Consider the following 57,671-nt stretch of genomic DNA (forward strand, 5'->3'; position numbering starts at 1 on the left):
GGGTTGTGAATTTGGTAAAAAGGGGTTGCGGGTGATTGTTGGTGGGCTTAGAACCCCCTTTTTCAAGAAAATCGACATTTTTTGCATCTTTATTAAATTATAACGTATTTTCAATGACTTACAGGCAAAGCAAATCTACTCTATCGAAAACCTATGCGCATTTCTTACGCAAAGATTAAACTTTGCCGCGCCTGATATGAGTTATCCACAGAACAACCCACAGCGAGGCGATGAATCAACGCGAGTCAGGCCAAGAATCCCGCAGAGTATTACGAAAATAAAAACCCCGACCTAAGGCCGGGGTTGGTAAGTGTTCGAACTCGTCGAGCGATTCAGAGCAAGCGCTGCTCTTCGAGCAAGTCGGGGAGATCGTTTTCATAAAGAACGACATCGTCGGGTGTAATGTCGGCATCAATCTTGGCGCGGGCCTCATAGAAAGAGGCGACAGTGACAACCTTAACACGCGATTGATCCAGCCCATCGACAAAGCTGCGGATACGCGAAGGATTCACTATGTATATAGTGTCGCAAAATTCATTGCAGGTTTCGGCAAGACGAACGTGGACAGCATCGTGTTCCATCCCCAGCTCCGCAACACCGGGCGTGACTAGGATTGCGCGGCCGCCCCGCTCTTTGGCGAGATCATGCAAAGTTGCCACCGCAGCCTTAAAGCCCAGTTCATTCGCATTATAGGCATCATCCAAAACCAGCGGCTCACCTGGGTTTTCGATCTTTTGCAAACGATGCGGGATTTGGGAAACTGTTTTCGTAAAGAAGGGCAGTTCTTGGGCAACCTTGGGGTCAACCAAGAGCGTCAGAACAACAGCAAGTGCTGCGTTCATCACATTATGATCCCCCAGCAACGGGAGATCAAAGCTCAGGTCAGCATGCGTGCCATCGACCCAGTGGAGGCCGATAGTCCAGCCGCCACCCGCAGCAGCCTGTGCGTTGACAATAACATCTGCGTTTTCGGCGCTGACAGTCACAACCTGACGACCGTATTTTTCCTTGAGCGTCGCAAAAGGAGCGTGGCGGAGAACCTCTGCGTTGATCACCGCTGCACCACCATTGCTACAGACATATTCGACCAGTTCCGACTTTGCCCGCGCGATTGCGTCGATACTGCCAAAGCGTTCTGTATGGGCATCACCCACCGCAGTTACGATCCCAACGGTCGGCTGCGCAAAATCGCAAAGCCGTTTGATCGACCCTTCGCCATAGGCACCCATCTCGGCGATGAAATATTTGTGCGACCATTGCAAACGCTGTCGGATATGCCGGGTCAGACCAAGCACAGTATTGATGCTCCCCCGGCTATAAAACACTGGTGCGGACCCTTCGAGGATCTCAGCAAGAATGTGTTTCACAGTCGTCTTGCCGAAACTGCCAGTGATCCCGATCCGCTGCGGATCCATGCGGGCCAGCTTTTCTTTGGCTTCGGCTATGTATTTGTCGTTGATCCGTGATTGAAATGGCACCAACAAACGGTTCGCAGCAATCAAGGCGAGCGGAGCCACCTGAATAGTGATGATCGCAAAGATCAACCAGCATAGGCTGAGTAGGAATGGCGCGACTAACATTGCGGCGGCGAGATAGTAGATACGCTGCGCGCGCTCGGTCATCGCCAGAGGCTTTTTAAACCGATAGCGTTTCTCGTCCCAGGTAATGGCAAGCAAAGCACCAGCAAGCAGCAACAACACGAATGCGCTGCCGCCCGCCGCCCAGTTCAACACCAAAGCCACCAAGATGACACCGCTCGCGCGCAAATCATAAAGCCGCACCGACTTGATCGCGCTGAGATAGCGGGCTCCGTCATATTCCTCTTGTTGAAAATAGGCGAGCAACGTGCGCAACCGCGTGTGCAGCAGCACCCCCAAAGCACCAAGGACGATGAGTTTAGCTAGGATAATCATTGGGCGGCCTCGGTCAGGATGTCTTTGATCACATTTGCAATCTGGTGACGCCCGCGCGTCAGGATAGAAAGGTGATCAAACTCTGGGCATTCGGTGTAGGTGGAATGCGGGATATGCGCGTGTAACACCCGACCTTCGGCAGGCGGCGTGGCGGTATCTTTGCTACCGTAGATCAGATGTGTCGGTGCAATAATCCGGCCCACTTCGTTTGTTTGGTCTTCTTTCACGGTCTGCAAAAAGATGTCGCGCATTCCGATTTCACGACTATGGACGTAATCTGCGCTGCCGTATTCTTTTTCGAGTGCGATAATCTCGTATTCATCGGTTGCGCGGGCCTTTTTGCGTTTGAACATCGCGCTGCGCCATTGGCCGCGCAGTTGTTTCCACGTGGACGGGGGCAGCTTTACCCCTGCGCCCGCAGCAATAACCATATGCGAAATCGGGCTTTGTGGTTGAGCAGCCAACCGCAAGCCAACGCGACCGCCAAAACTATGTCCCACCCAGATGCAGGGCTGATCGCCAAGTTTGTCCGCAAGAACGCGACGCATATGGTCGGCATAGTCATGTGTATCCCATGCTTCATCAGGCCGGGGCGTTTCACCAAAACCGGGCAGATCGAACAGAATGCAGCGCGCCTGCCCCGCGATCAATTCCGCCACGGGCAGAAAATCTGCATGGGTTCGCCCCCAACCGTGGGCAAAGACAACAACGGGTCCATCTGGCTGCCCCAGTTCGACGCTTGCGATTGGCTTCATCCGCATTCACCTTTTTATCTATTGGCACCACCTGCTGTGGCGCTTGCCTGCCCTTGGACGTATAACTATCACTGAGGCAAACGATATTCTAGGACAGTACAACGTGACCAAGCTAAATATAGCAGTTGTCTTTGGCGGACCCACCCAAGAACACGATGTGAGCGTTGTCAGCGCCCAACAATTGATGGACGCCGCAGATCTGCGCAAATTGAACATCATTCCTGTGTACTTGGATTTCGAAGGGCGATTTATGCATGGGCCGCGCCTGCGCGACCTTGCTGCATTTCGGCCCCGGCCCGGCGGGTTAAAGCAGGTTACATTTGCGTGGGGCGACAATGGCCCTTGCATTAATGCCGCTGATGGCAGCTGGTCCCAGAATATTGATTGCGTTCTGCCCGTGTTCCATGGCCCCTATGGCGAAGACGGCCGCATCCAAGGCATGATGGAATTGCTGGGTATTCCTGTCACCGGGTTTAACGCCACAAATTCGGCCATTGCGATGCGCAAAGACGCGACCAAGGCGCTCGTGCAAACCGTCGGTGTAAACGTTGTTGACCACGTGATCGCAAATCACGCGACAATGAAAAACCCCAAGGCATTCGCGCAAAAAGTCGCGCAACAGATCGGATACCCCGCGATTGTGAAACCCGCCAACCTTGGGTCCAGCATTGGGGTCGGCATTGCGACTGACGATGACACGCTCATCGCGCTCAGCCAATCCGTCTTGCGCGAAGATGGGTTTGCACTCGTGGAACCACAGGTCCAAAACCTAGTGGAATATAACATCGCGCTGACCTACCGTGATGGAGAGATTTACCACTCTGCCATTGAACGCCCAAAAACATCCGCTGATCTTTTGGACTTTAAGGAAAAGTATCTTGCCTCTGGTGATGGCGCCCCGCCCAAAAAGGGCGGCAAGCTGGGGAATTCCCCCGTGCCATCACAGGGGATGTTATCACTGACACGCGACATCAACCCCGACATTCCAGTAGGCCTCAAGGCGCGCATCCACGAATACGCATCGGCTGCATTTTCGGTTCTTGGCCTGCGTGGCGCGCCGCGCATCGACTTTATGGTGAATAGCGAAACCGAAGAACTGTGGTTCAACGAAATCAACCCGATCCCCGGTTCATACGGGTTCTTCCTTTGGGAAGCAGCAGAACCGCAATTGTTGTTTTCAGAGTTGATCCAGCATCTCGTCGAAGAAGCCATCAGTGATAGCCTTAAGTCATTCGATGATCCGGTGCCGCAAGGGGCGCATCTACTTCCCCGCTAAGTCGAAGTAATGAAAACCGTCATGGAAGGTGTCGCCGTCAAAGGTCGACACCTTTTTTCTATTCCCTGCGGCCACACACGACACGTGCACCCAGCCATATTCGCCGCAACGCGGGTCGAATTTTTCAAGGATCAGTTCATCAAAGTCTGTGTTCTCGATGATCCAAAGCGCGAGCGTGTCATTCGCAATACCGCCCATCATGATATCTGCCGCCTCGCCGCGCAGATGCTGTGAATCAGGCAAACCACCAATTTCCGTATTCAGGGTTGGGCAGCGATAGCCGCTGGTGACAAAGAGCGGCAGGTCAAAATGATCGATCGCGGGCTGCAAAACCTGACGGCAAAGGCGGGTAAGATTTTCAACCACATCCGCATCATGTGGCAGATTGTAGATCCCCTGCTCTGCCGCAGTATCGCTCTGGCATAGGGTAAACAGATCAAGATCCGTCGAAAGCATCGGGTTGAGCGGGTTATTCTTGTAGTTCACGGTTGCCCTGCCTTTCGCACGATATCGCATAGCGCGTCGAATTGATGCGCCAATGGGTTGGTGCTGCGCCAGACCATACCGACCGTCCGGCTAGGCTGACGTCCTGAAAAACGGTTCACGCAAACCGGCGCGGCGCGCGCCTCAACCGGGATCGCCATTTCTGGGATCAGCGTCACACCAATTCCTGCACCAACCATCTGCACAAGCGTGGACAATGAACTGCCGTCCAATCCTTCGCGCGGGATGGCAGTTTGCATATTGCAAAAGGATAACGCCTGATCACGAAAACAATGCCCCTCTTCGAGCAAAAGCAAACGCATCGCCCGCAAGGCATCGGGGCTCGGCACGGGCAAGCCCGCCTCTGATTCATGGCGAACCAGCACCATATTTTCGTCGAACAGCGGCACTTCGGTGATCCATGGTTCCGACACTGGCAACGCCACAATCGCCAAATCAATCTGTCCGTCGCCCAATTCTTCGATCAATCTGGGCGTTACGGTTTCGCGGATGTGCACATCCAGCTCAGGGTGCTGATCATCCAGATGACGAATAAGGCTCGGCAATAGATATGGTGCAATCGTTGGAATCACCCCGATCCGCAAACGCCCATACAGGCCACCACGGGCTGCGCGCGCCATTTCGGCCAGCTCATCAACTGACTGAAGAATCGTTCGCGCGCGATTCGCAAAGCTCTCACCAAATGATGTCAGGCGCACATGGCGTGGGCTTCGTTCAAACAACGGTGTGCCCAGCCCCTCTTCGAGTTCCTTGATCTGAACTGAAAGCGCAGGCTGTGAAATTGCACAGGCATCCGCCGCACGCCCAAAATGCCCATGCCTTGCGAGGGCTTCGAAATAACGCAACTGTTTCAGTGTGAGGTTTTTCATAATGTGAAGTTATCGCAACAATTAAAAAATGCAACTTAAACTAATTCTAAAACCATGTTATTTGAACCGCGACCGATACGAGGTTCGCTCGTATCGCGATAGCTAGCCAACATACTTAGACCCAGCCAGGATCGGAGAAAAACATGGACGGAGATAACGTCGGGAAATGCCCTGTCGCCCACGGCGGCGCAGCGCATACAACATTCGCAGGGCGGTCAAACCGTGACTGGTGGCCAAACCAGCTTAACCTGCGGATTTTGCACCAAAATGCACCCGCATCTGATCCGCTTGGCGCGGATTTCAACTATGCAGAAGAGTTCAAGAAGCTTGACCTCGAAGCACTCAAGGCTGACCTGACTGCGCTGATGACTGACAGCCAAGATTGGTGGCCGGCGGACTATGGTCACTATGGCCCGTTCTTTATCCGCATGGCATGGCACAGCGCCGGTACGTACCGGACTGCAGACGGCCGTGGCGGCTCACGCGCCGGTACACAGCGTTTTGCCCCGCTGAACAGCTGGCCTGACAACGGCAACCTCGACAAAGCGCGCCGCCTGTTGTGGCCGATCAAACAAAAGTACGGCAACCAGATTTCCTGGGCCGACTTGATGATCCTGACTGGTAACATTGCGCTTGAATCCATGGGTTTCAAAACCTTTGGCTTCGCTGGCGGTCGTGAAGACATCTGGGAACCAGAAGAAGACATCTACTGGGGTAGCGAATCCGAATGGCTCGCAACTTCGGACAAAGACGGCAGCCGCTATTCTGGCGACCGTGAGCTGGAAAACCCGCTCGCTGCTGTGCAAATGGGTCTGATCTACGTCAACCCAGAAGGCCCAGACGGCAACCCTGATCCGTTGGCTTCTGGCCGTGACGTGCGTGACACCTTCGGCCGTATGGCGATGAACGACGAAGAAACCGTTGCTCTCGTTGCTGGTGGTCACACATTCGGTAAGGCACACGGTGCTGGCGATCCAAACTTGGTTGGCCCTGAACCAGAAGCAGCACCAATGGAAGAAATGGGCTTTGGTTGGACCAACGCATTCGAAAGCGGCAAAGGCGTGCACACCACGACCAGCGGCATCGAAGGCGCATGGAACGCAACCCCAACAACTTGGGACATGAGCTTTCTCGAGACACTGTTGAACAACGACTGGGTCCTGACCAAAAGCCCAGCAGGTGCACATCAGTGGATTCCAGCAAACGGCGCATTGGCCGATGCTGTTCCAGATGCACACGACGGTTCACGCCACGCACCAATGATGACAACAGCGGATATGTCGCTCAAGCTGGATCCAATCTACGCGCCAATCTCTAAGCGCTTCTTGGAAAACCCAGAAGAGTTCGCAGACGCATTTGCACGCGCTTGGTTCAAGCTGACACACCGCGATATGGGGCCAAAGTCACTGTACCTTGGTGCCGATGTGCCTTCAGAAGATCTGCTGTGGCAGGATCCAATCCCGGCTGTTGATCACGACCTGATCGACGACGTTGATGTTGCTGCACTGAAAGCAGAATTGCTGGGTTCCGGCCTGACAATTTCTGAACTGGTTTCGACTGCTTGGGCATCTGCTTCGACATTCCGTGGTTCTGACAACCGTGGTGGTGCGAACGGCGCACGTATCCGTTTGGCTCCTGCGAAAGACTGGGAAGCAAACGAACCTGCACAACTGGCCAAAGTTCTTGCGAAATTGGAAGAAATCCAAGCGGCATTCAACGCTTCGCAGACTGGCGGCAAAAAAGTGTCTATCGCTGACCTGATCGTCTTGGGCGGCAGTGCAGCGGTCGAGCAAGCCGCCAAAAACGCAGGCCAAGACATCACTGTGCCATTCACACCGGGTCGTACCGACGCCACGCAAGAGGACACAGACGTCGAAAGCTATGACGTTCTGGAACCAGCAGCAGACGGTTTCCGTAACTTCCTGAAAAAGGACTTCTCGGTTCCTGCTGAAAAACTGTTGGTTGATCGTGCTCAGCTGCTGAAATTGTCAGCGCCTGAAATGACCGTTCTGGTTGGTGGCCTGCGTGTGCTGGGGGCGAACGTTGGCGGCAGCAAAAACGGCGTCTTCACAGACAAGGCAGATGCGCTGACAAACGATTTCTTCGTGAACATTCTGGATATCAAAACAGAATGGAAACCAGTTGCAGGCGACGCGAACCTGTTCGAAGGCCGCGACCGCGCAACTGGCGAAGTCTTTGGCACAGGTACACGCGCTGACCTCGTCTTTGGTTCGAACTCTCAACTGCGTGCATTGGCCGAAGTTTTCGCCCAAGACGACGCAAAAGAAAAGTTCGTCACAGACTTTGTCGCCGCATGGACCAAGGTCATGGAACTGGACCGTTTTGATCTGAACTAATCCCGCTCACGGACAAACAAAAAGGGCGCGACCAGCGATGGCCGCGCCCTTATTTTTGGGTGAATGCGAGGTTATTCCGCAGGCATTGGCGCCGCATTTCCAACAAAACGGGACGCGCGCCGCTCGCCCAGCATCAGCATCGCAGGCGTGACAAGCAAGGTCAGCACCGTCGCAAAGACAAGGCCGCCTGCAATCGCGCTAGACAGTTCGGTCCACCATTGGCTGGACGGCGCGCCATAGACGATTTCGCGGGTAAAGAAGTTGATGTTCAACCCGATCACCATCGGCATCAGACCAAGCGCAGTCGTCACCGAAGTCAGTACAACAGGGCGTAAACGCTGCGCACCTGTGCGCAAAGCAGCCTCTAGCGAAGATAGCCCCTCTTGCTTGAATTCGTTGAATGCGTCGATCAACACGATGTTGTTGTTCACAACGATCCCGGCCAAAGCAATCACACCGATGCCTCCCATAACGACGCCGAACGGACGTCCGGTGATCATGAGGCCCAGCAACACACCAGCAATCGAGAAGATGATCGCGGACATCACGATAAACGCCTGCCAAAAGCTGTTGAACTGCGTCAACAAGATCACAAACATCAAACCAATCGCGGAAACAAAGGCACCCATCAAAAAGATCATGGACGACGCCTGATCTTCGGCTTCACCGCCGAATTTGACCTCGATACCCGCAGGCAGGCCCAAGCTATCAAGCGATGCTTCCAAGGCAACCGTCTGGTCGTTTGCCAAGACACCCGGCGCAACGTCAGCAGAAATCGAAACGACCCGCTCTTGGTCGATACGCGTGATGACCCCACTTCTTGGCGCAGGGATAAACGACACAAAATTCGAGATCGGCACCAGCCCAGAGGCTGTTGGAACGCGCAATGATTCCAGCTCGGCCAGTGTGCGATCCACAGCGGGGAAACGCACAACGATATCGACCTCTTCGTCGGTGTCATCGGGGCGATAATCCGCAACTGTGATACCGCGTGTCAGCAACTGAACCGCCTGCCCAAGTAGCGCAATGTCTGCACCGCTGCGCGCGGCCTCGGACCGATCAACACTGATCTGCCACTCTACGCCGGGGCTTGGGCGGCTATCCACAACGTCGATGAAACCACCCATGCGTTCCATTTCATCTAGGATGATCTGAACGCTAGCCTCTTGGTCGGCATCGCTATTACCGCGGATTTCCAGATTGATTGGCTTACCGCCACCGGGGCCACCCGAATCCGTTTGCACCTGCACGTCGATACCGGGGATCAGCGCCATATCGGCACGAATATCCTCGGCGATCAGGGCAACTGGACGGCGCGTGTCCCATTCGTTCAGCTCAAGCTGGATTGAACCTATGACATCGCCGGTACTGGCCGAAGACCCAGAGCGCGCGTAGATGCTGGCAATCTCGTCATATGTTTCAAGCTTGGCCTCGACCTGACGGACCAGCGCATCTTGCTCGTAAACCGAGAAGTTGTCTTTGGCCCGGACCTCGACCTGCGCGTAGTCAGGTTCAACCGATGGGAAGAAGGTCAAACCGTTCCCAAAACTACCGTAGGCCACAAACGACCCCACCAGCGCCATCATCGCAAGGCTTAGCGTAATCCAAGGACGCAGCAGTGACCATTCAAGGACGCGAACGTAGCCGCCCATAAAGCCAGTCATCTTGCGCGGATCGCCATGCTCGGCCGCATACATCTGCGACTTTGCCTTGGCGGATTGCGGCTGTCTTTTGCCGATCAAACCGCCAACGACCGGAATGAACACCAACGCCATGAACAATGACGCGGCCAACGTACAGATCACAGTGATCGGCAGGAATTTCATGAACTGGCCAACAATGTCTTTCCAGAACAAGAGCGGCAAGAACACGCATAGTGTCGTCGCTGTAGACGCGATGATCGGCCACGCCATTCGTTTGGCGGCCTCTGCATAGGCTGCCTTTGGTGTGCGGCCTTCGTGCAAGTAGCGATCAGCAAGTTCGACGGTCACAATCGCGCCGTCCACAAGCATACCAACAACGAGAATAAGCGAGAAGAGCACAACGATATTCATCGTGTAGCCCATCATATAGAGCACTGCGACGCCCGTGAGGAATGCACCGGGGATCGCAAGCCCCACCAATAGCGATGACCGGAAGCCAAGCGCGTAGACGACCACAACCATCACAAGGAAAATCGCCGCAATGACGTTGGCCTCTAGGTCGGACAACATCGAAACCACGGTTTCGCTTTCGTCCAATGTGTAGCGAATATGAACGCTCTCGGGCCATGCCTCGCTGGAACGGGATACGACTTCGCGCACTTCGGCAACGGTTTCGATGATATTCGCACCAGCACGTTTCTTGATCTCAAGCGCAAGGGCGGGCTGGCCGTCAATCCGGGCGAAACCTGTTGGATCGACAAAAGTGCGTCGGATCGTTGCCACATCTCCAAAGGTCACAACGGTCTGCCCGCGAACCAAGATCGGCAATTCCATAACGTCTTCGAGATCTTCGATCAGGCCCGGCACTTTCAGCACAAGGCGCCCAGCTTCACTCTCGATTGCGCCAGCAGCGATCAACTGGTTGTTGCGTGTGATCGAGCCAATTAGTTCGTCGAAGGAAATGTTGTAGGTTTCAAAGACGGTTGGGTCGATCAAAACTTCAAGCAGCTCTGTCCGCTTACCACCAACGTCCACCTCAAGAACGCCGCTCAGGGCTTCGATGTCGTCTTTCAGGTCTTCTGTGATCGTGTTCAGTGTGCGCTCTGGCACCGGACCAGACAAAATCACAGTGAGAATGGGAAACAGCGCCGTGTTGATTTCAGTCACCGTAACATTGGCGTCCTGCGGCAATTCATTCTCGGCCTTGTCAGCGGCCTCGCGGACACGATCAAGCGCATCGTCTGCATCAAATCCGGGTTCAAACTCTAGCTGAACACTGGCGTGCCCTTCGCTGGCCATGCCCGTCATGGATTTGAGACCTGTAAGAGAGGCAAATTCAACCTCCATCGGGCCGATCAAAACGTCTTCGGCATCCTCAGGGGAAATACCATCCAACCCGGTCGAGACATAGACCATCGGAATTGGAACTTCGGGGTTACTTTCTTTGGGAATCGCTGAATAAGAAACGGCCCCAACCAATAACAGGAAAACCAGCACAAGCTGGACAACCTTGCTCCGCTTAAAGGCGGCGTCAATCAAAGCATTCATTGGGATGCATCCGCTGTTTGATCGGCGACAGGCGCACGTGGGTTCACAACGTCACCCGCGTTCACAAAACCTTGGCCGACAGTGATAATGTCTACTTCGTCTTCTAGTCCGGTGACCCAAATCCCGTCGGGCTGCGCGCGCACGATCGAAACTGGGCTAAATGCAACGACATTGCCTTCGGTCACGGTTTTCACACCCAGATCACCCATTGTTCCCAAAGATAGGATCGCAGGCGAGATAAAGTGCCCACGTGCCTGACCTGTGGGGATTTCGATGCGCGCACTTAGACCCGCTGGCATTTCACTGTTTGGGTTATCGACTGTGACCTCAACCCGGAATGTCCGTGTCTGCGAATCCGCGTTGCTACCGATAAAGTCAATTGTCCCGGTGCGCTCTTCACCAGTGATAAAGGAAACATTCGCAGTATCACCTTTGCTCAGGCGTGATAGCGCCTGTTGTGGGACCTGAACGACCACTGACAACGGATCATTGTCGAGCACCTCAGCCACGACATCGCCGTTGCTCACGAATTCGCCAACATCAAGTGTCATATCGTTCAGACGACCAGGGAATGGCGCCGTGATGATTGTGTTGTCCAGTTGTTCTTGGGCTGCGGTCACTGCGGCTTCGGCTGCGGCTTCGGTCGCGCGGGCGGCAGTCACACGATCCTCGGTCGCGATCCCACGGTTTTGCAAAGCAATCGCATTCTGGTAGTCACGCGACGCTTGCTCAAGCTGGGTTTGCGCCTGCAATAGCTGGGCCTGAATGGTTTCTGCATCGATGCGGCCAATTTCCTGTCCCGATGTCACCAGATCACCGCGATCTACGTAAACCTCAAGGATCTGCCCGCTGGCCTTGGCGCGAATGTCGGTTGAACGATCAGGGATCGACTGACCCTCGGCGCTGAGCACGAGCTGCACATCTTGTGCCGCCGATGGGACCACAGCGACTGTCACAAGCGTTTGCTCTTCCTCTGCTGCCGCTTCGTCTTCGGGTTCGGTGGGCGCGAAATACCCGCTCCCCATCCAGCCAACCATGGCCAGCGCCATGATAATTGCCACCCACTTTGACCGCCCTGCTCCCTTGTCGCCATCAAACGTGAGTTTGCCGGTCAAATCCGGAGCACCATCCTGAGACATTTCGTTCTTCCTTTGATATCAATAGAGCATTGGCTGGCCCAAAGGCACACCGCAATCCGCCCTTAGTTAGGGACGGCAATCCAAGGTTACCAGTGCGTCAAGTTAGAAAAACTAACGCGCACACGCAAAAAAGCCACAGAATCTGTGCGGATGCTTAGAAATGTAACATCTATATGGTCCCAAGAGCCACGCTTGACACTAAATAAGGCACAAAATGACGTAGTAAAAAGTGATGTCACACCTTGTCATTTCTTTGCGAAGCAGCCCTATTCACCGCAAAAAGCGAGGCGACATGAGCAATAATTCCCTAGACCCTGACGACTGGACCGCGTTTCGCGCACGCGCACACGAGATGTTAGATCGTGCAATTGATCAAATGTCATCCGCCCGTGAGGGACGCGTCTGGACGGAACCGCCATCAGCTCTCAAATCTGCAGTGCCTTTGCCAACCGTCGGAAACCAAACTGCCGCGGATGAGCAAATGACCGCTCTGCTGCCGTATGGTGTAGGCAACACGCATCCGCGGTTCTTTGGGTGGGTACACGGATCGGGCACCCCGTCAAATATCATCCCTGAAATGATTAGCGCTGCGATGAATCCAAACTTGGGCGGTCGTGATCATGGGGCCATTTACATCGAGAAGCAGGTCGTTTCTTGGTGCAAAGACATGTTTGGTTTTCCCGATAGTGCCAGCGGGCTTGTTGTGTCCGGCACCTCGATGGCCACGATTGTCGCTCTCAAAGCTGCCCGCGATCGCGTTTCGAACTTTGCGGCACGCAAGGCCAGTCTGCCCCAAGGTCAGCTTGTCGGCTATACATCGACGCAAACGCATTCATGCGTGGCGCGCGCTTTTGACATTTTGGGATTGGGTTCTGATGCCTTGCGCAAAATCCCGACCAATGACGCATTTGAAATTGATCTGGAGGCGCTCCAGCACGCGATTGATGCAGATCGTAAGGACGGCAAGCAGCCATTTGCCATCATAGGAACGGCGGGCGCGGTAAACGTCGGCGCGATAGATAACATCGACGCACTTGCTGATATTGCCCAGCGCGAGGACCTATGGCTGCACGTTGATGGTGCATTTGGCGCCACCGCAATCCTAAGTGACAAGATCAAACCGCGACTGACAGGGCTAAGTCGCGCGGACAGTATCGCCTTTGATTTTCACAAATGGCTGCACGTGAACTACGACGCGGGGTTTGTACTCATCCGTGATGAGGAAACGCATCGGCGCGCCTTTTCAGAACGCCCTGACTATCTGCGCGGGATGGAGCGCGGGGTCGCAGCGGGCAACCCGTGGCCGACAGAGTATGGGCCAGAACTGTCACGGGGGTTTCGGGCTCTCAAGATCTGGGCGCAATTCGTCGAACACGGCACCGACAAGTTGGGCGCTTTGATCACGCAGAACTGCGAACAAGCCGCCTACCTCGGAGAATTGGTGGTCGCGAATGATCAGTTGTCGCTCGCCGCACCCGTGGCGCTGAACATCTGCTGTTTTCGATATGTGGCACCGGGCATCAATCTGAACCACCTGAACCAAGATATCGTCATTCAGCTACAGCTTGATGGGATCGCGGTGCCTTCGACCACGCTGATCAACGGGGAAACGGTCATTCGCGTGAATATCACCAACCACCGTACCACCTATGCCGATCTGGACATCTTGCACGATGCTGTGTGTAAAATAGGCGCGCAACTGGTAGAGGGGGGCGCCTATGCGACAACTTAAGAAAAGCGCTGCTGATCTGGTTGCCGCAGCACGCGAACGTATCAACGAGGTCAGCACCGCCGACGCATTGGACCGGATAGGTGACCCGAATGTTGTCTTTGTTGATATCCGGGATATCCGCGAACGTCAGCGCGGTGGGACAATCCCTGACAGCTTTCATTGTCCACGCGGAATGACAGAATTTTGGGTTGATCCATCCAGCCCCTATTTCAAAGACATCTTTGCACAAGACAAAGAATTCATCTTCTTTTGCGCATCGGGCTGGCGCTCTGCCCTGACGGTTGCAGCGTTACAAGACATGGGCTTTGACGCAGCTCACCTGACCGATGGTTTCACCGGATGGGTCGCCGAAGGCGGCGCAGTTCAAGATTGCCAGTGACCGCACCAGACATATGCCCGCTTGGAATTGATGGGATATTGGTGCGTTTTTCGACAGCACTAAGTGAAGAAGCCAACCAAACTGCAATCGCTTTTCGCCAGCGCGTCGCAGAGGCTGATATTCCCGGCGTTACCGATATTGTGCCGTCACTGACAACTGTGCGGGTTGGCTTTGACCCAAGCAAAACAACGCGTGCTGATGTCACTGCCGCGCTAAAGCAGGTCATCCATATGCCGGTGTCAATTGACGCCAGTCCCCGCCGTCGCTGGCATATCCCAGTGGCCTTTGGCCCCCGTCACGCACCACAGCTCTATCAGGCTGCCGAACTGGCTGGCGTATCGGTAGAAACCGCTGTCGCGGAAATTACCGCACGAAACCTGCGCGTGATCGCGTTAGGATTTGCGCCGGGTCAGCCCTATCTGGGCATGTTGCCACCACATTGGGATATTCCTCGGCAAAGCGAATTGACTCCACATCTGCCCTCGGGGGCGCTTGTTGTGGCGGTAAGGCAGCTTATTATATTTGCCGCAGATGCCCCGACCGGATGGCGACATATCGGACAAACTGCATTTCAAGTCTATCGGCCACAGGCGCCCGAACCCTTTGCCTTTGAACCCGGCGACGAGGTGCGCTTTGCACAAGTCGGTGACAGCGAATTAGACGTGCTGTCCAACCGTACCGACACCAATGGCGGGGCAAGGTGCGAGGTGCTGGGTTGATGCCTTTGGTGCAGGTTCATTCCATCGGGCCGGGTGTGACTGTCCAAGATTTGGGGCGACCCGGTTGGGCTATGCAGGGGCTTTCAACGGGTGGCGCTGTTGATCGGCTTGCACTGTTCGAAGCGGCGGCCCTGCTCGGCACGCAGCCCCAAGCAAGCCTCGAGATGATGGGATTTGGCGGTGTTTTTCGCACCAATGCTGACACACGCATTGCCCTTACTGGGGCGCAGATGCAGGCCAATATCGATGGCAGCGCAGTTTCTCACAACACCAGCACAATTTGGCGCGCGGGTGAAACCCTGAGCATCAGTGGGGCGAAGGCAGGCGTTTTGGGCTACCTTTCGTTTGCTGGGGGTGTCCAAACGCCAGCGACCATGGGCAGCCAAGCAGTGCATCTAACCGCCGGGATCGGTGCACCAATACAGGCCGGTGACACGATACCAATCGGTGACGATCCCGACCTACATTCGGGCGCGACCAAACTGCGGTCAACCGACCGTACCAAAGGCGGCACGATCAGGGTAATGCCCGGCCCACAAACGACATTCTTCGACCCCGAAACGCGGGCCAGGTTCGAAAGAACGGTCTTTACCCGGAGCCCTCGTGGCAATCGGCAGGGTGTGCGTATTGATCATGAAACTGACGGGTTCACGCTGCGCGGGGCGCTAAACCTGACTTCTGATCTGATCGTACCGGGCGATATTCAAATGACGGGTGATGGGGTGCCTTATGTCTTACTATCGGAATGCCAAACCATAGGGGGGTATCCCCGCATCGGTTCCGTCATTCCTGCTGATCTCCCTGTCATCGCCCAATCCGCCCCCGGCGCAACACTGCGCTTTCGCTTTGTGAGCGTCGAAGAGGCCGATAAAACGGCCGTTTCAGATGACGCCATGCTGACCCGGCTGCGCCAGCTTTGTCAGCCGCTTGTGCGTGATCCGCATGACATTCCGGACTTGCTTAGCTATCAATTGATTGGCGGGGTAACCGCCGGTGACGACCCTTAGGGAGGATGCCATGACACGCAAAGTGGACTTGAACGCCGACATGGGCGAAGGCTTTGGCCCGTGGACAATGGGCGATGATGCGGCGCTCTTGGATATTGTCACCTCGGCCAACGTTGCCTGCGGGTTTCATGCCGGTGACCCCGATGTCATGGCCAAGACAATGCGTATCGCAGTGCACAAAGGTGTTGGGATTGGCGCACACCCCGGATTTGCCGACCTCAAGGGGTTTGGGCGGCGGCAGCTCCCTCTCCCACATGACGAAATTGCGAATGCCGTTGCCTATCAATTGGGTGCAGCACAGGCGATGGCCAAACGGGTTGGCGGAACGGTGCGGCACCTTAAACTACACGGGGCGCTCTCGAACATGGCCTGTGTGGACCGCGAATTGGCCCGCGCCTGTTATGAGGCCGCGCTGCAAGTCGACCCAGATATCGTTATCATGGTGCTCGCCGGCACAGTCATGGAGGACGTCTGCCGCGATTTGGGCTGCGCTTGGGCTGGTGAGATTTTCGCAGATCGCGCCTATAACGACGATGGAACGCTGGTAGACAGACGACAGGCTGGTGCTGTGATCCACGACACAGCCATCGCCGCCCCACGTATCGTTGAGATGCTCAAGAACGGAGCCATCATTGCCGAAAGCGGCAAGCGTATCCCGTGCCAGATCGACACGATTTGCCTGCATGGTGACACACCTCAAGCCGTTGAAATGGCGCGCGGCGTGCGCGAGCATCTTGAAACCGCAGGAATCACGCTCCAACGCCTGTAGCGCGGCAGACCTTCAAAGATTTCCGATAAAACCTATCCTGCGGTTCGCTCTATCGCTTGGCCCCAGTCTAGGCTTAGCTGCCCGCAACGGAGACACAGCAATGACCAAAGCAAATTACTACAGCCCCGCAGCAGGATTGCCACCGCAGAGCCAAATCCTCACCGATCGGGCGATGTTCACCGAAGCCTACGCTGTGATCCCCAAGGGCACGATGACCGACATCGTCACCAGCTATCTGCCACATTGGAACGAGGCGCGCGCATGGGTGCTGGCCCGCCCGCTATCGGGATTCGCCGAAACATTTTCGCAATATATCATGGAGGTCTCTGCAGGTGGTGGCAGCACCAAACCTGAACCAGATTGCAGTGCCCAAGGCGTCATCTTTGTGGTTGAGGGCACTTTCACCCTAACAATAAATCAAGACAGCCACGCCATGCGTCCGGGCAGTTACGCCTATTTGCCCGCTGGATGTGACTGGTCGCTCACCAACGACAGTGATACAAACACAACCTTTCATTGGATCAGAAAGCGATACCAATCTGTCGAAGGCATCGACACACCAACAGCCTTTGTCACACACGAAGACGACGCCGAAATGATCGCCATGCCCGACACCGATGGGAAATGGGCAACGACTCGCTTTGTGGACCCCAACGACCTGCGGCATGATATGCACGTGAATATCGTCACGTTCCAACCGGGCGGGGTTATTCCATTTGCGGAAACGCATGTCATGGAACATGGGCTCTACGTCTTGGAAGGCAAAGCAGTCTACCGACTGAACCAAGACTGGGTCGAAGTGGAAGCGGGCGATTTCATGTGGCTACGCGCCTTTTGCCCGCAAGCGTGCTACGCAGGCGGCCCCGGACCGTTCCGTTACCTTCTCTACAAAGACGTAAACCGACACATGCCGCTATCGCGGTAGTTTATGTAATAGCGCATTACTCAACATCCGCCCAAATCGGCAGGTGGTCAGATGCATGACGGGCCAGCCCTTTTTGCACGACGCCTGCATCGCGCAGATCAAGCGAGGGGGACATCGCGATCCGGTCCAGCGCCGCGATGGGCCGCGCGGCATGGAAGCTATGGCCGGGGGCATGGACGTTGAACTGATCTAACGCCTCTAGCCCCTTATGTGGTGACCATTCGTTGAAGTCGCCCGCTACAATGACGCGGTCGGCACCCGCCACGGCCTTTGCGATGGTATGCAGTTGACGCACCCGGTGCCGCCGCATCAGACCAAGGTGCGCTGCGACAAAACTAAAGCTGGGGAGTTCAACCCGAACGGCACCGCGCGGCTCTAGCCCCGGCAAATCAATATGTGTGATGTCACCAACCTTGATCCCTTTGCGTACCAAAACCGCATTACCGTGCCAGCCAAGGCTGACAGCATTCTGCGCGACCGGCACCACAGCGAAATCTGTTTCAGCATCAATCAAGTTACGCGAGATCGCAGCGGGACGTGATCCAAGCCGCAGGTCTGCTTCTTGCAAGGCGATCACATCTGCATCCAGACTATTCAGGACCTGCAAAATGCGCATAGGATCACGCTTGCGATCCAGCCCTTTGGCCTTGCGGATATTGTAACTCGCGACCCGAAGGCCCTTATTTGATATGCACATGCGAACTAGATGGGGATTTATCGCGCAATGAAAAGAGGATCGCATGATCGTTGACAAGATATTGCAGCAAAGCCGCGTCATGCTGGTGCTTTGGGGGCTTTTGGTCGCGGCGACGATTGTGTCGATGATTGCGGGGCGATGGTCGCTGGCCTTTGTGGCTTTTAGCACGTTGATCTTAGCGCTCGCCCCGGTGTTTGTTGCATCGCGCCTGCATCTCCAGCTCCCGCTGCCATTCTTGATTGCCACGACGCTGTTTACATTCGCGACCATCTTTATGGGCGAGGCCTTTGATTTCTACGAGCGAGTCTGGTGGTGGGATATTGCCCTGCACGGTGGGTCCGCCGTTGGGTTTGGCCTGATCGGATTCCTGTTTGTCTTCATGCTTTTCGAGGGAGACCGCTATGCCGCGCCACCCTCTGCCATCGCCTTTATGGCGTTTTGCGTGGCAATAACTGTCGGTGCCACGTGGGAGATTTTTGAGTTCCTAATGGATCTGAGCTTTGGCCTGAACATGCAGAAATCCGGCCTTCAGGACACGATGGGTGATCTTATTGTCGATATGATTGGCGCATTGATCGGGGCGATGTCGGGATTCCTCTACCTCAAGGACAGCCGCAAGGGCGTGACGACAATCTTGCTCCATCAGTTCATTGCGATGAACAAAAGTCTCTATCGTAAGTCCAAAGATCGGCTCAAGAAATAGCGACTATGGGTGAAAACCCGCTGGAATGGTGTCTATTTCTTCCAGCAAAAGATCGGCCATGACTTCGCCCGCCTTGGGGGCCATGCCAAAGCCTATCTTGAACCCGCCATTCGCGACAAACTCGCCCGCGCGCTTCGGATGTACCCCCAAAATCGGGGCGCGGCTTTTGCTACGTGGCCTAACGCCTGCCCAACGTTCTAGAATGGGGGCGTCCTTGAGAACGGGAAAGGCGGCAATCGCCCGTGACAGCACGTCATCCAATTGGTCATCCGTCTGTGTCGGCTCTGTGAATTCGCGTTCAGACGTTGAACCAATGGCGACGGTTCCATCCGCGTGGGGAATGATATGCAGCGCATCCGCAAAGAGCTGTGGCATGCCCGCCGCATCATGCGCCAAAACAACGGCCTGCCCTTTGACGCCGCCGCCCCCTAGTTCGGCAACGCCATTCCAGCCAGTTGCCCAAACGACCTTGCCTTGTGGTTGCCCCTCTTCCACGACAGTGCCACCCAATGCGACGACAGCCTGCGCCAAAGCACGCGTCGCCCGACGCGGGTGGATCAGCGCAGAGAGCGTATCACGGATCACAAACCCAGTGGGCGACGGCGGCATCCAATCCGATTGCGGTGCGGGGATCACCTCCCAGTTGGCCTTGCCTTGCCAAAGTTCAGAAGCCGTAATCGCACGATCCCGTGCGAGCGCCACTGCCCTTTCATCGGCCAAAGGCTGCAACCGCCCCGACCGCAAATAGCCAACGTTAGTGTCTGAAATAGACTCTACACCAGCCCAAAATTGATCCGCCATAATCAGGCTTTCGAATTGAAAGGCTTTTTTCTCGTTCCAGTTTTCAGGCACATGAGGCGCAAGCGCACCGACGACACCACCGCTTGCCCCGGCTGCGACGCCATGGGGGTCGATGACCTGAACCTTCGCCCCTCGCTGCGCGCAGGCATAAGCAACAGACAACCCAAATATCCCAGCCCCCATAATGGTCACATCAGCCGTTGCCATTTGCGTTCCTTCCCCTCAAAGATGGGCTGACTCCTAAGGCATGACCTCATGACAAACCAGACCGCAAAACTTGACTGGCGGGACGGCCGTGTGCCGATCTCGACCCAATTTGATGATCCTTATTATTCGCTCGACAATGGGCTGGCCGAAACGCGCCATGTGTTTTTGGATGGTAACGACCTGCCGGACAGATTTGGCGGTATATTTCAGATTGCCGAACTGGGTTTCGGAACGGGTTTGAACCTGCTCGTGACATGGGCGCTGTGGGATGAGGCAGGACAACCGGGCGCATTACATTTCACCTCTTTCGAGGCCTTTCCAATGGCCAAAGAGGATATGCGTAGCGCCCTGGAACATTTCCCCGAAGTCAGCAGCTATGCGCAGGTGCTACTAGATCACTGGACACCCGGTGACGCAGCGACCCAACTGCCAAATGGCCCAATGCTTGAGGTCATCGTGGGTGACGCACGCCAAACGGTCACAGCATGGCAAGGCCAAGCGGACGCATGGTTTCTTGATGGGTTTTCGCCCGCCAAAAACCCAGAGCTTTGGGAGCCAGACTTGCTGACCGAGGTCGGAAAACACACAAAACCCGGTGGCACAGCCGCCACCTATAGTGCCGCTGGTCACGTCCGGCAAAGCCTTACCAACGCTGGATTTACTGTCACCCGCACCCCTGGATTTGGACGCAAGCGCCATATGACACGCGCAAGGATAGACTATGCAGAATAACGCACGACTTGGCATCATATTGATGATTGCCACAACTTTTGTCTTTGCGATCCAAGACGGGATTTCACGACATCTGGGCGAACACTACAACGTCTTGATGATTGTGATGGTACGCTATTGGTTCTTTGCCGCCTTTGTGGTTGCCATCGCGACGAAGCAGTCCGGCTCTATCAAAGCGGCCGCCACGACCCGACAACCCATCTTGCAAATTATCCGCGGTATTTTGCTCGCACTTGAGATTTGCGTGATGGTCACCGGTTTTGTCGCGCTCGGCTTGGTTGAAAGCCACGCGGTCTTTGCCTGCTATCCCCTACTGGTCGCCGCGCTTTCTGGGCCAGTGTTGGGCGAACAAGTCGGCTGGCGGCGATGGATGGCCATCGGCATCGGCTTTGTGGGAGTTCTGGTGATTTTGCAGCCGGGCTATGGGGTGTTTACCCCCGCTGCAATCATTCCGCTGATCGCAGCGCTTATGTTCGCAGTCTACGGTTTGCTAACCCGCTACGCTGCCCGCAAAGACACCAGCGCGACCTCGTTCTTTTGGACCGGGGTCGCCGGGGCCGTTGTGATGACTATTGCCGGCGCGTGGTCATGGGAGCCAATGACACCCACCGATTGGGGCTGGATGGCGACACTGTGCGTTACGGGTGCTGCGGGCCACTGGTTATTGATCAAGACTTACGAAGTCGCCGAAGCCAGCGCTGTTCAGCCTTTTGCCTATTTGCAACTCGTCTTTGCCAGCGCGATTGGCGTGTTCATCATGGGTGAATCCATTCGGCCCAATGTGGCGCTTGGTGCGGCAATTGTCATTTCTGCTGGGCTATTCACACTGTGGCGGGCACGGCAGAAATCCTAATCTGTTACAGGGCGCGCGACGGGGCGCAGTTGGTCATCTTGCGGAACGGGTCGCGTACGCGGTCGCAACAGCGGTTTTTCCCCGATCAGTAAGGCGGTGAAACCAACCTGCCCTGTGCGCCCAGATAGCCGCGCCTCGTAAATAGGCAGGCTTTCTGTGACGCGCATGACGTAGTTTCGGGTTTCACGAAACGGAATATGTTCGATCCAGTCGATCACATCCATTTCACGCAGGCGTGGATCGCCGCGTTCTTCCATCCAATCGCGTGGTCGCCCCGGCCCCGCGTTATAGCCCGCTGCAATCATCACAGGTGTCGGGCCGAATGTTTCCTCAAGCCCGGCTAAATACTGTGCGCCCAGTGTCGCATTGTATCGCCAGTCATTCGTCAGGCGACCTCGCGAATAGGGTAGGTTCAACTGACCCGCGACCTCTTCTGCGGTGCCGGGCATAAGTTGCATGAGGCCCAAGGCACCGACCGGGCTACCAATGGTCGTGTTAAATTCGCTCTCGCGCCGCGCGATAGACAAAGCCAGCGCCGGGGATACAGGCAGTTCCATTTCCGCAAGATCGTGGATGGGAAAATAAAGCGACGGAATAATCAAACCACGCGTCACGGCCGTTTTTCCCAGTAATAGAGTATAGTACTGCTCGTTCAGGTGATCGAGATAGGCACCCACTTGGGCCAGTTCGACTGGTGACAATGTCTTGCCAAGTTCGGCAAAAAACGTGACAGCCGCACCACGTTCACCGCCCGCAAGCAACATAAAGGCGGCCTTGGTAAGTTCACGTTCAAAAACCAGCGCACCATCCCATTCAACGGATTGCCCGACCAAGGTCGGATCAAGCGGACGCCCCAGTTTCTCGGCAGCAAGCAAACCATAAAATGCGGTTTGATGCGCGGCCGCTGCGCCATAGGCGAGCGCTGCTTGATCAGCGTTTTCCATCACCTCATGTGCGCGCCCGGCCCAATACTGCATACGACTAATTGAAATCGGGCTTGAGACCGCTGCCGACGCCTTTTCGAAATGTGCGAGCGCGCGTTCGGGGTTTCCCAAATAGGTCAGCGCGATGTAGCCAGACAGCCATTCAAGATCTGCAAAAAATGCACCCTCATCGAGGTAATGTCGCGACGCTAAGATATAGGCCTGTTCTGCCCGCCCTTCACGCATTTCCCAGCGCGCCAGCACGCGGCGCCATCCGGCCCAGCGGAACGGCTCACCAAGCGCGGCGCGGCTGGTTGAACGTTCACGCAGCATGGTGACGGCATCGGTCCAGTCACCGCGTTGGGCCCGCCAACTATATCGGTCATAGGCAAAACCGGGGTCTTCACGCAGTGCAACGGGTACAGCCTCGTAAAGGGGAAGCATATTGCGCGTCCCTGCGATGTAGCCGATCCGCGCCGCGGCCAATGCCCTCTGATCAGTCTCTAACAAGGGCAACATGCGGTTGGCATCGCCACGCCGCGACCGCCACAGCATCGCATCGGCGCGTGCGGTATGATAGGGCGCGAGCACGTCAGGAAAGCTTTGGATAAGGGCGTTATGCCCTGCATCAGTCAGGCCAAGTGTTAGCCACGCTTCGCGTAGATAGGCGTTGGCTTGTTCAATTTGCCCGGTCTTTAGCAGTGCCTCTGCATAGCGCGTTGCGCCTTCGCCGGTCTGCGGGGGATCGTCGTGAAACCATGCGATGATGGCCTCGGGGTCATAGTCTTTGGGGATCAGCGGCTCTGCGCGTGCACGCAATCGCGCCTGACCCGGCCAATCTGGATGGGCACCGACAAACAACCGATAGTCATCAAAGGTCGCGTCTCCATCACGTAAACGCAGCCAGGTCAGCACATCTGCGGCAACCGGATCAGCATCCGCGGCCAATGTATAGGCCGCATCCCAATCGGCGCTTGCTGCCGTAATCGCAGCGATCGCGGCTGGATCAATAGCCTGCGCTGCGACTGGACCAGACAATAATGTTGCGACCATCGCAAATGACATTCTTCGCATAGGAACCACCACATCGCATGTTTTTCAGATAAACTAGCGTTGCTGCGGTTAATCACAACTCACAAACTTGGCAATCGGCTGAAACCCGTCTAGTGTCCGCGCGATTTTACCGGGCGATTCAATGCCCACAGCACAAGGAAGCGCGTCATGTTCAAAGGGTCACTCCCTGCCCTCGTCACGCCGTTTAAAGACGGCCAAGTGGACACCGATGCACTTAAGAAACTTGTCGATTGGCATGTGGATCAAGGGTCGCACGGGTTGGTTCCTGTTGGCACCACTGGCGAAAGCCCAACGCTGACCCATGCCGAACATGATACCGTCGTTGCCTGCGTCGTCGAAGCCGCAGCTGGGCGTATCCCAGTGATTGCTGGGGCTGGGTCAAATAACACAGTTGAGACTGTACGCTTGGTCAAGGCCGCCAAAGCTGCGGGCGCTGACGCCGCTTTGGTTGTGACGCCATATTATAACAAGCCAACCCAAGAAGGGTTGATCGCACATTTCACAGCGGCAGCAGAATGCGGTTTGCCAATTATCGTCTACAACATCCCCGGCCGTTCGGTCGTGGATATGACGCCAGAAACAATGGGCAAGCTATCAAAGCTAGAGATGATCGTCGGCGTCAAAGACGCGACAGGTGATCTGTCACGCGTCCCTAAACAGCGAATGCTTTGCGGTACCGATTTCTTGCAGTTATCTGGCGAGGACGCGACAGCACTGGGTTTCAACGCCCATGGCGGCTGCGGTTGCATTTCGGTAACAGCAAACGTTGCGCCAAAGCTATGTGCTGAGTTCCAAGAAAGCACCTTGGCCGGTGACTATGCTCAGGCTCTGACCCAATTGGACCGTTTGATGCCGCTCCACGAGGCAATTTTCGCGGAACCCGGCGTTGCTGGTGCGAAATACGGGATGTCACTCCTCGGGCTGTGCGCTGAAGATGTGCGCTCGCCGCTGACGCCCCTAACGGATGGCACCAAAGAGAAAATGCGCGCTGCTATGGTGCACGCAGGGTTGCTGAACTAACGACCCCAAAAGGGTGGGTTAAAACCCACCCTACGGTACTTCCGCTAGTCTACATTCTGAAAGAAATGTGCGTTAAGACGCCATAACCCGAATGCGAGCGGGATCGCCGCCAAACCGCCGATCACATAGGCGAGCGGCTGGTCGTAAAAGCTTTCGAACATCTGTGTGTACCCGTGGATACCCGCAAAGGTCATACTGGTGTTAAACAGCCCGCGCCGGTTCGTCATGGCCGCCCAGCAAATGAGACCTGCCAGCAGAATCGCCCAGACCACTGCAAAAGCATTATCACTGATGGTCAGTGCCTTCGCGATAAACGCCTGATGGGCGTCGCTCCATTGTTCATAGTCACCGAAAAACTCGTGACGTTGTGGACCCCAGATTGTTTCTCCGACGACGTCGCCAAATAGGCTACCGACGAGGAAAGCCAGGTTCCCGACGATCAGCCCCATAATCGCCAGCACCCCAGCATTGCGTGCAACACCTGCGCCAAACCGAGGCGTGACCCACAGGCAAATGCCAACCAGCAGTGCCATTTGCACAATGGTCAATGTCGGCTCGGGACTAAAGAACGCATAGCTGGCGTGATAATAGCTCGTCCCGGTTGAGAGCATCTGTGCGAAAGGCACGATCGCCAATGCAGTGACAAGACGAATATCGAGCAAAAACCCGCAGCCAAGGATGACCACGAAGGCGTAAAAGTTCACCATAGCGTTGCCAAAAAGCGAAAGATTAGGCGCATAGCTCAGCGCAAACAACCCGCCGACGTTCATGGCCGCAGCCATCAGCAAGACCGCGCCGTAAGCAAAGCGCAGGTGCGGCAACCCCTTAATAAACCGCCAAGCGCACAGGCACATCAGCACGCCACCCAAGGCAAAGCAGATTTCCCCGGCAATATCCGGCGCCTTGTCAAAGGATTCGATAACGGTGCCCGTCAACAACATCCCTGCCCCGATCAATGCACTTGCGTTCCCAAACATCCGGTAAAGAGGCTTGGCAAATCGCAAAACGATCAACCCAGTCGCCAAGAACAAACCACCGCAGAGCGCGACACTCAGCGCATTTGCCAAATAGAATACCAGCCCCAGAGTGGCCGCTGTGATCCCAAATATCAGGATCGTATTAACGCAAAGCGCGACCATTGCCTCGCGTGCGCGTCGTTTAATTTCAACCGCTTGCCTGGGTTCGATCACCCCATCAGCGACGAGCTTTATTGTATCAGCAACGTAATACATCGTAGCCTCCATAAATATCTAAGGCTCTGATAATCAAATTCTGAACATTGTTCAAGTTAATTCTTGATCAATGTTCACGAATCCAATCTGCGGCAAAATCAACATCTTCGCAGCCGCCAAATCGGGCGGCACGTGCCAACTCCGCCCTGAGCGCTGCGACACGCCCACCCCCCATCGCAACGCCGCGTTCCGGCCAAAATGCCGTGACAGATAGCCGCCCGTTTTCGCGTCGCATATCGATACGCCCGACCATGCGGTCGCCCTCGATGACGGGAAACACGTAGTAGCCGTATTTGCGCTGAGGCGCGGGCACGAAAATCTCGATCCGATAATGAAACCCAAACAAACGCTCCGCCCTTTGGCGGTCGCGCAGGGCGGGATCAAAGGGCGACAAAATCCGCACGCGTTGGGTTGGCGCAGAAATCGTATCCATGACGTCCGGCCAAGCAAACGAGCGGCGTAATTTACCGTCTGCGCCCTCCACATCGATTTCGATGATGCGCCCTTGGGCCAGCGCCTCGGTGCACCATTGTTTCGCCTCGGCAGGTGTGACGGTGTCCCAAAAATGGGCCAGTTCGCCAGCGGTCGCGAAACCCAATCTGTTTAGCGCACCGACGCAACACCATTCGATTGTGTCATGCACATCAGGGCGGGGATCACGCAAAGATTGCGGAATGACCCTTTCGGTCAGATCATAGACCTTCGTAAACCCATCGCGCCGCAGAACTGACACCTGGCCAGAGCGCCAGAGATATTCCAAAGCCGTCTTGGAAGGATGCCAATCCCACCAACCACCCGAACCACGGCTTTCGTCTTTGCCCACTTGGCCAGATGTACATGGCCCGTGATCCGCAACGCGACGCAGAACTTGTTCGGTCTTTGCCGTAAAATCATCGCGACGCCCGTTGCGCCATTGCTTCACAAGCCGATCCCCGTCGCGCTGAAACCGCAAACGCCAATAAGGGAAGCTTTGGATCGGGATCGTGGCCGCATCATGCGTCCAATGTTCAAAAACCGCGCGATCACTTTGTAGCAAATTCTGCAGTGCTGCTGGCCGATACTGCTGTCGCCGTGACCAGAGGATCATATCGTGGGCGCGCGCAAAGGTATTCACGCTATCAAGCTGCACAAACCCTAAATCATCGATAACATTGGCAAGATCGCCCCCTTTGCCGGCCCCAGAAGGGCGCGCCGCAAGCCCATGCCGATTTAAAAATACATGTCGCGCGGCCGCGTTCGGCAAGAGTGGTATCGTCATATATGGGTCTTTCAATTCATTCTGTGCGCGCAGCGATACGCAATCACTTGTTCCGCACGCCAACATGCCCTATCTCAACGCAACCATGGCAAAAAAACAAGAAAACAAGAATTACAAAGTCATCGCAGAAAACCGGCGTGCCCGGTACGACTATGCTATCGAAAGCGACCTAGAGGTCGGCATCGTGCTGCATGGATCTGAGGTGAAATCACTGCGGACGGGACAGTCCAATATCGCTGACAGCTATGCGTCAGTCGATGACGGTGAGCTGTGGCTGACCAATTCTTATATCGCCCCCTATGAACGTGCCATGTTCAGCCATGAGGAACGCCGTAAACGCAAACTGCTGGTGAGCCGCCGCGAGTTGTCCCGCCTCTGGAGCGCGACAAAGCGCGAGGGCATGACCCTTGTGCCGCTCGTGATGTATTTCAACGATCGCGGTCTGGTGAAGCTAAAGATCGGCATCGCCAAGGGTAAAAAGAATCACGACAAGCGCGCCACCGAGGCCAAACGCGACTGGGGACGCCAGAAACAGCGGCTCTTGCGTAACGGGGAGTAATCGGCTCAGGAAAACCTTTGCCGATTGATTTTCTTTAGTTAACCTTCCTTCCAAGCGCGGAAAAGGATCACACCGACGCTGTAAATATAACGATCCAATTGGAAGGGACTATCTATGGAACAGCTTATTATTCAGCTCATTTCGGGGGCCGTGGGTGGCAACGCAGCAGGTTCAGCGATGAAAAACCTGTCACTTGGCACTCTGGGAAATACCATCGCTGGTTTGGTCGGCGGTGCAGGCGGTGGCCAGTTGATCGCATTGCTTGGTAGCGGTGCTGCTCTTGCTGGCGGCGGCGGTGACATCATGGGAATGGTGACACAAGCGGCCGGCGGCGCAGGTGGTGGTGCCATTTTGACCGCGATTGTGGGTATGATCAAAAGCAAGATGTCCAGCTAATTTCGCCACGACATTCAATCAGCGCCCTCGCCGTATCGCGGGGGCGTTCGTCATTTTATCGGGCGCATTACGCAACACTACCCGCCTTTTCGCAATAAATCCCGGTTCAACATCTCCAAGGCGCCATGGCGGACTTGTCATAGAACACAGCGCAGGCTACCCCTTCGGCAATTGCCACAAAAGGTGAATGCCATGACAAAATCTGCGCCCGATGACCCCAAAACACTGGTCAGCACAGACTGGCTATCGTCACATCTGTCCGATCCTGACCTTCGCATTTTTGACGCGTCTTGGTATTTGCCCGATGCGGGGCGGGACCCAAAGGCTGAATTCGATCAAGCGCATATTCCCGGCGCACGCTTTTTCGATATCGACGAAATTAGCGATTTGCGGTCTGAACTGCCACACACGGCACCCCCGGTTGAAAAATTCATGTCACGGATGCGCGCAATGGGCGTGGGCGACGGCCATCAAGTAGTGGTCTATGATGGAAGCGGCCTGTTTTCTGCGGCGCGCGTTTGGTGGCTTTTCCGGCTGATGGGACAGACTAATATTGCGGTCCTTGATGGCGGCCTGCCCAAATGGGTTGCTGAGGGCCGCGAAGTGACCACGGCCCCGGCCGTTATTCGTGACCGTCATATGACAGTCAAACAGCGTACAGAACTGATCAAAGACGTGACCGAAGTTGCCCGCGCAGCGAAGCTAAAGGATCACAACATCGTCGATGCCCGCGCGCCCGCGCGTTTCCGTGGCGAGACCGAAGAACCCCGCGAGGGGCTGCGTTCAGGGCATATTCCCGGATCGCGCAACGTGTTCTACCAAGACCTGCTAAATGCAGATGGCACAATGAAACAGGCCAACGCCCTGCGTACCATATTTACCGATGCGGGTGTTGACATGCAAAAGCCTGTCATCACCACATGTGGATCCGGCGTAACCGCTGCGATCCTTTCTCTCGCCCTCGAGCGGATCGGCAAAACCGACCACTCACTCTACGATGGCTCATGGTCCGAATGGGGCATGTATGCCGACCTTCCTATCGCGACTGGAGCCGCTTAATGCTGGAAAATCTAACAGCCCTGCCCGCCGACAAAATTCTTGCCCTGATGGCAAAATACAAAGAGGATCCACGGACCGACAAGGTGGATCTGGGTGTCGGCGTCTATAAAGATGCGAGCGGGAATACCCCAGTCATGCGCGCGGTCAAAGAGGCAGAGCGCCGGATTCTTGCCGACCAATCAAGCAAAGCATACACAGGCCTCGCTGGTGATCCAGCATTCGGTGATGCGATGCGTGAACTTGTTCTGGCAGATAGCGTTGCTGCTGATCGTGTGGCCGCCGTCGCAACACCCGGCGGCACTGGTGCCATTCGTCAGGCACTTGAGCTGATCAAAATGGCTGCACCAGAGGCGACAGTTTGGCTGTCCAATCCAACATGGCCAAACCACCCCTCGATCATCAAGTACCTCGGGATGAAAATGGCCGAATATCGCTATTTTGATGAAGAGACCCGTGGCGTCGATTTTGATGGACTGCTGGCTGACTTGGATACTGTTGCCAAGGGTGACGTGGTCTTGCTGCATGGCTGCTGTCATAACCCAACAGGTGCCAACCTGAGCGCCGAGCAGATGACGCAAGTCATTGAAAAGCTGAAATCAAAAGGTGCCGTGCCTTTGGTCGATATCGCCTACCAAGGCTTTGGCGATGGGCTTGATGCGGACGCCCAAGCCACCCGCCAGATCGCAAGCAGCTTTGATAACGTTCTGATCGCAGCGAGCTGTTCAAAGAACTTTGGTATTTACCGCGAACGAACTGGCATCCTGATGGCCATCGCCAAAGACCCCGAGCAAAAGGCATTGGCACAGCAAACATTGGCATTCCTGAACCGTCAGAATTACTCTTTCCCACCAGATCACGGGGCACGTGTCGTGACAACTATTCTGAACGACGCCGCACTGCGTGCAGATTGGGAAGCCGAGCTTGAGGAAACACGTAACGGGATGCTTGCGTTGCGCCAACAGCTTGCTGACGAACTCAAGCGCTTGACCAATAGCGACCGCTTTGCGTTTCTCGCAGATCACCGTGGGATGTTCAGCCGCCTCGGCACGACACCCGAAAAAGTCGAAAAGCTGCGCGCTGAACACGGCATTTACATGGTTGGTGACAGCCGGATGAACATCGCCGGCCTGAATGCAAAGACAGTCCCCTTGCTCGCACAGGCCATCGTCGACGCCGAGGTTTAGCACCAGCGAAGGAATTTAGCTAAATTCCTTCTGAGCGATAAAAATTCGAGAATTTTTATGCGCCCGCAGCGTTATTTGCTGCGGGCGCATAATTTTGTTGCGAACCATCGCGCACGATTGTACCCAAAAGAAAGGCAGATTCGTAATTTTAATACCCAGAGGAGACATCATGTCATTCCGCCTGCAACCTACTCCGCCAGCCCGTCCAAATCGCTGCCAGCTGTTTGGGCCCGGATCAAACACCAAACTGTTTGCAAAAATGGCAGCTTCTGCTGCGGATGTGATCAACCTCGATCTCGAAGACAGTGTGTCGCCATCAGACAAAGATGTGGCGCGTGCCAATGTCATCGAGGCCATCAACACCGTTGACTGGAACACCAAATATCTGAGCGTTCGCATCAACGGATTGGACACCCCGTACTGGTACCGGGATGTCGTTGACCTGATGGAGCAGGCCGGTGATCGGCTTGATCAGATCATGATCCCCAAGGTCGGATGCGCAGCCGATGTTTACGCCGTTGACGCGCTTGTCACCGCGATTGAGGCAGCAAAGGGTCGCACAAAGAAAATCACTTTTGAGGTCATTATTGAATCTGCCGCGGGCATCGCCCATGTCGAAGAAATCGCGGCCAGCTCACCGCGATTGGCCGCCATGTCATTGGGGGCCGCAGATTTTGCGGCTTCGATGGGAATGCAGACCACAGGTATCGGTGGCACCCAAGAAAATTACTATATGCTCCACGGTGAGGCACGCCACTATTCAGATCCATGGCATTGGGCGCAAACCGCTATTGTTGCGGCTTGCCGGACGCATGGGGTCTTGCCCGTCGACGGCCCGTTTGGGGATTTCTCAGACGACGAAGGCTACCGGGCGCAGGCCCGCCGTTCGGCCACTTTGGGCATGGTCGGCAAATGGGCAATCCACCCCAAGCAGATCGCGCTTGCCAACGAAGTCTTTACCCCTTCTGACGAAGCTGTCGCAGAAGCGCGTGAAATTCTTGCTGCGATGGAGGATGCCAAGGCCCGAGGCGAAGGCGCGACCGTGTACAAAGGCCGCTTGGTCGACATTGCCTCAATTAAACAAGCCGAAGTCATTGTGCGCCAGTCCGAGATGATCGCGGGCTGACGCTGTTTGATTTACTGACCGGCCAGCGTGAGCCGCCCAGCGTCATAGGCTGTTTTACAATCGGTCGCGTCATGCATGATATCTTCGCTCAATAGCGGCGTAGATGTCATGCCTGGGCCAGCAAAGCGCATATCATCGCATTCGCCATCATTCGACCATTCCCCGTTATCATCGCCAAAATTGATGATCCCGCCTTTGCCAACGCCAACGAGTGTCAGGTTACCGGCCTCAAATGCCGTCCGGCAGTCTGTCGCATCATGTAGTACATCATCCTGAAGTAGGGGCGTCGATGTCATACCTGCCCCCTCAAAGCGGGGATCATCGCATTCACCGTCATTTGCCCATTCGCCGCTATCATCGCCAAAATTCACATTTTGGGCCAAAACAGGGCCAGCAAACAGACAAGTTGCAACCATAACACATGTAATAATTCGCATGTTTTTGCTCCTAAGACATTGAATAATAATGAGGTTCTTACGCCTCTTGTTTTTGTTTGCAAGAGCCAAAACCGATGCCGTTGCCATCAGCCTGACGTTACGCCATATATCGCCTAGCTATCGTAAAAAGGTTGGCACAGCCCATGACACAATATCTCGATTTCGAAAAACCGTTGGCCGAAATTGAAGGCAAAGCAGAAGAACTGCGCGCTATGGCCCGGGACAATCCCGAAATGGATGTCGAAAAAGAAGCAAAGGCGCTTGATAAAAAAGCGGCGGATCTGCTTGTGTCATTGTACGCGGACCTTAGCCCTTGGCGGAAATGCCTTGTCGCGCGTCACCCTGAACGCCCGCATTGCATTGACTATATCAACGCCCTGTTCACCGAATATACACCGCTTGCGGGTGACCGTAATTTTGCCGACGATCACGCGATTATGGGCGGCATTGCGCGCCTTGACGGCAAGCCAGTCATGGTGATTGGCCACGAAAAGGGCAACGACACCAAATCGCGGATTGAACGCAACTTTGGCATGGCCCGCCCCGAAGGTTACCGCAAAGCGATCCGCCTAATGAACCTCGCCGATCGCTTTGGCATCCCGGTGATAACATTGGTCGATACCCCCGGCGCATACCCCGGCAAAGGCGCCGAAGAGCGCGGCCAATCCGAAGCCATTGCTCGTTCGACAGAAAAATGTCTCGAACTTGGTGTGCCGCTGATCAGTGTCGTGATCGGCGAAGGCGGCTCTGGTGGGGCCGTCGCATTTGCGACAGCGAACCGCGTTGTTATGCTCGAAAACTCGATCTATTCCGTGATCAGCCCCGAAGGTTGTGCCTCTATTCTATGGAAAGATGGCGGAAAGATGCGCGAAGCGGCAGAAGCTCTGCGTTTGACCTCCAAAGACCTCAAGGAACTCGGCATCTGCGACGAGATTATCCAAGAGCCCAAAGGCGGCGCGCATCGCGACCCGGCCAAAGCCATCGACGCAGTTGGTGCAAAACTCAAGACTTTGCTTGCGCAGCTTGAAGGCAAGTCGCCCGAAAAACTGCGTTCGGATCGCCGCCAAAAGTACCTTGATCTAGGGTCCAAAGGCCTCGCCGCGTAAGGCGTCTTGAGCACATGTCTTCGCGATAACTGGCAGCGCCATGCCCTTACCGCCATTGTGTGTGCACAATGGCGGACCCTGGCTTTGATACATCTCGAAATTCTCGTGGTGTTCCTCCACAAATTTTTCGCACGCCTTTGCCCCCCTTACGGGCAGGCATATTATGAATTTCGCGATAAGACTGTGGGCATCTCGGCAACTAACCAACAAGTACTCGTACAGACCACAACGCAATCTGCGCATCCAAAGTCTTAGTTATTAGAAACTAAATTCCTTTATTCGCCACACTGCTTCCAATTTCGACCCGCGCAAAATGGATCGGGCGTTGCCTGTGTTTTCGATGTAATCCACATATATTGACTGAATTCTTCCCAGATGGCTGAGCCGGAGATACGTCCTCCGTTACATAATTGCCCTTGACCGCCGAAAGGCGCGATCGCCATTCAGCGCGAAAACAGGCGCACCAATTACGTTCACCTCGGGGAGACAACCAGCAAACGATGTGCAAAACCCATAGCGTTCGTAGTCTTCCCGCGCTTGTTTAAGGCCATTCCGAAAGGCCAATTGCTTTTCACTTTGATCACTTAACATGCCGCGCGCATTGACTTGTCGGCCGGCCCCCGATCATGCTGAACCCAGCACAATGATCAGAGCACTGCAGTGACACAACGCCAAATAACCGAACCCGCCCGCGAAACACCTGTGATCCACGAAACCGATGTCTTGGTGGTTGGCTCTGGGCCCGGCGGCTTGGCTGCCGCGATCGCTGCGGCGCGTTGCGGGGTGCAGGTGACTTTGCTCGAACGGTTTGGATGTTTTGGCGGAAACATCACGGTGGTCGGGGTCGAAGGGTTTGCCTGGTATCGCCACGAAGCAACCGTCGAAGCAGGTGGTATCGGCTGGGAATTCGAGAAGCGCGCCAAAGAAATGGGTGCCGCCGTGCCCGAAAGCCAGTCACTGAGTTACGAGCTTGATAGTGAGGGGTTTAAGCTGGTTGCCGATAAGCTGGTCGAAGAGGCAGGCATTCATCCGATGCTGCATCGCCAGTTCGTCGCCCCTATTATGGAAGTTAACAAGATTGCTGGCGTTATCGTTGAATCCAAAGCGGGCCGCGAAGCGATCATCGCAAAACGCATCGTTGATGCCACTGGTGATGCCGATGTCGCCCACCGCGCTGGCGCGCCCACGATCAAAACGCCAGTCGAACAAATGCAGGCCGCCAGTGTCATGTTTCATGTCGCCGGAGTGGACAAAGCCGCGTTTATGGCTGGGGTCCGCGCCGATCCGCAGACGTACAAGGATTGGTCAACAGGCGAATGGCAGGTTGAATCCGATGGCAAGTCTGACGACATGTTTTCCCCCTTCTTAGCCAAGCCATTTGAGCGCGCCATCAAAGACGGCATCATTCCCGCGCGCCTCAATACCATTGGCGGAACTTGGGGGGCCGTCCACGACAGTGGAGAGATGACCTATATGAACCTCGTCCATCTTGCCGGTTGCGATGGTACCGACCCCGACAGTATGACCACCTTCGAAATCGAAGGGCGCAAGCAAGCCATGCACGCGATTGAGGCCTTGCGCAGCTATACACCTGGCTGCGATGGGATCAGGTTGCGAAACTTTGGCATGTCCATTGGGATACGTGACACGCGCAAAATCGACGCGGCCTATAACATGACCGAAAACGGCGTGCGCAACGAGGCGCGTTTTGACGACAGTATCGGCATCTACCCAGAGTTCATCGACGGCTACGGCATTCTAATCATTCCGACAACCGGGCGATATATGCAGATCCCTTATAGCAGCCTCTTGCCCAAGAATATCGAGAACCTGATAATCGCAGGCCGCGCAATCGGTGGCGATCAAATCGCGCACGCAGCCACCCGGAATATGGCCTGCTGCGCCGTCACTGGACAAGGCGCTGGCGTCGCCGCGGCCAAGTCCATTCAGCAAAACTGCTCTTTTTACGATGTCAACATTTCATCGGTGCAGGAGACCCTTAGGGCTCAGGGCGTGCGACTAGATTGATATCTATTTCTTCTTGGCGCGCCGCACCCGACCTGTATGGCTATAGGTCATGTCGATAAAGTCCGCCCAGTCCGCCCGCGCCTTGATGTCGTCAATCTTGGCCCGGTGCCAAGCAACGGCAGCGTTATGCAATTCGGCCAAGACTTTGTCAGACTTGAGCTTGGCGAGTTCATCGCGCATCGCAGGAAGATGTCGAACAACGCTATAGTCACGTTCGTAATTCGTGTTCATGGCGTCGAAATACTCTTGCCCTTGATCCATGTTCACATGGTTCGTGCGGCCCCGGTCGCGTTTCACCAAAAAGCTATCGCAGCTTCGAATGGCATAGTGATGCAAGCGGGCAAAATCGTGCTGAAATCCCTTCCAGCTGCGCCATGTGACGGTGCTTGGGTCCGTGGCATTGCCGCCGGAATCTCTCCAGGTGATGCCATCATATTGCGGTGGGTTATTCGGATCGTCGGATTTGTGGTTCTTAACGTATGGTCGGTGCACCCCCATCCGGGCGAATGCGCCATTGTTGCGATACAACGTCTTGATCCCAGCGCCGCGGAAATTAGTGAACCGTCCCTCTGGCGCACAATCAAAGAACTGCTCGGTAATCGGGATGTCTTCGTAGTGGCGGCGCATGCCATTGCCGAACAACTTCCAGCAAAATGAAATCGCGTCCGATGGGCCGCTTTGCGTGATCAGATCAGGCAGCGTCATCCCTGTCCGCAGGTTCAAGAACTCATCCGCATCCGCGCAAATGACCCAATCTGCATTCGCGTATTGTTCAGTGCTGGGCGCACGCCGCAAAGCTGCGCGTTGCGGGGCTAGCTCACGTCCGCGAACACCAATCTTGCGATCATTGTTGTCTACATGTACGCCTAGCCCCAATTCTTCGAGGCGTATCGCGATCTGATCGGTGCCGTCAGCGCAATCATTTGTAAAGATAACGAAATCATCGAAACCAATCGCTCGGTTGTAGGCGATCCATTCGAGCATGAACGGACCTTCGTTTTTCATCGTCGTAACAATGAGAAATCGTTCTTTACTCAAAGCGCACCTATCACTTAATTCCGTTGCGCGGGTATCACATTTTTGCCCTTTTGCATCAAGCATCATTTGTTTGGACAGCTTAATGCAATGGCAATCTTCTTGTGGCGTTTTGGCAGTTCCGATAGATAGCGAACCTGAATGTAGTGATTATTGAGAGAACGGACATGGCTGATCTCCCCCCTGTTGGCGCACTTTGGATTGGCGGTTCTCTAACTTGGCTAGAACAACTTTGCCTCAAGTCATTTGTCGATCAGGGCCACCAAACAATCCTTTACACATATGGGGAAGTTCAAGGCATTCCTGAAGGGGTCGAAGTCAGGGACGGAAGTACTATCCTGTCGACGGACAACTTTGTCACACACGCAAGGTCAGGCAGTGTTGCATTGTTCTCGGATCTCTTTCGCTTTCATTTGATCGCAAATGAACCGGAGATCATCTACGTCGATACAGACGTTTACTCAGTTAAGCCCTTTCCAGGCAACGAAAGTCATGTCTTTGGGTATGAACGGTATTCAGAAGAGAGACAGAGAGGCCGAATTAATGGCGCGGTTCTAAAACTGCCACAAGATTCACCAGCGTTGCAGGCCCTACTCGAGTTCACAAAAGACGAATATCCAATACCGGAATGGTTGCCGCCGCGGCACTTAAAACCGATTCAAGAACGTGCGGAACAGGGTAATCCCATGCATGTGTCCGAAATGCTTTGGGGTATCTGGGGTCCGGTCGGGCTTACCGCATTTTTGCACCAAAGCGGAGAGTATAAATACGCTCGTGAAACTGATGTGTACTATCCGCTGCCGTTTCCAGACCGCCGTTTCATGACGCAAAGACCGCGCAAGGTGCTTTCACTGATTACGCAAGACACGGTATGCATTCACCTTTGGGCGCCCATCAAAAGGTTCTGCGCGAAACGATTTGAAGGGGTGCCACCGAAGAATAGCTTCCTCGATACACGGCTTGCGCTTCATGGTATCGACCCACACGAATACCCTGTGCCGCTGCGGCCTGGCAGGTCTGTGGTCGAATAGGTTTATCAACCCACTGTAGGAATGTAGTGACCGAACGCTAGCGCGCCCGGTCACTTTTTCTTTTAGTCCGCAACCGAACCTTCTTGGTCGCGGCTTGCGTGCATTTGGGATTTCACTTTGCGACCGATGATCAGCGGCAGCACGAACCCAATGATCGCGATGACCCACAGAGCGATAGACAGCGGGCTGTCGATCAGCGTGAACCAATCACCATTTGAGATCGTGATCGCTCGGCGCAGGTTGTTCTCCATAGTATTGCCCAGCAACGTCCCCAAGATGATCGGCACCAGTGGCACGTCCAGCTTGCGCAGAACCCAGCCCATGACGCCAAAGCCGATCATGACCAGCAGATCAAACGAAGACCCCGAGATACCGTAGATCCCGACAAAGCTAACCATCGCAACGACGGGCATCAGGATACGTGGTGGCACCATCAGCACACGGGTGAACAGACCAACCATTGGGATGTTCATTGCCAGCAGCATGAAGTTCGCGATGAACAGTGCGGCAATCAACCCCCAAACCACATCAGGGTTTTGGCTGAACAACAGTGGGCCCGGCGTAATGTTGAGCGACAAGAGAACCGCCAGCAAAACGGCCGTTGTACCTGAACCCGGCACACCAAGCGCCAGCATTGGAACCAACGCGCCACCCGCTGCGGCGTTATTGCCAGCCTCTGGGGCCGCGACACCACGAGGGTCACCAGTGCCAAAAGTCTTGTCTTTGTCGACCAATCGCTTCTCCATTGAATAGGAGATAAACGACCCCAATGAAGCACCCGCACCAGGCAGAACACCCGCCAAGAAGCCCAGACCCGTGCTGCGCATCATTGTAGGCGCAGTTTCTTTGAGCATTGACAGTGGCGGCGTTAGGCGACCAACCTTAACCTTTGATTTGTCAGCGTCGGCACTGCCGTGGCGTTTCTCAAGAAAGATGAACACCTCGGACAGGGCAAACAAACCAACGATTGCCACAAGGAAATCCAAACCATCGTAAAGATGGACTTCGCCAAAGGTAAAGCGTGGAACACCCGTTTGTGTATCGACACCAATTGTCGCCAGCCCAAGACCAAGTGCGGCAGCAAATGCGGATTTGGCTTGGTTCGTCGACGACACTCCGCCCAGCGTCATGAATGCAAGCGCAAACAGCGCAAAGTATTCAGCCGGACCAAATAGCAGAGCGATTTTCACCAATTGAGGTGCGAGAAAAATCAGACCCCAAGTCGCAAAAAACGCCCCAACGAATGATGCAACACCAGAGAGTGACAGCGCCTGACCGGCCATGCCCTTTTGGGCCATTGGATAGCCGTCGAGACAGGTCATCATCGCCGGTTCATCACCCGGAATATTCAGCAGGATCGACGAAATCCGCCCACCATACATCGCGCCGTAGTAAACAGAGGTCAGCAGGATTAGCGAGGGCGTAGCCCCCAGGCCCAGCGTAAACGCAAGCGGGATCAGGATCGCAACGCCGTTTGATGGCCCTAGCCCCGGCAATGCCCCCATAATGGTACCCAAAAAGCATCCGAGCAACGCAAGCAGAAGATTCTGCCAAGTCAGTGCGATGGCAAAACCATCAGCAAGTGACGCAAAAGTTTCCATTTTCCGCCTCCGTTAAAATCCAAGTGGTCCACGCGCGAGCGAAAGACCAAGAACCAAGTGAAACACGACATAAATGCCGACCGAAGTACAAAGGCCTGTCACCACAGATGCAATCGGGCCAGAGCCCAAACGCCATGTCAGGTAAGTCGCAGCAAAGGCAGTCGCAAAGACAAAACCGATGACCGGCAGCAGCTCTGCGTAAAGGATCATCACGACGACAGCTGCGCCGATTTCGACCAACCGGCCAAGGCTAGGCCACTGTGGGGCAGCGTCTGGTTTCAGTGCAATGAATAGCGAACTGATCCCAAGAACGGTTGCAACAATTAAAGGAAAGGCCTTTGGGCCCACGGCGTCAGATAGGAAACTTTCTTCGATAGCAAGCGCTGCAAAGGCAAAACTAACTGCAAGAAGAATACCGACAACGCCAAAGATACGATCACTCATTGGGATCTCCTGTAGCGGTAAGGTGTAAAGAGTTGGGGGCGCCCGTTACAGCGCCCCCGGGGAAGAACGGTCAATGAGTGGCCGTTATTTGATGATCCCGATGTCTTTGGAAATCTGCTGAATTTGCGCGACAGAGTCTGATACAAACTCTTCGAATTCAGCACCTTGCAGGTCCAGCGGAGCCAGACCGTTTGCGGCCATGATTTCTTTCCATTCGTCAGATGCATAGAGTGCTGCGATCTTTTCGACCCATGCGTCATATGCCTCTGGGGTCATATCGCCAGCGCCGTAGAAACCGCGCCAGTTGGCACCGATTGCATCGACGCCTTGCTCAACTGCTGTTGGGAAGTCAGCGAATTCGCCTTCCAGACGCTCTGGCGACAGAACAGCAAGAACGCGGATATCACCACTGTCGACAAATCCTTTTGCTTCGGAAATATCGCCAGTGAATGCTTGGACAGAACCAGCCAAGAGCTGCGTTACCGCCTCGCCGCCGCCATCAAATGCGATGTATTTCACTGTACGGACATCTTCGACGCCATAAGCGTTTGCAGCGATCAGAACTTTCAGGTGGTCCCAACCACCAACAGCCGAACCGCCTGCAACTGAGACAGAAGTAGGATCATTCTTGATCATATCCAGCAGGGCTGGCAAATCAGCAACTTCGCTGTCCGCAGCAACGGCGATCACGCCATAGTCAGCGCCGATAGATGCAAGCCAACGGACCTGATCCATTGTGTTGCCAGGGTATGCACCCTGCGCCAAACGGGTTGCTGTCGCAGAAGAAGCCGCAACGATTAGATCATTGTCGTCGCCACGCTTGTTCACAACTTCAGCAAAAGCCACACCGCCCCCGCCGCCAGCAAGGTTCACAACCTGCATAGTCTGATCCAGCAGGCCTTGCTCTTGCAGCGAACGGCCAACCTGACGGCAGGTAAAGTCCCAACCGCCACCGGGGTTCGCAGGCGCGATGCATTCTGGGTTTTCTGGGGTATAACCCTGCGCAGATACGGCCATTGCGGACGCACCAAAGACTGCTGTTGCAACAGCAATACGGGTTGCCTTGAAAATCATGTGATAGCTCCTCCACAGTTATGTATCACCCGGGTCGTTTGGCCGCCCGGTGCCATCTTCATCCGCACTGCATTTGCAGTCTCCTCGCGAATGACTATGAATGTGAGATATGGGGCCAAGCTGTCACGAACCTGTCACGAAGAAAAATTCGTCACATGACCTGAGGCACCAAAGGGAAAGAGTACTCAAATGCGCGTATTGATCGTCGAAGACGCGACCGACATGGCCGAGGCCGTCGCCATTCGGTTGGGAAAATCGGGAATGGCCTGTGACCTCGCAGAGAATTGCGCCACAGCCGAAGATTTCCTTGCAGTTCAATCCTATGACGCAATTGTGCTCGACATTAATCTGCCTGACCGAAACGGCACCGAGCTCTTGCAGGCGCTGCGTCAAAAGAATGATCGCACCCCTGTTCTAATGCTCACCGCACTATTTTCCGTTGATGATCGGGTCTCGGCGCTCGACCTCGGCGCGGACGATTATCTGGTGAAACCCTTTGATCAACGCGAGCTTGAGGCACGGCTGCGTGCCTTAATCCGCCGCGAATCCGATCAAAAGTCCGAACAGATCTTGCTGGGACCTCTGGCGTTTTCGCCCGCGAACCTTGCCGCGACACTGAACGGCGTGCCGGTTGATTTAACCCGCCGCGAAGCCATGCTCTTGGGGTTGCTGCTCCGCAGTCAAGGGCAGGTCTTGGGCAAGCAGCGGCTCTATGACGGGTTGTTTGCGTTTGACGATGTTGATGTGGGGCTGAACGCAATTGAACTTTATGTCGCGCGGCTGCGCAAAAAATTGACGGGCTCTGGGGTAGCCATCGAAACACAGCGTGGCCTTGGGTATCGCATTCATGCCAACGGATGAACTCAGGGTCATAGCGGCGCAACGTTCGCTGCTATCGCGGGTTATGATCGGCGTATTGTCGTTGCTCGCTGTGGGCGGCTGCGTCGTTTTGCTCGCGTCCTTTGCCTACGGTAAAAACGCCGCGCGACAAGCCTATGATCGGTTACTCATCGGGGCTGCGAATGACATCGCAGAATCAATCAATATCATCGACGGGGCGGCGGTGGCTGACATTCCCGTTTCCGCCTTTGGGCTGCTGTCGCTCGCGCTTGATGATCGTATTTCCTATGCGGTACGTGGCCCTGACGGGACGTTGCTGACGGGGTATGAAACCGCGCTCCCGCCTGAAGGGTCAGCGCGTCGTTCTCCGCCATTTTACTATGATAGCACGCTCCAAGGAGAGCCGAGCCGTTTTGTTACGGTCGTGAGACGGTTTTCAGAACGTGACTATTCTGGAACCGTCTCCGTCACCGTTGGACAAACACTACGTGCGCGCAACGAAATGGCGCTTAACCTGACCAAAGGCGCACTGGTGATGACGGGCCTCGCGGGGATTGCGCTCATCCTCAGTGCCTATCTTGTTATTCGCTCTGCTATGCGACCGCTGGATCAAATGGCGAATGAATTGCTCGCGCGAGATCCGTATGATTTGACCCCGATGAAGGCCCACGGCCCTGCAGAGGTGGCAGTGATGACCGAAGCCATGAACCGCTTTATGCAACGGCTTGATCGGCAAATAGGCGCGATGAAACACCTGATCTCCGACACGGCGCATCAGTTGCGCACCCCAGTTGCAGCCATCCGTGCGCAGGCCGAACTGGCGTTAGAAGACGACAAAGACCACCAACCCCAGCGGCTAGAGCGTCTCTTGCGACGCACCCGATCTTTGGGCAATTTGCTAGACCAAATGCTGTCGCGTGCGCTGGTGATCCACCGTACAGATAACGCACCACCCAAACCTGTCGATCTACGCGATATCGCCCTACAGGTGCTTGATGATTGCGATCCTGATCTTCTTGCGCCGGGGGTCGAGGTCGACCTGATCATCACAGAAGCCCCAGTGATCGTAATGGCAGACGAAGTTTCCCTGACCGAAGCCGGGAAAAACATGCTGACCAACGCGCTGCAACACGGTCAGGCCCCCGTGCGCATTGGGGTCAGTACGAACACAAATCAATCCGAGCTCTGGGTCGAAGACGCAGGCGAGGGGCCTGAACAAGACGTGCTCTCGCGGATCGGTGGGCGCTTTGAACGCTCTGCCGCATCGCGCGGAACGAGCGCGGGTTTGGGGCTATCCATTGTGCATGCGGTGGCAGAGGCCTTTGGCGGCAAAATTACCATGGGTAAACAGGCCAACGGTTTTCGGGTCGCGCTCGTTTTGCCAACGCAAGAAGAAGACGAACTATGATCCGCGCTGCCCTGTTTGCGTTACTGCTACCGCTGTCCGTATCCGCCCAAGAAGCTGTCCAAAGCTTCGCGGCACCGGCGGCAACCCCTGACACCGAAATCATCGTGCGTTCGACAACCGATATCGCGGTACTGACGCCCGCGTTAAACGCTTTTGTTGCGCTCTATCCGGGAATTTCGATCACCTATGAACAATGGGGGTCAAACGCGCTCTATGCTGATAGCCGCGCCGCTTGCGAGGGGCAAATTCCTCCGGCGGATGTCGTATTTTCATCGGGCGTGCATCAGATGGTCGATCTTGTGAACCGTGCCTGCGCCAGCCCCTATGTGTCAGAGATCACGCGTGCGCTTCCGGCTTCGCGGACTTGGCGCGACGAACTCTGGGGGATTACGCTTGAGCCAGCGGTGATCATTTACAACACCGCACTTGTCCCCGCAGAGGACGCGCCTACGACACGGTTTGCATTACTTGATCTTATGCGACGCGCGGAAACGCCTTATCGGGGGAAAATCGCGACCTATGATGTTGAGGCATCTGGGCTTGGGTTTCTATTCGCCTTTATGGATAGCCTAGAGGCCACGACCTTTGGTGGCTTGCTCGAAGGTTTCGCGCGCACCAACTCTGTCGCAACCTGTTGTTCCGCCGAGATTATTGATGGCGTGGCAAGCGGTGAATATCTCATCGCTTATAACGTGCTGGGGTCATACGTCAGCTCTGTTCCGCGCGAAAATATCGGTGTTATTCACCCCGACGATTACACACTACTGCTGTCGCGCGCCTATATGATCCCCAAAACGGCGAGGAACAAAGACGGAGCAGAGGTACTGCTCGACTTTTTGCTGTCAGATGCGGGTCAAAACATTTTGGCAGCCGGAAATCTGGTACAACGCCCTGATAGCGATGAAACCGCGCTATCAGAAAGCGCCCAGCGTCCGATTGCGATTGATCCAAAACTATTGGTCGCAATGGACCGGCATCGTCGGACGCGGTTTGTCGGGCAGTGGCGGTCGACCTTTGGTGCGCTGCCTGCTGGCGGGTTCCTATCCGCCCCGTAAGGACAACCCGTCGGCATCGAAATAATGTGTCCGCGATGGATCAAACTGAATGCTGACGGGATCGCCGGGGGCAAGATCGCTATCTCCTTGCACGCGCACGGTCACCTGCCCGGCTGCGCCACAATCAAGCACGACAAAAGTATCCGCACCAAGGTATTCCAAGACATCAACAGTTCCGTCGAGCTGACCGCTGCCAGACGCCCCAAGGACCGCATGTTCGGGCCGCAATCCCACCTGCGTCGTCCCCTCGGGCATGGTGACACCCGTCAGCGTATCGGCTGGCACAACATTCATCTTGGGCGAGCCAATGAATTGCGCGACAAACAAGTTGGCGGGTCGTTCGTATAGTTCGCGTGGGCTGCCAACTTGGGCGATATGCCCGCCTTCTAACACCACGATACGATCTGCCAGTGTCATCGCCTCGACCTGATCGTGTGTGACGTAAATCATCGTCGATTTCAGTGTCTGATGCAGCTTTGCGATCTCGTAACGCATCTCGACCCGCAAGGCGGCATCAAGGTTCGACAATGGCTCGTCAAACAAGAACGCCGTTGGGTCGCGTACAATCGAACGCCCAATCGCAACACGCTGTCGTTGCCCCCCTGACAAATCCTTGGGGCGACGGTCGAGATATGCATCAAGCTTGAGAACCTTTGCCGCCTCGTCCACCTTGGCCGCGATCTGATCACTTGGCATACCTGCAGACTTGAGCGGAAAACCAACATTGTCGCGCACCGACATATGCGGATAGAGCGCATAAGACTGGAATACCATCGCCAACCCGCGCTTTGCCGGAGGCTCTGCTGTGGCGTCGCGGTCGTCAATCATGATCTGACCTCGGCTGGTTTCTTCTAGCCCTGCAATCATCCGTAATAGTGTCGATTTTCCGCACCCAGACGGGCCGACAAAGATGATGAATTCCCCCTCAGAGATATCGAGGTCGATCCCTTTGATGACCTGCACATCCCCATACCATTTCTCAACTGATCGAAGCGCGATAGACCCCATTTAGAACCTCCCCTTTGCGTGCGGTGACGCCCAAGTCAGCCAGATCGACGCGGTCCAACTAAAGTTATCCCCCCCTTCGGGCGTTCCCAGATATGGGTCGAAATATTCAAAGAACCCATGTTCCGCGATTAGCTTTTGGGTCGCTTTGCGTAGCTCTTCGGCCTTGGTAATGTGATGCATTTCGGCCAAGCCAATCGCGATCAGCGCATTCACGTTGCTCCACGTTGGTCCGCGCCAGTAGCGTTTCGGATTGAAATTTTCGGCAGCCGGATCGTTCGATGGCACACCAAATGGGACCTCGGTCATGATACGTTCGTAATGCGCGACCATCTCTGGGTGATCGACCCCGGCGTACCAGCACAAAAAAGACCCTGAACTAAGGGAATTCGCGAATTTTCCGGTACGAACATCGACACTATCATAGTGACCACGCTCGGCGTTCCAATGACGCGAAACGCCCTGCTTTAGGGTCGAAATCCAGCCTTGGATCTCTTCGGTTTTGTGGTCCAATTCTAACGCGAGGTGCAACAGATCCCGACACGCACGCAAGAACAGGAATGTCATGCCGACATCGGCCACGCGAAGCGGGCCATTCTTGGCAATCTCAACCTCATCCCACCCGCAATCGCGGGAAAAATACAGCATCGCAAGATAGCGGTCGTAGTCTTCCTTCTTGGGGCGCATTTCTGGATCAACATGCGAAGTATCCCGGCGGGTATATTCGCCCACATTCGATCCATCGACATTGGCCATCGCCCCGTCCCAATCGACAGCATTATCGCGACCAGACTCCCACGGGTGCGTGATAACAACCATGCCCTCGTGGAGGCGATATTTCACGAACCAACGGTGCCACGACACCAACCGTCCGTATAGCAGCTCCATATGGACGCGACCGTAGTGCTTGTCGGCCTCGTAAACACTGCGCGCCATAGTCGCTGCAATTGGGGGCTGCGTGATCCCAGAGGTATGCGGGACGCGCGGCACATCCCAGACATCAGGACCCGGAAAATAGCCGATCGCCTGCTTGTGGAACACGATATGCGGGACCATTCCATTGTCCCATTGACCGGTAAAAAGCGTCTCTAACTCGGCCCAAGCGCGACGCACATCATAAGTCGCAATACCCCAGGCACAAAACGCACTGTCCCAGTTCCACTGATATGGATACAGCCCCTTGGTCGGCACGGTGTACAACCCGCGGTCGTTGGTCTGCAAAATCTTGCGCGCGCGTTTGTCTAATTTATCGTAATTCATTTCTTATCCTTTGACTGACCCGGCGGTCAGCCCTTTGGTCATAAAACGCTCAAGCCCGAGGAAAAGGACCATGATCGGCACAGTTGCGATCACGGAACCTGCCATCAGGTGTTGGCGCGGAATTTCAGAAGAGTTGAGGCTGGCAATTCCCCGCGTCAGCGTGAACTTTGACGGGTCGTCCAACAGCATAAAAGCCAGCAGGAATTCGTTCCATGCGATCATAAAGACATACAGCGACACAGACGCCATCGCCGGAAGAGATAAAGGCAACGTGATTTTCCAGATTACCTTGAGACGGCTAAGCCCGTCCATCAGCCCCGCCTCTTCGACCTCGGCGGGCAAACCGCGAAAGTACCCCTGCAACATATAGAGCGCCACGGGAATGGTCGTTACCGGATAGATCATGATGATCCCGCCCAAACTATTGCGCAGCCCGAACATCGAAAACGCGATATAGATCGGCAGCGCCAATACGATCATCGGCACCATATAAATCAGCAGAATTGACCGCGAAAACGCCGCCCGACCGCGAAAACGCAAGCGCGCCACAGCATATGCACCGGGCACCGCAAACAAGAGCGTGATAACAACGGTCAACACCGAAATCACAAAGGAATTCAGCAGGTAGGTCCCGAAGTTGAACTGCGTAAAGAGCTCGTCATAAGATCGGAACAATTCCCACCCTTTTGACAAATCAACTGAAAAATCTAGCGGGTTTTGGATTAGCTCCGCTTGGTTTTTGAGGCTGGTCAGAACCATCACGTAGAACGGGATCAGTACAATCGCCGAAAAAAAGATATAGCCAAAGCCCGTCAGAAAACGGATCACTGCGGCCTCAAAAACATGGCGATTGATGGCGCCCAAGGTCACATCAGCGAGAATGATCCGCAATCCCAGCGCCGCAAACCCAGCAGTCGCCAGCGCCGCGATGAGCGCGGAAACGGGCCAAATTTGGCTGCCGATGGCGATCGGTCCTAGGCCGACCAAACTGACCCCAGCAACAACGAGCGTACCAAGCACAGGCAGCCATTTGCTGCCCGGCAGACACAATATCCCCAGTACACCACCCCAGACCAGCGCGCCCAAGATCGAAGGACGAAAAGCCGATCCCGTTGCAAAGCTCATGGCAATCGCAACGGTCAAAGCAATCACAAAGGTCCACAAGATGCCCAACGCAGGGCCAGTTACATATCCATAGCGAAGCTGTTTCATAGGCCCTCCTCTTGGCTCATGAAGCGGAAGAAGAAGAATGAGAACAGCAACAAACAGCCAAAGATCACCACAGCAACTGCCGCGCCTGCCCCAATGTTAGACACTGCAAATGCCTGTTCGTAGACATTCACTGTCAATGTGCGTGTCCCTGCATTGCCCCCCGTCAAAAGGAAAATGTCGTCAAATTTGTTAAACGTCCAAATAAACCGTAGCAGGAACAAGACAGATAAAATCCCCAGAAGCTGCGGGACGCTGAGATACCAAAATTTCTGGAACGGTGACGCGCCATCCATGTCGGCGGCCTCGTACATATCGCTATCGATTGATTGCATCCGCGCCAAGATGAACAGGAACGACAGTGGGAAATAGCGCCAGATTTCAAACAGCGTCACCATGATCAGAGCCAGAGGCCGCTGCCCGAAGAAGTTGATCGCTTCTTGGGTGACGCCCATCTGGATTAGCAGCGCATTCGCAGACCCCGAAAACGGATCAAAAAGTAGCACCCATGCAAAGGCCACCGCAATCACTGGCGATACATAGGGAAAGAGATAAAGCCCCCGCAAAATCCCCTGCCCCCTAAAGGATTTGTTCAACAGCAATGCTGCGAACAACCCAAACAAGAGCGCGCCAATCGTCCCGAAAACAGTGTAAAATAGCGTGACCCAGAGAACGGACCAGAACTCCTCTCCGTCAAAGACGCGTTTGAAATTTTCAAATGTAAATGTCGCATTGGTCAAAACACTAGAGGCGCGGCCTGTTGTGGTGACACCGTTATCTTGTGGGCGCGTTCCACCATCTAGATAGGCCTGCCCAACAGTAACCGGGATCATAAGGTTTTCGCGAAATCCGCCATCCCAATCGCCAAGGTCACAAAACAGCTCACGACCATCGACCGTGCAACGCTGATCAAGTGATGAAACCTCTAATCCCGCAGGAATAGTGTCTGTTAATGTGACACCTCGGATGGGCTGGTCTTGCGACGAATTGCGCAGCCTGTAGCGAATGTTGGCGCTGTCACCGACAGCTTCATAATCGCCGCGCAGGTCCTCGCGGATGACGACCTCAGGCGCGCGCAAATCGGCGAGAGAAACTGGCTTTGCGCTGATCCAAAAAATCGCGAGCAATGGCAGGATGACCACTAAGGCAACTGCGCAAATTGTTGGCGCAAGTAGCCCCCATGCCAAACGCGCCTCGAGCCGCGCGAGCGGTCCAGAGCCTTTGGGCGGGGAAACATCTGCCATTTTGAATACTCCGAAATTCATTGCATGGGGCCGCATCCGTGACGCGGCCCGCAAGTCTTGATTACTCGACGCCTGCGATGGCCTCGTTCAAGGCGGCGACTGTCGCGGCTGCGTCACGCTCTCCGTCGATGTATTCGCGCACGAGACGGTTGATGACCTGACTGTTGATAATCTTGGACGCTGTTGCCAACTGTCCGTCAGCCACACCCCAACGTTGCGCCACGTCCAGACCGCCAACAATTTCCGAGATCATTGCCGGATCATATAGATCACCCAGCGGCGCCTTGCGGTCGACACCAACATCCAAGGTCGCCCATAGATCGCTATATTCGGTTGGATTATCCGCAGTCCCACGCCGCACTGGGAATTTACCCTCGGGTGCGATAGCCAGCGTTTGACCGTATCCCTCGCTCATCGAGTATTCGACAAATTCCATCGCTGCATCAGTCGAGGCATCAGATGTAATCCCGAAATAGCGGATATCACCCCAGGCCGCGCCATCCGGGTTCGACGGCCCAGAGAATGTCGTCACAATCCCGGTGGCGGCTGCCAATGCAGAGCTTGTCGGATCGACGTTGATTGTGGGTGGTGCGCTATCACGTAGCCCTGCCAATTCATCCAAAATGAAGGGCGACCAAATGATCATTGCCGCATTCCCCGAGAAATACAGCGACCGCGATTGATCCCAATACAAGTCGCCGGGTGGTGATGCTTCTGCAATGGCTTTGTAGAACTCCAACACTTCGATTGTCGCGGCTTCGTCGAGCGGCTGAATGCCATCAGGACCCACTGGGCTCACACCATTGGCTAGGAAAACATGCTCGAGCACTTGGCTCATGAAGTTTTCATCGACTTTGGTGGCAGCAACGAAGCCGTACATTTCTGGCGGATTATGAAGCGCTTCTACCGCGGCCAGCACATTCGCGTATGAAGTCGGCGGCTGCAAACCTGCCTCTGCGAATTTGTCGGCACGATAGACAATCATCTGCGTCCAGCCGTCAACCGGAACTGACGCATAGCCGTCAGCGCTGGCAGCCATAGACAGGGCACCGGGTGCAAATGTTTCAGCGCCAAGGTTTTCAATCACATCAGTTGCTGCATCCGTATCCAAAATGCCAGCTTCGGCCCAAGGCAGCGCATATTGCAACGTGTGATAAATCACATCAGGCAAATCGCCCGCTGCATAGGCCGCCGTGGCGCGCGTACCTAGGTCGCTTTCTGTGACAGGAATGACCTCAACAGTATGCCCAGAGGCTGCTGCGAAATCAGCGGCCATCTGCTCTTGCCGAGCAAGCCTCTCGGGCTGTTCTTCGGTCGTCCAGAACCGCAAAGTTTCAGCCTGAGCCGAGACCGCAGAGAGCACAAGTGCCGTCGCCGCCCCCATAAGTAGTTTGGATTTGTGTGGTGTTTTCATAACTTCCTCCCCTTTCAAATTCATTTTTATCTCAATCCGTCGGGACACGCCCAACAGAGCCGCGATCTAGGAAATGTGCTTTCGCCGTTTGTTGGAGTGAACCGGCTGGCGCGCCCTGAATATTACGAATGAGCAGACTGCTCAGGCTCTGACCGGCCTGCTTGAAATTCACTGCAAAAGTCGAAAGCGGTGGCTGCAGATGCGCGCCCTCTGGAATGCCGTCATAGCCGATGATCGATAGATCCTGCCCAACCTGCAGACCCAATGTTGCGGCTGCCCGGTACGCCCCGAGCGCGGCAACATCGACCGCGCAAATGATCGCTGTTGGACGGATCTTGGGCGCGAGCATCGCAAGTGCTGCGGCCTCGCCTGCATCAAGGGTGAATGCATCGCGGGCCATGAAATCTGGAGCAACGGAGAGCCCCGCGTCCTGCATTGCCGCAATATACCCCGCCTCGCGCTGGCCTGCGTATGTGTATTGCGATCCACCGTTGATGAATCCGATCCGGCGATGACCCAGCGAAACCAAATGGCGCACTGCGCCGCCAATGGCGGCCTCACCTAGAATATCAAAAGACGCGCAATCGTCATGGGATGGCACCCGACCAAACAGGACAAACGGAATTTGCGATTGTCTCAGCAAGGTAATTCGCGCGTCATCCACCAAGGTCCGCTGAAGGATAAAACCGTCAGCCTTGTGATCGGCAATCAATGCACGAAAAGTATCAAGCGTCTGATCAGCGCTATTGGACGTGGCAATCGTCAGGGTAAAGCCAGCCGCACTTGCCCCTTCGGACAGACCCGCCAGAAACTCTGCCAGAAATGGGCGCTGTGCATCGTGGTCAGCCATCTGGATAACCAGCCCCAATGATTTGACTAACCCTGTGCGGATGGCCTGCGCATGGCTCAATGGGCGATACCCCATCTTATCTGCCATCGCTTGCACGCGTTTTCGTGTTGTTTCGGAAATGTCAGGATATTGGTTCAGCGCACGCGACACGGTGGATTTCGTCAGCCCCAATGCATCCGAAACATCCGCAATCGTTACACGCGCACCCAGGCGCTTATTCTGAAGTCCAATAGTCAAAACTTGTTCCCCCACGAATCATAGTTCGCTCCGAAACCGGTTTCGGCAAGGGATTTATCAAGTTACTCTGATTTAGGCGGTTCATCGACAGGCAAGGTTTGCCCGCACCGAATGAAAGTTGGCCGCGCTATTTCACGAAATCCGATAAGTTTTTCTAAGTAAACTTGCGGAAAAGCTTGGTCTGATCGAACATATCTTCCAGACCTTCCATGCGGTCCTTGATGTTGTCCCAGTCAGCGTCCTGCACCGCTGCAATCATCGTTTCGACCAACAACATGGTCGTCGCAGCCGAATCCCAAGCCGAAGGAACAACGATCCGACTGCTGAAACTAATCTCGGCCAATTGATGTACCGGCGAACGCCACTGATCGGTGAACAGAATGATTTTCGCGCCGCGCGCATGTGCCATCTCGGCCAGCTTCAAAGTGTTGTTTTCGTATCGGCGCACATCAAAAATCACAAAGACATCGCCCTCGGACACATCCAGCAAATAGTGCGGCCAGCTGTTTGAGGTTGATTGAATATGCGTCACACGCGGACGGATGACCTGCATGTGCAGGAACAGATATTCAGCAAGCGTATGCGTCACGCGGCCACCAACGATATACAGCGGTTTTGACTGATCGCCGACCATCTCACAGGCTTGGTCAAATTTTTCGGGCGCGATGTGACCCAAAGTGTGACGTATGTTGTCAATCACCGCATCGGTAAAGCGGTTGAGCACATGACCAGACGGCGCGCCTTCGGCCCAAGTGTCGTGTTTGGCGATCGGGTTTTGCACCTTAGCACGTAACTCTTCACGCAAAGACGCCTGAAATTCTGGATACCCCTTAAAGCCCAGTTTCTGCACCATACGCGCAACAGTAGGCACCGAAACCTGCGCACCCTTCGCCAAAGCAGTTAGCGGGCCCAGCCCAGATGCGGGATAATTCTCGAGGATCGAATGGGCCAATTGCCGTTCCGCGCGGGTCAGGTCATCCAATTTCGTGTTGATGCGATCAGCAATTGTAAGCTCTTCGTCAGACATGCACGCCCCGTTTGATTAAAAAAATAACAACAGCAAATGCTCTGTTATAAAATTTCCAGAATTTTGTTGACACATCGCATTCCGTGCAAGCAGTCTAATTCCATCGGAGAGCACATGACACAAAACACGCCTAACAGCACGGTCCATATTTTGAATCCCACCGGTGGATCAGCCGCTATATTGGTATGCGAACATGCCTCCTGTTTTTTCCCGGATAAATTGAATCACCTTGGCCTGCAACCCGCAGATCGCACCAGCCACGCGGCATGGGATCCGGGCGCATTGGGTGTCGCCACACAAATGGCTAAGCGATTAGATGCTACGCTAATCAGCAGTGGCGTTTCGCGATTGGTCTATGATTGCAACCGCCCGCCCAGCGCCCCTGACGCGATGCGAAGCCGCAGTGAACTCATTGAAATTCCGGGAAACAAGAACCTTAGCAGACAACAAAAACAAGACCGTACCCAGCGCTACTATGAGCCTTTTCGTGCGGCAGTCGCTGCACGCGTCAGTGCCGCGCAATCGCCAATCATTGTGACGGTCCACAGCTTTACACCCATCTATTTTGGCGAACCACGCGCCGTTGAAATCGGCGTCTTGCATGATGATGACAGCAGGCTAGCAGATGCGATGCTGCAAACCGCAGCTGATCACACGTCCATGAATGTTCAGCGCAACGACCCCTATGGTCCGGATGATGGCGTCACGCATACGCTGCGTGAACACGCCTTGCCAGCGGGCCATCTAAACGTCATGCTCGAAATTCGTAATGATTTGATAAAAAACGAATTTCAACAAACCGCGGTGGGTGACATGATTGCACAATGGTTGGTTTCTGCGACCCAATTGACCGAAGCTAAGGGGTTAGTGTTATGCGTCGCGTAATCTCGGGATATATCCGTGCCGTTGATGCGATCAATTACCGCGTTGGTCGCCTGATCATGTACGGCATTTTCGTCCTCATGGCGATTTTACTATGGTCGTCGATCAGTAAGACATTCTTTGTGCCGTCCTTATGGACGCTCGAAATGGCACAGTTTGTGATGGTTGGATACTATGTCTTGGGCGGACCCTATTCGATCCAACTTGGGTCCAATGTGCGCATGGACCTTTTGTATGGTGAGTGGAGCACACGCCGCAAAGCGTGGTTCGATGTCTTCACCGTTCTCTTGCTGATCTTTTATCTTTGCGTGCTGCTTTACGGCGCTGTCAGCTCTACTGCCTATTCATTGGGCTATTGGGGATCAGAGCCGTTTTCATTCTTTGGTGGCCTTCTCACTGGCGCAGAAGAGGTGGGCCGGATGGAGCGTTCTCCAACCACATGGCGTCCGTATCTTTGGCCAGTCAAAGCTGTGATGGTCCTCGGCCTCTTCCTGATGCTGCTGCAATGCACATCTGAACTTTGCAAAGACGTGCTGCGCATTAAGGGCGAAACCATCTGATGTCTTACGAACTAATCGCCACCTTAATGTTTTCGAGCATGATGCTCATGCTGCTGACTGGGCAGCGGGTCTTTGGGGCTATCGGCTTTGTCGCTGTTGTCGCCTCGCTACTGCTGTGGGGGGATCGCGGCGGTTATGACCTCGGGTTCGCCGCTGCGATGAAGCTGATGAAGTGGTATCCGCTCCTGACACTGCCAATGTTTATTTTCATGGGCTACGTGCTGTCAGAATCCAAAATCGCTGACGATCTCTACAAGATGTTTCACGTCTGGATGGGCGGGCTGCGCGGCGGTCTGGCGATTGGGACCATTGGACTGATGGTGTTGATTTCGGCGATGAATGGTCTGTCTGTCGCCGGCATGGCCATCGGGTCAACCATCGCGCTGCCTGAGCTGCTCAAGCGCGGCTACGACAAGCGCATGGTCACCGGGGTGATTCAGGCTGGGTCTAGTTTAGGCATTCTGGTGCCGCCTTCTGTGGTGCTGGTGCTTTATGCGATGATCGCGCGGCAACCCGTGGGGCAGCTCTGGCTCGCGGGTGTGGTGCCCGGGCTGCTGATGGCGGGGCTATTTATCGGATATATCGCGATCCGCTGTAAGCTGAACCCAACGCTAGGTCCTGCCCTAGCCCCCGAAGAACGCGACATGCCACGCGCCGAGAAACTGCGCCTCTTGACGGCTGGCTTGCTGCCCTTGGGAATTTTCTTTGTCATGATGTTCCCCTTTGTCAAAGGCTGGACGTCATTGGTCGAAAGTTCGGCCGTAGGTGCGATTGCCGCATTTCTCGCTGCGGTGCTCAAGGGACGCATGACACGTGAGGTTTTTGAAAACTCGGTCCGCAACACGCTGGGCATCACATGCATGTTCATGTGGATCATCCTTGCCGCCTTGGCCTTTGGCGCGGTGTTTGACGGGCTAGGCGCGGTCAAAGCGATCGAGAATCTATTCACTGAAAAGCTGAACCTGTCACCTTGGATGATCCTGATCCTGATGCAGCTTAGCTTTATCGTGATGGGGACGTTTTTGGACGATACGGCGATGCTGGTCATCGTTGCGCCGCTCTATGTGCCGCTGGTCGGGGCGCTTGGGTTTGACCTGATCTGGTACGGCATTCTGTATACGATCACCACGCAGATTGCCTATATGACCCCGCCGTTTGGCTATAACCTGTTCTTAATGCGGGCAATGGCCCCGCCCGAGATTTCACTTCGCGATATTTATGCGTCGATCACACCATTCGTTGGGGTCATGGTCTTTGCCTTGATCCTCGTGATGGTGTTCCCCGGCCTCGCGACGTGGCTCCCCGATTATATTTACCACCAACCTTAATAAGAGCCCCGCAAAATGGGCCATTTCCCCAACCTAGGAGATAAGTCATGACGACAAGACGTAAGTTTATACAAGGGGCTGCTGTCGCTGCCCCCGCTGCGCTGGCAACCCCAGCGCTGGCGCAAAGCACCATTACCTGGCGAATGCAGACCTATGCAGGGCCTTCGCTGGCCGCGCATGTAATTGATCCCGCGATTGAGATGTTCAACAAGATCGCAGGCGACCGCATGCAGATCGAACTGTTTTACGCAGATCAGCTGGTCCCGACTGGCGAATTGTTCCAAGCCATGCAACGCGGCACAATTGATGCGGTGCAGTCTGACGACGATTCAATGGCTTCGCCGACCGAAGTCACTGTCTTTGGCGGTTATTTCCCATTTGCGTCGCGGTATTCGCTGGATGTACCTGTGCTGTTTAACCAGTACGGATTGAACGAAATTTGGGACGAAGAATACTCTGCTGTGGGCGTAAAGCACATCAGCGCAGGCTCTTGGGATCCTTGCCACTTTGCCACCAAAGACCCGATCCGCAGCCTCGCTGATCTTGAAGGCAAACGTGTCTTTACTTTCCCCACAGCCGGTCGGTTCTTGTCGCAGTTTGGCGTCGTGCCCGTAAACTTGCCATGGGAAGACATCGAGGTCGCAGTGCAAACTGGTGAACTCGACGGTATCGCGTGGTCAGGCATCACCGAAGACTACACTGTTGGCTGGGCTGATGTGACCAACTACTTCCTGACCAATAACATTTCGGGTGCTTGGGCCGGGTCGTTCTTTGCGAATATGGAACGCTGGAATGAACTGCCCGAAGACCTGCAAACCCTGTTCCGCGTCTGCTGTGACCAATCACACTACTATCGTCAGTGGTGGTACTGGGGTGGTGAGGCCAACCTGCGCGTCAATGGATCCAAAATGGAACTGACGACAATTCCAGATGATGAATGGGCAACGGTTGAAACAGCAGCCCAAGAATTCTGGGAAGAAATCGCAGCAGAAAGCGATGTCAAACGCCGCGTTGTTGATATTATCAAACAATATAACGCCGATATGGTCAAAGCTGGCCGTCCCTACCGCTACGGCTAAGGCTGTGCCGGGCCTGACCCGGCACCTCTTATCAGCACCAAGAGGCCCCGGATCATGTCCGGGGCTGCTTCACCCTCAAAGGACAATATTATGCCCGGCAACCTGACTTTCGATGATCTGAAATCCCGTGTCGCAGACGGCACGATTGATACCGTTCTGACGTGTATCGTCGATATGCAAGGGCGGCTTATGGGCAAACGGTTTCACGCTGCGAATTTTGTCGAAACCTCGTATGAGGAAACACATTGCTGCAATTATCTGTTGGCCACAGACCTTGAGATGGCAACGCCCGATGGCTTTGCTTCGACCAGTTGGCAGTCAGGCTATGGCGATTATGTGATGAAACCTGACCTCAGCACTCTGCGTTTGGTGCCGTGGCTCGAGGGCACCGCAATGGTTATCTGCGACGTGTTGGATCACCATACACATCAACCCGTGCCGCATTCCCCACGCGCTGTCTTGAAAAAGCAAATTGAGCGGCTCAAAGCGCTTGGCTTTGACGCGATGATGGCGACAGAGCTGGAGTTCTTCCTTTTCGCCAAAAGCTTTGACGAAATCCGCAAATCGGGGTTCCGTGATCTGGAACCAATCAGCGGCTATAACGAAGACTATCACATCCTTCAGACCACCAAGGAAGAGGCGATTATGCGCCCGATCCGCAATCACCTGTATGCTGCTGGCATCCCGATTGAAAACACCAAAGGCGAGGCAGAAGCCGGCCAAGAGGAACTCAACATCCGCTATGCCGCCGCGCTGGATTGCGCCGATCACCACACGATTGCGAAAAACGCGATCAAAGAAATCGCTTGGGCACAGGGACACGCTGCCAGCTTTTTGCCGAAATGGCATCATGACCGGGTCGGGTCGTCTTCGCACGTGCACCAATCGCTTTGGGTTGACGGCAAACCCGCATTCTACGATGCCGACGCCCCTTTGGGCATGTCCAAACTCATGGAACATTACATGGCTGGGCTCATCGCCTATGCGCCCGAATACACCTATTTTCTGGCACCCTATGTGAACAGTTATAAACGGTTTTCCAAAGGCACCTTTGCGCCGACAAAAACGGTCTGGTCGGTTGATAACCGCACGGCTGGCTTCCGCCTTTGCGGCGATGGCACCAAAGGCGTGCGCGTCGAATGCCGAATTGGCGGGTCGGACCTGAACCCCTACCTTGCGCAGGCCGCGATGCTGGCCGCGGGCATCAAAGGGATCGAAGATCAAATGTCTCTTGCGCCCGCCACCAAAGGTGATGTCTATGAAGACAGCGCCGCTGCGGACATTCCACAAACCCTGCGGGCCGCGACTGAGACACTCCGAAATTCTGCATTCCTGCGCGCGGCCATGGGCGAAGATGTGATTGATCACTACACCCGCGCAGCCGAATGGGAACAAGAAGAATTTGACCGCGTGGTAACCGATTGGGAAATCGCACGTGGATTTGAAAGGGCCTAAACGATGACTGTGAAATGTATCTCTCCGATTGATGGATCGGTTTACGCCGAACGCCCGACATTGTCGGCGGATGAGGCCAAGAAAGCGGTGGCGCGCGCGCAAGCTGCGCAAGCTGACTGGGCCGCGCGCCCATTGCAAGAGCGCATTGATCTGGTGCTGTCAGCCGTTGCCAAAGTAGGCGAAATGAACGACCAAATTGTCACTGAACTGGCTTGGCAGATGGGGCGCCCTGTCCGCTATGGCGGCGAGTTCGGCGGATTTAACGAACGCGCGCAATATATGGCACAAATCGCGCAGGATTCTCTTGCCCCGATGGTCGTCGAAGACAGTGACACGTTCCGCCGGATGATCAAACGCGTGCCACACGGCGTTGTGCTGGTTGTTGCGCCTTGGAACTACCCATTCATGACCGCGATCAACACGATTGCCCCAGCGCTGATTGCTGGAAACACCGTTGTGCTGAAACATGCCGCTCAAACGCTGTTGGTTGGCGAACGTCTGGCCGAGGCATTTCATGCCGCTGGCGTCCCCGAAGAAGTATTCATGAACGTTTTTCTTGATCACCAAACGACAACCGACCTGATCGCCGCGCGCGCATTTGGTTTTGTGAACTTCACTGGTTCTGTTGCTGGCGGCAAAGCGATGGAGCACGCCGCAGCGGGCACCTTCACAGGCGTTGGGCTAGAGCTTGGCGGCAAAGACC

General features: G+C 55.0%; 52 protein-coding genes (1 of these 52 running past the window's edge). 29 read left to right on the forward strand and 23 right to left on the reverse strand.

Annotated features, from left to right (window positions below; translation table 11 throughout):
• Positions 1-332: 332 nt before the first annotated feature.
• Together TW80_RS15765 and TW80_RS15770 are read right to left on the reverse strand one after the other, a co-directional pair.
• Positions 333-1,913, reverse strand: a complete 1,581-nt coding sequence (locus tag TW80_RS15765) for a Mur ligase family protein (RefSeq protein WP_045998422.1) — start codon at positions 1,911-1,913, stop codon at positions 333-335.
• Positions 1,910-2,668, reverse strand: coding sequence for an alpha/beta fold hydrolase (locus tag TW80_RS15770; protein WP_162197190.1), 759 nt, complete (start codon positions 2,666-2,668; stop codon positions 1,910-1,912). Before TW80_RS15770 ends, TW80_RS15765 begins: the two co-directional genes overlap by 4 nt.
• A 157-nt stretch (positions 2,669-2,825) precedes the next feature.
• On the opposite strand from TW80_RS15770, the gene TW80_RS15775 reads away from it, so the two are divergent.
• Positions 2,826-3,944 carry an ATP-binding protein gene (locus TW80_RS15775; RefSeq protein WP_446720141.1) on the forward strand — a complete coding sequence of 373 codons (1,119 nt, stop codon included), beginning with the start codon at positions 2,826-2,828 and terminating at the stop codon, positions 3,942-3,944.
• Here TW80_RS15775 and TW80_RS15780 read toward each other — a convergent pair.
• Positions 3,930-4,430 carry a D-Ala-D-Ala carboxypeptidase family metallohydrolase gene (locus tag TW80_RS15780; protein WP_052701025.1) on the reverse strand — a complete coding sequence of 167 codons (501 nt, stop codon included), beginning with the start codon at positions 4,428-4,430 and terminating at the stop codon, positions 3,930-3,932. The genes TW80_RS15775 and TW80_RS15780 overlap by 15 nt on opposite strands.
• On the reverse strand, positions 4,427-5,317 hold the full coding sequence (locus TW80_RS15785; RefSeq protein WP_045998425.1) for a LysR substrate-binding domain-containing protein: 891 nt from the start codon (positions 5,315-5,317) through the stop codon (positions 4,427-4,429). The genes TW80_RS15780 and TW80_RS15785 overlap by 4 nt, the downstream gene beginning before the upstream one ends.
• Positions 5,318-5,460: 143 nt before the next feature.
• On the opposite strand from TW80_RS15785, the gene katG reads away from it, so the two are divergent.
• Positions 5,461-7,674 carry a catalase/peroxidase HPI gene (gene katG, locus TW80_RS15790; protein WP_045998426.1) on the forward strand — a complete coding sequence of 738 codons (2,214 nt, stop codon included), beginning with the start codon at positions 5,461-5,463 and terminating at the stop codon, positions 7,672-7,674.
• A 71-nt stretch (positions 7,675-7,745) separates the two neighbouring features.
• Here the strand turns inward: katG and TW80_RS15795 are convergent, their stop codons facing one another.
• Positions 7,746-10,865, reverse strand: a complete 3,120-nt coding sequence (locus TW80_RS15795) for an efflux RND transporter permease subunit (protein WP_045998427.1) — start codon at positions 10,863-10,865, stop codon at positions 7,746-7,748.
• Positions 10,862-12,004, reverse strand: a complete 1,143-nt coding sequence (locus TW80_RS15800) for an efflux RND transporter periplasmic adaptor subunit (RefSeq protein ID WP_045998428.1) — start codon at positions 12,002-12,004, stop codon at positions 10,862-10,864. The genes TW80_RS15795 and TW80_RS15800 overlap by 4 nt, the downstream gene beginning before the upstream one ends.
• A 292-nt stretch (positions 12,005-12,296) precedes the next feature.
• Between TW80_RS15800 and TW80_RS15805 the strand changes: the two genes are divergently transcribed.
• The 6 genes from TW80_RS15805 to TW80_RS15830 all read left to right on the forward strand — a co-directional run bounded on the left by TW80_RS15805 (position 12,297) and on the right by TW80_RS15830 (position 17,535).
• On the forward strand, positions 12,297-13,736 hold the full coding sequence (locus TW80_RS15805) for a pyridoxal phosphate-dependent decarboxylase family protein (RefSeq protein ID WP_045998429.1): 1,440 nt from the start codon (positions 12,297-12,299) through the stop codon (positions 13,734-13,736).
• The gene (locus TW80_RS15810) at positions 13,723-14,115 is read left to right on the forward strand and encodes a rhodanese-like domain-containing protein (protein ID WP_045998430.1); all 393 of its coding nucleotides are present in this window, start codon (positions 13,723-13,725) and stop codon (positions 14,113-14,115) included. The genes TW80_RS15805 and TW80_RS15810 overlap by 14 nt, the downstream gene beginning before the upstream one ends.
• Positions 14,112-14,834 carry a 5-oxoprolinase subunit B family protein gene (locus TW80_RS15815; protein WP_239450573.1) on the forward strand — a complete coding sequence of 241 codons (723 nt, stop codon included), beginning with the start codon at positions 14,112-14,114 and terminating at the stop codon, positions 14,832-14,834. The genes TW80_RS15810 and TW80_RS15815 overlap by 4 nt, the downstream gene beginning before the upstream one ends.
• Positions 14,834-15,841 carry a 5-oxoprolinase subunit C family protein gene (locus tag TW80_RS15820; RefSeq protein WP_045998432.1) on the forward strand — a complete coding sequence of 336 codons (1,008 nt, stop codon included), beginning with the start codon at positions 14,834-14,836 and terminating at the stop codon, positions 15,839-15,841. The genes TW80_RS15815 and TW80_RS15820 overlap by 1 nt, the downstream gene beginning before the upstream one ends.
• 10 nt (positions 15,842-15,851) lie before the next feature.
• Positions 15,852-16,610, forward strand: a complete 759-nt coding sequence (locus TW80_RS15825) for a LamB/YcsF family protein (protein WP_045998433.1) — start codon at positions 15,852-15,854, stop codon at positions 16,608-16,610.
• A 100-nt stretch (positions 16,611-16,710) separates the two neighbouring features.
• Positions 16,711-17,535 (forward strand): bifunctional allantoicase/(S)-ureidoglycine aminohydrolase, encoded by an 825-nt coding sequence (locus TW80_RS15830; RefSeq protein WP_045998434.1) that lies wholly within the window; start codon positions 16,711-16,713, stop codon positions 17,533-17,535.
• A 16-nt stretch (positions 17,536-17,551) separates the two neighbouring features.
• On the opposite strand, the gene TW80_RS15835 is transcribed toward TW80_RS15830, so the two are convergent.
• The gene (locus TW80_RS15835; protein WP_045998435.1) at positions 17,552-18,232 is read right to left on the reverse strand and encodes an endonuclease/exonuclease/phosphatase family protein; all 681 of its coding nucleotides are present in this window, start codon (positions 18,230-18,232) and stop codon (positions 17,552-17,554) included.
• Positions 18,233-18,275: 43 nt separating this feature from the next.
• Between TW80_RS15835 and TW80_RS15840 the strand changes: the two genes are divergently transcribed.
• The gene (locus TW80_RS15840; protein WP_045998436.1) at positions 18,276-18,935 is read left to right on the forward strand and encodes a hypothetical protein; all 660 of its coding nucleotides are present in this window, start codon (positions 18,276-18,278) and stop codon (positions 18,933-18,935) included.
• 3 nt (positions 18,936-18,938) lie between these two features.
• Here TW80_RS15840 and TW80_RS15845 read toward each other — a convergent pair whose 3' ends face one another.
• Positions 18,939-19,943 (reverse strand): NAD(P)/FAD-dependent oxidoreductase, encoded by a 1,005-nt coding sequence (locus TW80_RS15845; protein ID WP_045998437.1) that lies wholly within the window; start codon positions 19,941-19,943, stop codon positions 18,939-18,941.
• Between the two features lie 48 nt (positions 19,944-19,991).
• Here TW80_RS15845 and mnmD point away from each other — a divergent pair, with 48 nt between their 5' ends.
• Positions 19,992-20,675 carry a tRNA (5-methylaminomethyl-2-thiouridine)(34)-methyltransferase MnmD gene (mnmD, locus tag TW80_RS15850; protein WP_045998438.1) on the forward strand — a complete coding sequence of 228 codons (684 nt, stop codon included), beginning with the start codon at positions 19,992-19,994 and terminating at the stop codon, positions 20,673-20,675.
• The gene (locus TW80_RS15855; RefSeq protein WP_045998439.1) at positions 20,665-21,528 is read left to right on the forward strand and encodes a DMT family transporter; all 864 of its coding nucleotides are present in this window, start codon (positions 20,665-20,667) and stop codon (positions 21,526-21,528) included. The genes mnmD and TW80_RS15855 overlap by 11 nt, the downstream gene beginning before the upstream one ends.
• Here the strand turns inward: TW80_RS15855 and TW80_RS15860 are convergent.
• Positions 21,525-23,525: a lytic transglycosylase domain-containing protein gene (locus TW80_RS15860; RefSeq protein ID WP_239450574.1), complete on the reverse strand. Its 2,001-nt coding sequence runs from the start codon at positions 23,523-23,525 to the stop codon at positions 21,525-21,527. The two genes, TW80_RS15855 and TW80_RS15860, sit on opposite strands and share 4 nt — an antisense overlap.
• Positions 23,526-23,672: 147 nt before the next feature.
• On the opposite strand from TW80_RS15860, the gene dapA reads away from it, so the two are divergent.
• On the forward strand, positions 23,673-24,545 hold the full coding sequence (dapA, locus tag TW80_RS15865) for a 4-hydroxy-tetrahydrodipicolinate synthase (protein WP_045998440.1): 873 nt from the start codon (positions 23,673-23,675) through the stop codon (positions 24,543-24,545).
• A gap of 44 nt (positions 24,546-24,589) precedes the next feature.
• Here dapA and TW80_RS15870 read toward each other — a convergent pair whose 3' ends face one another.
• Both TW80_RS15870 and TW80_RS15875 read right to left on the reverse strand, forming a co-directional pair.
• Positions 24,590-25,777: a hypothetical protein gene (locus TW80_RS15870; protein ID WP_045998441.1), complete on the reverse strand. Its 1,188-nt coding sequence runs from the start codon at positions 25,775-25,777 to the stop codon at positions 24,590-24,592.
• Positions 25,778-25,844: 67 nt separating this feature from the next.
• Entirely contained in the window at positions 25,845-27,035 is a 1,191-nt protein-coding gene (locus TW80_RS15875) for a winged helix-turn-helix domain-containing protein (protein ID WP_045998522.1), read from the reverse strand.
• Between the two features lie 85 nt (positions 27,036-27,120).
• Here TW80_RS15875 and smpB point away from each other — a divergent pair, with 85 nt between their 5' ends.
• From smpB to TW80_RS15900, 5 genes are all read left to right on the forward strand, one after another.
• Positions 27,121-27,594, forward strand: a complete 474-nt coding sequence (gene smpB, locus TW80_RS15880; protein ID WP_045998523.1) for an SsrA-binding protein SmpB — start codon at positions 27,121-27,123, stop codon at positions 27,592-27,594.
• Positions 27,595-27,708: 114 nt separating this feature from the next.
• A complete protein-coding gene (locus tag TW80_RS15885) occupies positions 27,709-27,990 on the forward strand; it encodes a hypothetical protein (RefSeq protein ID WP_045998442.1) in 282 nt (93 codons plus the stop codon).
• A 192-nt stretch (positions 27,991-28,182) separates the two neighbouring features.
• Entirely contained in the window at positions 28,183-29,049 is an 867-nt protein-coding gene (sseA, locus tag TW80_RS15890) for a 3-mercaptopyruvate sulfurtransferase (RefSeq protein ID WP_045998443.1), read from the forward strand.
• Entirely contained in the window at positions 29,049-30,233 is a 1,185-nt protein-coding gene (locus TW80_RS15895) for an amino acid aminotransferase (RefSeq protein WP_045998444.1), read from the forward strand. The genes sseA and TW80_RS15895 overlap by 1 nt, the downstream gene beginning before the upstream one ends.
• A 169-nt stretch (positions 30,234-30,402) precedes the next feature.
• Entirely contained in the window at positions 30,403-31,359 is a 957-nt protein-coding gene (locus tag TW80_RS15900) for an L-malyl-CoA/beta-methylmalyl-CoA lyase (RefSeq protein ID WP_045998445.1), read from the forward strand.
• 11 nt (positions 31,360-31,370) lie between these two features.
• On the opposite strand, the gene TW80_RS15905 is transcribed toward TW80_RS15900, so the two are convergent.
• The gene (locus TW80_RS15905) at positions 31,371-31,796 is read right to left on the reverse strand and encodes a hypothetical protein (RefSeq protein WP_157033309.1); all 426 of its coding nucleotides are present in this window, start codon (positions 31,794-31,796) and stop codon (positions 31,371-31,373) included.
• A gap of 143 nt (positions 31,797-31,939) precedes the next feature.
• Here TW80_RS15905 and TW80_RS15910 point away from each other — a divergent pair, with 143 nt between their 5' ends.
• Positions 31,940-32,902 (forward strand): acetyl-CoA carboxylase carboxyltransferase subunit alpha, encoded by a 963-nt coding sequence (locus TW80_RS15910; protein WP_045998446.1) that lies wholly within the window; start codon positions 31,940-31,942, stop codon positions 32,900-32,902.
• A 660-nt stretch (positions 32,903-33,562) separates the two neighbouring features.
• Positions 33,563-34,930 (forward strand): FAD-dependent oxidoreductase, encoded by a 1,368-nt coding sequence (locus TW80_RS15920; RefSeq protein WP_045998448.1) that lies wholly within the window; start codon positions 33,563-33,565, stop codon positions 34,928-34,930.
• A 3-nt stretch (positions 34,931-34,933) separates the two neighbouring features.
• Here the strand turns inward: TW80_RS15920 and TW80_RS15925 are convergent, their stop codons facing one another.
• Complete coding sequence (locus TW80_RS15925) at positions 34,934-35,968, reverse strand: glycosyltransferase family 2 protein (protein WP_162197191.1); 1,035 nt, start codon at positions 35,966-35,968, stop codon at positions 34,934-34,936.
• 164 nt (positions 35,969-36,132) lie between these two features.
• Here TW80_RS15925 and TW80_RS15930 point away from each other — a divergent pair, with 164 nt between their 5' ends.
• A complete protein-coding gene (locus tag TW80_RS15930; RefSeq protein ID WP_045998449.1) occupies positions 36,133-36,996 on the forward strand; it encodes a hypothetical protein in 864 nt (287 codons plus the stop codon).
• Between the two features lie 62 nt (positions 36,997-37,058).
• Here the strand turns inward: TW80_RS15930 and TW80_RS15935 are convergent, their stop codons facing one another.
• From TW80_RS15935 to TW80_RS15945, 3 genes are all read right to left on the reverse strand, one after another.
• A complete protein-coding gene (locus tag TW80_RS15935; protein WP_045998450.1) occupies positions 37,059-38,597 on the reverse strand; it encodes a tripartite tricarboxylate transporter permease in 1,539 nt (512 codons plus the stop codon).
• 12 nt (positions 38,598-38,609) lie between these two features.
• Complete coding sequence (locus TW80_RS15940) at positions 38,610-39,041, reverse strand: tripartite tricarboxylate transporter TctB family protein (protein WP_045998451.1); 432 nt, start codon at positions 39,039-39,041, stop codon at positions 38,610-38,612.
• 84 nt (positions 39,042-39,125) lie between these two features.
• On the reverse strand, positions 39,126-40,115 hold the full coding sequence (locus TW80_RS15945; protein ID WP_045998452.1) for a Bug family tripartite tricarboxylate transporter substrate binding protein: 990 nt from the start codon (positions 40,113-40,115) through the stop codon (positions 39,126-39,128).
• Between the two features lie 189 nt (positions 40,116-40,304).
• Here TW80_RS15945 and TW80_RS15950 point away from each other — a divergent pair, with 189 nt between their 5' ends.
• From TW80_RS15950 to TW80_RS15960, 3 genes are read left to right on the forward strand one after another with little or no spacing between them, the layout of a single operon-like run.
• Positions 40,305-40,976 (forward strand): response regulator transcription factor, encoded by a 672-nt coding sequence (locus TW80_RS15950; RefSeq protein ID WP_045998453.1) that lies wholly within the window; start codon positions 40,305-40,307, stop codon positions 40,974-40,976.
• Complete coding sequence (locus TW80_RS15955) at positions 40,963-42,363, forward strand: sensor histidine kinase (protein WP_045998454.1); 1,401 nt, start codon at positions 40,963-40,965, stop codon at positions 42,361-42,363. Before TW80_RS15950 ends, TW80_RS15955 begins: the two co-directional genes overlap by 14 nt.
• Positions 42,360-43,418 (forward strand): ABC transporter substrate-binding protein, encoded by a 1,059-nt coding sequence (locus TW80_RS15960; RefSeq protein ID WP_045998455.1) that lies wholly within the window; start codon positions 42,360-42,362, stop codon positions 43,416-43,418. Before TW80_RS15955 ends, TW80_RS15960 begins: the two co-directional genes overlap by 4 nt.
• Here TW80_RS15960 and TW80_RS15965 read toward each other — a convergent pair.
• The 7 genes from TW80_RS15965 to TW80_RS15995 all read right to left on the reverse strand — a co-directional run bounded on the left by TW80_RS15965 (position 43,404) and on the right by TW80_RS15995 (position 51,664).
• A complete protein-coding gene (locus TW80_RS15965; protein WP_045998456.1) occupies positions 43,404-44,426 on the reverse strand; it encodes an ABC transporter ATP-binding protein in 1,023 nt (340 codons plus the stop codon). The two genes, TW80_RS15960 and TW80_RS15965, sit on opposite strands and share 15 nt — an antisense overlap.
• Complete coding sequence (locus tag TW80_RS15970) at positions 44,427-45,683, reverse strand: MGH1-like glycoside hydrolase domain-containing protein (protein ID WP_045998457.1); 1,257 nt, start codon at positions 45,681-45,683, stop codon at positions 44,427-44,429.
• A gap of 3 nt (positions 45,684-45,686) precedes the next feature.
• Positions 45,687-46,895 (reverse strand): carbohydrate ABC transporter permease, encoded by a 1,209-nt coding sequence (locus tag TW80_RS15975; protein WP_045998458.1) that lies wholly within the window; start codon positions 46,893-46,895, stop codon positions 45,687-45,689.
• Complete coding sequence (locus TW80_RS15980) at positions 46,892-48,136, reverse strand: carbohydrate ABC transporter permease (RefSeq protein WP_045998459.1); 1,245 nt, start codon at positions 48,134-48,136, stop codon at positions 46,892-46,894. Before TW80_RS15980 ends, TW80_RS15975 begins: the two co-directional genes overlap by 4 nt.
• A gap of 61 nt (positions 48,137-48,197) precedes the next feature.
• Positions 48,198-49,550 carry an ABC transporter substrate-binding protein gene (locus TW80_RS15985; protein WP_084625828.1) on the reverse strand — a complete coding sequence of 451 codons (1,353 nt, stop codon included), beginning with the start codon at positions 49,548-49,550 and terminating at the stop codon, positions 48,198-48,200.
• 31 nt (positions 49,551-49,581) lie between these two features.
• Complete coding sequence (locus TW80_RS15990) at positions 49,582-50,637, reverse strand: LacI family DNA-binding transcriptional regulator (protein WP_052701029.1); 1,056 nt, start codon at positions 50,635-50,637, stop codon at positions 49,582-49,584.
• Positions 50,638-50,791: 154 nt separating this feature from the next.
• On the reverse strand, positions 50,792-51,664 hold the full coding sequence (locus TW80_RS15995; RefSeq protein ID WP_045998462.1) for a MurR/RpiR family transcriptional regulator: 873 nt from the start codon (positions 51,662-51,664) through the stop codon (positions 50,792-50,794).
• Positions 51,665-51,778: 114 nt separating this feature from the next.
• Here TW80_RS15995 and TW80_RS16000 point away from each other — a divergent pair, with 114 nt between their 5' ends.
• The 6 genes from TW80_RS16000 to TW80_RS16025 form a co-directional block, all read left to right on the forward strand.
• The gene (locus TW80_RS16000; RefSeq protein ID WP_045998463.1) at positions 51,779-52,549 is read left to right on the forward strand and encodes an N-formylglutamate amidohydrolase; all 771 of its coding nucleotides are present in this window, start codon (positions 51,779-51,781) and stop codon (positions 52,547-52,549) included.
• Entirely contained in the window at positions 52,537-53,106 is a 570-nt protein-coding gene (locus TW80_RS16005; RefSeq protein ID WP_045998464.1) for a TRAP transporter small permease subunit, read from the forward strand. The genes TW80_RS16000 and TW80_RS16005 overlap by 13 nt, the downstream gene beginning before the upstream one ends.
• Positions 53,106-54,434, forward strand: coding sequence for a TRAP transporter large permease (locus TW80_RS16010; RefSeq protein WP_045998465.1), 1,329 nt, complete (start codon positions 53,106-53,108; stop codon positions 54,432-54,434). The genes TW80_RS16005 and TW80_RS16010 overlap by 1 nt, the downstream gene beginning before the upstream one ends.
• Positions 54,435-54,481: 47 nt before the next feature.
• Positions 54,482-55,513: a TRAP transporter substrate-binding protein gene (locus TW80_RS16015; RefSeq protein ID WP_045998466.1), complete on the forward strand. Its 1,032-nt coding sequence runs from the start codon at positions 54,482-54,484 to the stop codon at positions 55,511-55,513.
• 90 nt (positions 55,514-55,603) lie between these two features.
• On the forward strand, positions 55,604-56,968 hold the full coding sequence (locus TW80_RS16020; protein ID WP_045998467.1) for a glutamine synthetase family protein: 1,365 nt from the start codon (positions 55,604-55,606) through the stop codon (positions 56,966-56,968).
• A 3-nt stretch (positions 56,969-56,971) separates the two neighbouring features.
• A protein-coding gene (locus TW80_RS16025) for an aldehyde dehydrogenase family protein (RefSeq protein WP_045998468.1) crosses the window boundary here: on the forward strand, positions 56,972-57,671 show its 5' portion. Its footprint extends 680 nt past the window's final position; the window shows 700 of its 1,380 coding nt (coding positions 1-700); the start codon lies at positions 56,972-56,974; the stop codon falls past the right edge of the window.

Origin of the sequence: Loktanella sp. S4079, from assembly GCF_000967725.1 — a bacterium.
GTDB lineage: Bacteria > Pseudomonadota > Alphaproteobacteria > Rhodobacterales > Rhodobacteraceae > Yoonia.

Excerpts from the sequence above, each read along its gene's own strand:
- sseA (WP_045998443.1), top strand. The coding sequence starts at position 28,183 with ATGACAAAATCTGCGCCCGATGACCCCAAAACACTGGTCAGCACAGAC.
- TW80_RS15960 (WP_045998455.1), top strand. The coding sequence starts at position 42,360 with ATGATCCGCGCTGCCCTGTTTGCGTTACTGCTACCGCTGTCCGTATCC.
- TW80_RS15895 (WP_045998444.1), top strand. The coding sequence starts at position 29,049 with ATGCTGGAAAATCTAACAGCCCTGCCCGCCGACAAAATTCTTGCCCTG.
- TW80_RS15785 (WP_045998425.1), bottom strand. The coding sequence starts at position 5,317 with ATGAAAAACCTCACACTGAAACAGTTGCGTTATTTCGAAGCCCTCGCA.
- TW80_RS15795 (WP_045998427.1), bottom strand. The coding sequence starts at position 10,865 with ATGAATGCTTTGATTGACGCCGCCTTTAAGCGGAGCAAGGTTGTCCAG.
- TW80_RS16010 (WP_045998465.1), top strand. The coding sequence starts at position 53,106 with ATGTCTTACGAACTAATCGCCACCTTAATGTTTTCGAGCATGATGCTC.
- TW80_RS15825 (WP_045998433.1), top strand. The coding sequence starts at position 15,852 with ATGACACGCAAAGTGGACTTGAACGCCGACATGGGCGAAGGCTTTGGC.
- TW80_RS15870 (WP_045998441.1), bottom strand. The coding sequence starts at position 25,777 with ATGTATTACGTTGCTGATACAATAAAGCTCGTCGCTGATGGGGTGATC.
- TW80_RS15910 (WP_045998446.1), top strand. The coding sequence starts at position 31,940 with ATGACACAATATCTCGATTTCGAAAAACCGTTGGCCGAAATTGAAGGC.
- TW80_RS15855 (WP_045998439.1), top strand. The coding sequence starts at position 20,665 with ATGCAGAATAACGCACGACTTGGCATCATATTGATGATTGCCACAACT.
- mnmD (WP_045998438.1), top strand. The coding sequence starts at position 19,992 with ATGACAAACCAGACCGCAAAACTTGACTGGCGGGACGGCCGTGTGCCG.
- TW80_RS15810 (WP_045998430.1), top strand. The coding sequence starts at position 13,723 with ATGCGACAACTTAAGAAAAGCGCTGCTGATCTGGTTGCCGCAGCACGC.
- TW80_RS15955 (WP_045998454.1), top strand. The coding sequence starts at position 40,963 with ATGCCAACGGATGAACTCAGGGTCATAGCGGCGCAACGTTCGCTGCTA.
- TW80_RS15830 (WP_045998434.1), top strand. The coding sequence starts at position 16,711 with ATGACCAAAGCAAATTACTACAGCCCCGCAGCAGGATTGCCACCGCAG.
- TW80_RS15930 (WP_045998449.1), top strand. The coding sequence starts at position 36,133 with ATGGCTGATCTCCCCCCTGTTGGCGCACTTTGGATTGGCGGTTCTCTA.
- TW80_RS16020 (WP_045998467.1), top strand. The coding sequence starts at position 55,604 with ATGCCCGGCAACCTGACTTTCGATGATCTGAAATCCCGTGTCGCAGAC.
- TW80_RS15980 (WP_045998459.1), bottom strand. The coding sequence starts at position 48,136 with ATGGCAGATGTTTCCCCGCCCAAAGGCTCTGGACCGCTCGCGCGGCTC.
- TW80_RS15970 (WP_045998457.1), bottom strand. The coding sequence starts at position 45,683 with ATGAATTACGATAAATTAGACAAACGCGCGCGCAAGATTTTGCAGACC.
- TW80_RS15900 (WP_045998445.1), top strand. The coding sequence starts at position 30,403 with ATGTCATTCCGCCTGCAACCTACTCCGCCAGCCCGTCCAAATCGCTGC.
- TW80_RS15875 (WP_045998522.1), bottom strand. The coding sequence starts at position 27,035 with ATGACGATACCACTCTTGCCGAACGCGGCCGCGCGACATGTATTTTTA.
- smpB (WP_045998523.1), top strand. The coding sequence starts at position 27,121 with ATGGCAAAAAAACAAGAAAACAAGAATTACAAAGTCATCGCAGAAAAC.
- TW80_RS15940 (WP_045998451.1), bottom strand. The coding sequence starts at position 39,041 with ATGAGTGATCGTATCTTTGGCGTTGTCGGTATTCTTCTTGCAGTTAGT.
- TW80_RS15935 (WP_045998450.1), bottom strand. The coding sequence starts at position 38,597 with ATGGAAACTTTTGCGTCACTTGCTGATGGTTTTGCCATCGCACTGACT.
- TW80_RS15885 (WP_045998442.1), top strand. The coding sequence starts at position 27,709 with ATGGAACAGCTTATTATTCAGCTCATTTCGGGGGCCGTGGGTGGCAAC.
- TW80_RS15835 (WP_045998435.1), bottom strand. The coding sequence starts at position 18,232 with ATGTGCATATCAAATAAGGGCCTTCGGGTCGCGAGTTACAATATCCGC.
- TW80_RS15770 (WP_162197190.1), bottom strand. The coding sequence starts at position 2,668 with ATGAAGCCAATCGCAAGCGTCGAACTGGGGCAGCCAGATGGACCCGTT.
- TW80_RS16005 (WP_045998464.1), top strand. The coding sequence starts at position 52,537 with ATGCGTCGCGTAATCTCGGGATATATCCGTGCCGTTGATGCGATCAAT.
- TW80_RS15950 (WP_045998453.1), top strand. The coding sequence starts at position 40,305 with ATGCGCGTATTGATCGTCGAAGACGCGACCGACATGGCCGAGGCCGTC.
- TW80_RS15975 (WP_045998458.1), bottom strand. The coding sequence starts at position 46,895 with ATGAAACAGCTTCGCTATGGATATGTAACTGGCCCTGCGTTGGGCATC.
- TW80_RS15805 (WP_045998429.1), top strand. The coding sequence starts at position 12,297 with ATGAGCAATAATTCCCTAGACCCTGACGACTGGACCGCGTTTCGCGCA.
- TW80_RS15905 (WP_157033309.1), bottom strand. The coding sequence starts at position 31,796 with ATGCGAATTATTACATGTGTTATGGTTGCAACTTGTCTGTTTGCTGGC.
- TW80_RS15845 (WP_045998437.1), bottom strand. The coding sequence starts at position 19,943 with ATGGCAACGGCTGATGTGACCATTATGGGGGCTGGGATATTTGGGTTG.
- TW80_RS15945 (WP_045998452.1), bottom strand. The coding sequence starts at position 40,115 with ATGATTTTCAAGGCAACCCGTATTGCTGTTGCAACAGCAGTCTTTGGT.
- TW80_RS15995 (WP_045998462.1), bottom strand. The coding sequence starts at position 51,664 with ATGTCTGACGAAGAGCTTACAATTGCTGATCGCATCAACACGAAATTG.
- TW80_RS15860 (WP_239450574.1), bottom strand. The coding sequence starts at position 23,525 with ATGCGAAGAATGTCATTTGCGATGGTCGCAACATTATTGTCTGGTCCA.
- TW80_RS15800 (WP_045998428.1), bottom strand. The coding sequence starts at position 12,004 with ATGTCTCAGGATGGTGCTCCGGATTTGACCGGCAAACTCACGTTTGAT.
- TW80_RS15985 (WP_084625828.1), bottom strand. The coding sequence starts at position 49,550 with ATGAAAACACCACACAAATCCAAACTACTTATGGGGGCGGCGACGGCA.
- dapA (WP_045998440.1), top strand. The coding sequence starts at position 23,673 with ATGTTCAAAGGGTCACTCCCTGCCCTCGTCACGCCGTTTAAAGACGGC.
- TW80_RS15965 (WP_045998456.1), bottom strand. The coding sequence starts at position 44,426 with ATGGGGTCTATCGCGCTTCGATCAGTTGAGAAATGGTATGGGGATGTG.
- TW80_RS16000 (WP_045998463.1), top strand. The coding sequence starts at position 51,779 with ATGACACAAAACACGCCTAACAGCACGGTCCATATTTTGAATCCCACC.
- katG (WP_045998426.1), top strand. The coding sequence starts at position 5,461 with ATGGACGGAGATAACGTCGGGAAATGCCCTGTCGCCCACGGCGGCGCA.
- TW80_RS15820 (WP_045998432.1), top strand. The coding sequence starts at position 14,834 with ATGCCTTTGGTGCAGGTTCATTCCATCGGGCCGGGTGTGACTGTCCAA.
- TW80_RS16015 (WP_045998466.1), top strand. The coding sequence starts at position 54,482 with ATGACGACAAGACGTAAGTTTATACAAGGGGCTGCTGTCGCTGCCCCC.
- TW80_RS15765 (WP_045998422.1), bottom strand. The coding sequence starts at position 1,913 with ATGATTATCCTAGCTAAACTCATCGTCCTTGGTGCTTTGGGGGTGCTG.
- TW80_RS15840 (WP_045998436.1), top strand. The coding sequence starts at position 18,276 with ATGATCGTTGACAAGATATTGCAGCAAAGCCGCGTCATGCTGGTGCTT.